The organism is Helicobacter pylori, assembly GCF_003638305.1.
In the GTDB taxonomy this organism is placed as follows: domain Bacteria; phylum Campylobacterota; class Campylobacteria; order Campylobacterales; family Helicobacteraceae; genus Helicobacter; species Helicobacter pylori_DJ.
In genome coordinates, this window is record NZ_MVYP01000001.1 from 1 (window position 1) to 56,749 (window position 56,749).

The following is a 56,749-nucleotide window of genomic DNA, read 5'->3' on the forward strand; positions in this document are numbered from 1 at the left end:
GATCAACACGAATTACTATTCTTTGCTAGGCACTCAACTCCAATACCGCAGACTCTATAGCGTGTATCTCAACTATGTGTTTGCGTATTAAAAGCTTGCGTTAAACCCTTTGTGAAACTCTCTTTTTAAGGGGTTTCTTTTTTTGAACCCTTTTTTTTGGGGGTCAAGCGTAAAAATCCCCCCTATCCCTTTAAGAAAATAAAATAAAAGAAAATGCGTTTTACAACAAAATAAGATCTAAAACAATAAAACAAAACCCCATTTTTTAAAAATGAAATTTTTTAAACAAAAAAAGTATGAAATCCTAATAAGATTTGTTAGATCTTGATAAAGCTTTTTTAAAACCCCAAAAAAATAATACTCACCAATAACAAAAACGCATCTATTGTGATCCTTATGGCATTAAAGCGCAACCAAGTTTTTATTTAAGCAAAAGCTGTTATGCCGTTTTAAGAGCGTGTCATTTCTATGAAAACCGCAATATTTTTCAATTATTCTTGACAAGCGTTAAAAAAAATTGTATCATTATCTTTTTTTGTGAGACCCGTTAGCTCAGCTGGTAGAGCAATTCCCTTTTAAGGAATGGGCCGTTGGTTCAAATCCAACACGGGTCACCATGAGCATCGTGGCTCCTTCATCTAGTGGTTAGGATACCACCCTTTCACGGTGGTTACAGGGGTTCAAATCCCCTAGGAGTCACCACTCTTTTAATACAGATTTAGTTGGATTTTATCTCAATATTGTGGTCGCTTAGCTCAGTTGGTAGAGCGCTACCCTTACAAGGTAGATGTCATAAGTTCGAGTCTTATAGCGACCACCATTTTTGACTTAGCTTCAAGCATGCGTTTTTAGGCTATGGGGTTTTGATAGGGAGCGGTAGTTCAGCTGGTTAGAATATCTGCCTGTCACGCAGGGGGTCGCGGGTTCGAGTCCCGTCCGCTCCGCCACCAAGAACTTTTTAAATCATTTTCTACGCTTTATTTCCAATATAATAGTCAATCGTTAAAAATGACCCTTTCATCTAGTGGCCAAGGATACCACCCTTTCACGGTGGAAACGGAAGTTCAAATCTTTCAAGGGTCGCCACAAAAATTTCAAACTACACCCATAAATTATCTAAAAGCCTGGTTTTACCCACACGAACCGCCACTAAAATGAGCGTGTTAGCTGGCTCTATGGTTTTTAAAGGCTCTAGCTTGTGGTTGCAAAATTCCAAATAATCCACTTCCAAGGTTTCTAAAATTTCAAGCCCTAGTTTTTTCAGTTTTTCGCACGCTTTTTCGCCCTTATCTATGGCCTGCTTGATGTTTTCTAGAGCTTTTGGAATGGCTAGAGCTTGTTTTCTTTCTGTTGCACTCAAATACACATTCCTAGAGCTTAAAGCCAAATGATCGCTATCGCGCGCAATCTCGCATGGCACTATTTCAATGTCTAAAAGCAAATCTTGGACTAAATGCTGGATGATTAAAAGCTGTTGGGCGTCCTTTTTACCAAAATACGCTCTAGTGGGATTGACAAGATGGAACAATTTTAACACGACCTGAACCACCCCATCAAAATGCCCCTTACGCACCGCACCCTCTAAAGAGTGGGATAAAAATGTAGGGGCGTAGAGTTTTAGGCGTTGCTCTGCTTCATAGGGATACATTTCGCCAATTTTAGGCACAAACACCGCATTAACGCCTAATTTTTCACACAAAGCCAAATCCTTTTCTAAAGGGCGCGGGTAAGCGCTAAAATCTTCGTTAGCCCCAAATTGCGTGGGGTTGACAAAAACGCTTACAATCGTGTGGGGATTTTCTTTCAAACTCCTTTCTATCAAGCTTTGATGCCCTTTGTGTAAAGCCCCCATAGTCGGCACAAACCCCACGCTTTCTTTCAAACTTTTACGATACTCTCTTAAAGCGGCAATCGTTTCTAACGCTCGCATTTAACAATCCTTTAAAAGCTCTAAAACCACTTCTCTAGGCTCTTTAGCCTGATAAATGGGGCGGCCCACCACGATAAAATCGCTTAAATTTTGCTTAGCTTCTTTAGCGTTCGCCACTCGTTCTTGATCTTCTTTATCGTTTTTATCCAGCCTTATGCCAGGGGTTAAAGTCAAAAAGTCCTTACCCAAATTCTCTTTAATCGCTAAACTTTCAAACACCGAACACACCACCCCATCAATCCCGCTTCCTTTACCCATAGCGCTCAATTTAATCGCTTGAGTTTTTAAAGGGGCGTTATACACCATCAAAAATTCCTCTTCGCTAAAGCTGGTTAAAGCGCTCACGCCCATGATCAAGGGGCGTTTTTTAAGAGCGTTCAGGCGTTGCATTAAAATGGTTAGCGCGCTTTTAGCGCTGCTCAAATGCACGGTGAGCATATCAATTTCTAATTTCGCGCATTCTAGAGCGGCATTTGCCATAGTATAAGGGATATCATAGAGCTTCAAATCCAAAAAGATCTTAAAATTTTCATCAATCTTTCTGATTTCATCTAAAAAAGTAGCCCCATCTCTTATAAACGATCTAAGCCCCACCTTAGCCCATAAATCTAAGCCCTTCAATTCTTGTAATAAGGAAAGGTTGTCCTCTTTTTTTTCTAAATCCAATGCGACACATAATTGCATGAAAGCCCTTTAAAGTGTAAAATAACGCCATTATAACAAAAAGAAATGCAAGATTTTTAGCTATGATAAGCGTTTTAAAATGAAAACCAAGTTTAAAAAAATGAGATTTAAGGGTTAAAGAGTGAAAGCGTTTTTAGGAGCGTTAGAGTTTCAAGAGAATGAATATGAAGAGCTTAAAGAGCTTTATGAGAGCTTAAAGACTAAGCAAAAGCCCCACACTTTGTTCATTTCTTGCGTGGATTCACGAGTCGTGCCCAATCTGATCACTGGCACCAAACCGGGCGAATTGTATGTGATCCGCAACATGGGCAATGTGATCCCCCCTAAAACAAGCTATAAAGAATCCCTTTCTACCATTGCGAGCATTGAATACGCTATCGTGCATGTAGGGATTCAAAACTTAATCATTTGCGGGCATAGCGATTGTGGGGCTTGCGGGAGCATTCATTTAATCCATGATGAAACCACCAAAGCTAAAACCCCTTACATTGCAGACTGGATACAATTTTTAGAGCCTATTAAAGAAGAATTAAAAGATCACCCGCAATTCAGCAACCATTTCGCCAAGCGTTCATGGCTTACAGAGCGTTTGAATGTGCGCTTGCAACTCAACAACCTCTTAAGCTATGATTTCATTCAAGAAAGAGTGATGGATAACGAATTAAAAATTTTTGGTTGGCACTACATCATAGAAACAGGCAGGATTTATAATTATAATTTTGAAAGCCATTTTTTTGAGCCGATTGAAGAAACCATTAAACAAAGGATAAGTCATGAAAACTTCTAGCACAAAAACCCCTAAACCCGTTTTAATCGCTGGCCCATGCGTCATTGAGAGTTTAGAAAATCTAAGAAGTATCGCTACTAAATTACAACCCCTAGCCAACAACGAGCGATTGGATTTTTATTTTAAAGCGAGTTTTGATAAGGCGAACCGCACGAGTTTAGAAAGTTACAGAGGGCCTGGTTTAGAAAAAGGCTTAGAAATGTTACAAATTATCAAAGAGGAATTTGGCTATAAAATTTTAACCGATGTGCATGAGAGCTATCAAGCAAGCGTGGCAGCCAAAGTAGCGGATATTTTACAAATCCCGGCGTTTTTGTGCCGCCAAACGGATCTGATTGTAGAAGTGAGCCAAACTAACGCTATTGTCAATATCAAAAAAGGGCAATTCATGAACCCAAAAGACATGCAATATTCTGTCTTAAAAGCCCTTAAAACAAGGGATAAAAGCATTCAAAGCCCCACTTATGAAACGGCGTTAAAAAATGGCGTGTGGCTGTGTGAAAGGGGGAGCAGCTTTGGGTATGGGAATTTAGTGGTGGATATGCGCTCTTTAAAAATCATGCGAGAGTTTGCCCCGGTGATTTTTGACGCTACCCATAGCGTGCAAATGCCAGGGGGAGCGAACGGGAAAAGTTCAGGAGACAGCTCTTTTGCCCCTATTTTAGCCAGAGCTGCGGCGGCGGTGGGGATTGATGGGTTATTCGCTGAAACGCATACTGATCCTAAAAACGCCCTAAGCGATGGAGCAAACATGCTAAAACCTGACGAGTTAGAATATTTAGTAACCGACATGTTAAAAATCCAAAATTTATTTTAAAGGAATTTCATGCAAATCATAGAAGGGAAATTGCAATTACAAGGGAATGAAAAAATCGCTATTTTAACCTCGCGCTTCAATCATATCATCACAGACAGATTAAAAGAAGGGGCGATGGATTGCTTTAAAAGGCATGGGGGCGATGAGAAGCTTTTAGATCTCGTGCTAGTGCCTGGGGCTTATGAATTGCCTTTCATTTTAGACAAATTGTTAGAGAGCGGAAAATACGATGGCGTGTGCGTTTTAGGAGCTATTATTAGAGGGGGGACTCCGCATTTTGACTACGTGAGCGCGGAAGCGACTAAGGGCATTGCTAGCGCGATGCTCAAATACAGCATGCCGGTAAGCTTTGGCGTACTGACCACAGACAATATTGAACAAGCGATTGAAAGAGCGGGCAGTAAAGCTGGCAATAAGGGCTTTGAAGCGATGAGCACCCTCATTGAATTGTTGAGCTTGTGCCAAACTCTCAAGGGTTAAAATGGCGACACGAACTCAAGCCAGGGGGGCTGTGGTTGAATTGTTGTATGCGTTTGAGAGCGGTAATGAAGAAATTAAAAAAATCGCTTCCAGCATGCTAGAAGAAAAAAGGATCAAAAACAACCAGTTGGCTTTTGCCTTAAGCCTTTTTAATGGCGTGTTAGAAAGAATCAATGAAATTGACGCCCTCATCGAGCCGCATTTGAAAGACTGGGATTTCAAGCGACTAGGGAGCATGGAAAAGGCGATTTTACGCTTAGGGGCGTATGAAATTGGCTTCACGCCCACACAAAACCCTATCATCATCAATGAATGCATAGAGCTTGGCAAACTCTACGCTGAGCCTAACACCCCTAAATTTTTAAACGCTATCTTGGATTCTTTGAGCAAAAAGCTCGCTCAAAAACCCTTGAATTGAGGGCGTTTTATGCCTAAATTTAAAAAAAGATGCTATAATCACCAATCACTAATCACTTCACTAAAAAAGGGGTTTGGTGGGATTTGAGTGAGCGGTAGAAGTAAAATTAAGGGAGTCGATTGTGATTTATGCATTAGCTGTATTCCTTCCATGGGTTAGCTTTTTTCTTGAGAGATAGGATTTTTTCAACTATATTCAGCTTTATTCTTTGGGTCATTCTTGGTTATAATATTTTTGATATTGTTTATTCAGGAGGTGGGGTTTTCAGTCTTTTAGAGCCATTTCTTTGTGGGTAATATTGACCACTTGGTGTTGTTTGGTCATGCATGAAGATCAGAGACAAAAAGACATGGAACAACTTATTAATAGTATTAAGGCAAATCCCGGTAAATTTTTACACCAAGAAACACAACAAACAAATAAAACCAATAAAGCATGGTATTTGGCTAGTATTTTTCTTATCGGTCTAGTTGCTTTAGCTGTTTTTTACATGATCAAGCAATATAACCCAAGCAATAACCCAAAAAGCGGTGTTGAAAAACTCAAAAATCCTAGCCATAAGAATTACAAAAAAAATGATAACAACCGCTCCAAACCGCTTAACCCCTAATAACCTTAAGTATAAAATGGCAAAAGTAAAGGTTAGAAAAAATGGGGATAAAAATCCCCCCCTTTAGCGTTTAAAAGAATTGATGCTTTAAAGCAATCCATAGGGTTAAGGGCGTTGGGTTTTTGAGCTTAAGCCTTTTTAGAATATTAAGTATAGTTTTAGACAAATGATATTAAAATCAGTAGTCACTTTAGAAAAATAGCGATGGAGCGTGAAAAGTCGTTTGTTTTTAATAGGTGATAAAACAATATAAAGGAATAATATGGCATACAAATATGATAGAGATTTGGAGTTTTTAAAGCAATTGGAATCTAGTGATTTATTGGATTTGTTCGAGGTGCTTGTTTTTGGTAAAGACGGCGAAAAAAGACACAATGAAAAACTCACAAGCTCCATAGAATACAAAAGGCATGGCGATGATTACGCTAAATACGCAGAAAGAATCGCTGAAGAGTTGCAATACTATGGGAGCAATAGTTTTGCGAGCTTCATTAAGGGCGAAGGAGTCTTATATAAAGAGATCCTATGCGATGTGTGCGATAAATTGAAGGTCAATTACAACAAGAAAACTGAAACGACTTTAATTGAACAAAACATGCTTTCTAAAATCTTAGAAAGAAGTTTGGAAGAAATGGATGATGAAGAAGTGAAAGAAATGTGCGATGAATTGTCCATAAAAAACACTGACAATTTGAACAGACAAGCCTTAAGTGCGGCGACTTTAACGCTGTTTAAAATGGGAGGCTTTAAATCTTATCAATTAGCTGTCATTGTTGCGAATGCGGTCGCAAAAACCATTCTAGGGCGTGGTTTGTCGCTTGCGGGCGATCAAGTGCTTACAAGAACTCTGAGCTTTTTAACAGGCCCTGTTGGCTGGATCATTACAGGCGTATGGACAGCGATTGATATTGCAGGGCCGGCTTATAGAGTAACCATACCGGCATGCATTGTGGTTGCCACTTTACGCCTAAAAACACAGCAAGCCAGTGAATATAAGAAGTCGTTGCAAATAGAATCCATTTAAGCTTTTTTTTAGGGAAAAGGGTATAGAATGGAGACCTAGATGCGAAAACGCATCTAGTTTTTATTTTAATTTAAGGGAGACACAATGAGTAACAGTTGCAGTAATCAAAACCACAATCAAAAAGGTGATGCTAAAAACCAAAACAACGAAAGTTGTCAAAAAAATAGCCAAAACCAGGCTAATCAATGCAACGCTAACCACGAGCATAAAAACGATAAAAAGTAAGGGTTAGAGGGTTAAAGGAGGGGGTTTCTTGTGCCAAAAATCAAAGTAGCGTTTCATTAAAAATTAGCCCTATCTAAAGAAAAAATCAATAATCTCCTACTTTCAAATCAGGTTTATCGTATCCAAAATGATAAGCGTATCAAAATATTTTAATTATTATCATCATTCTTTGGTTGTAAAATCCATAAAGCCCATTAGCATTTGTAACGCAATATTCATGCGCAGTTAGCGGGTGTGCTTGAGCCTTTTAGGGCGTTAGACATGATTTTAAAAAATGATGCTGTAATCACTAATCACTAAAAAAGGGGTTTGGTGGGATTTGAACGGTGGTAGGAATAAAACCAAAGGGATTGCATGGCATACAAATAGCGATTTGGAATTTTTAAATCACTTAATCTCTAACGATTTGAAAGATTTGTTTGATGTGCTTGTTTATGATGAAGATGGCGCACTAAGAATGAATGAAGAATTGACAAATTCAACAGAATATAAAAGGTATGGCCATGATTACGCTAAATACCCCACAAGGATTGCTGAAGAATTGCAATGTTATGGGGGCAATACTTTTATTAATTTTTTTAGAGATGAAGGGGTCTTATACAAAGAGGTTTTGTGCGATGCGTGCGATCATTTGGATATTAATTACAATGAAAGATCTGCAACCTCTTTGATTGAGCAAAACATGCTTTCTAAACTTTTGAAAGATAGTTTGGAAAAAATGAGTGGGAGAGAGATTAAAGAACTCTGCGATGAATTGGGCATGCCAAATATTGATAAAATGATTGGTGAAAACAAACAAGTCCTAATCGTATCTGTTTTAACGCTGTTTAAAGCGGGTGGCTCTCATTCTTATGCGTTGGCTATAGCTGTTGCAGATGCAATGGTAAAAAAACTCTAGGGCATGGTTTATCGTCTGTGGTGGGTAAAGTCGCACTTAAAAAAACTCTAGGCATTTTAGCTGGGCCTATTGGTTGGGTCATTACAGGCACGTTAGTGAGCATCAATCTTGCAGGGCCGGCTTATAGGGTAACCGTTCCTGCATGCGTTTTAGTTGCCACTTTACGCAAAAATTAAAAGCATAAGAAGCGAGATTAAAAGCAGAACGAGAAGCGGATAAAACCAATAAAACATGGTGTTTGGCTAAAGCGGTATTGAAAACCTTAAAAATCCTAGCCACAAAGATTAAAGAATGGTAGCAACCGCTCCAGAACACAAAACCACCCCAAGCGCAAAAACAACAAGGGAGCAGAGGTTAAAGAGCGTCAAGGAGAGTAAAATCCCCTTTTAGCGTTTGAGGGAATTGACGGTTTGGAGCATGGCATCAGCGGTTTGAATGCTTTTAGAATTGGCTTCATAGGCCCTTTGAGCGGTGATTAGATCCGTCATTTCTTCTACCAATCTCACGTTACTAAGCTCCAAAAAGCCTTGCCTTAACTTGCCTAAGCCTTGAGAATCCGGGTTACCCACAATCGCATCGCCGCTAGCGTTGGTGATGGAAAACAAATTATCCCCCATAGAATGAAGCCCCGCCGGGTTGACAAAATTAGCCAAAGTGATTTGCCCGATCACATTAGAAGTCGTTTGCAAGCCTTGAGTCACGCTCACCGTGCCATCCACACCGATATTTACTTGTGTGGTGTCTTCAGGCAAAGTGATTTGAGGGATGAGAAGATAGCCCTCGCTTGTTACAAGATTGCCTTGCTCGTCTAGCTTGAAATTCCCGCTTCTTGTGTAAGCGGTAGTGCCATCAGGCAGCTGGACTTGAAAAAAGCCTTTACCCGTAATGGCGACATCTAAATTGTTTTCCGTTTCTTTAGGGCTGCCTTGCGAAAACATTTTGGTAATCGCGCTAGGGCGCACGCCTAAGCCCACTTCCATGCCATCTGGCGATAAAGTCGTGTTGCTTGTGTTAGTGCCGGCGTATTGCATCGCTTGGTAAAACAAATCATTAAAATCCGCACGAGACTTTTTAAACCCAGTGGTATTGACATTGGCGATATTGTTTGAAGTGGTGTCAATATGCGTCTGTTGGGCGAGCATCCCTGAAGTGGCGCTATAGAGAGAGCGGAGCATTTTTTCCCTTTAAACTAAAACTTAAGAACCTAGAATTATAACAAAAATAAGATTAAATTTGACTAAAAACGCTCTTTTAATAAAAAATTTAAACCCATTCAAGCAGAAATCCCAAGTATCTTTAGCGTTTGACATGATACAATCCAAAACATGTGCTCCTTAATAGATGTTTGAAACCATTAGCTACCAACCTAATGGTTTGAATAATAATGCCTATTAAGAAACATGCCATAAATAACATAAAGGAGATAACTATGAAATTATTATTAATTATCATAGTGTTAATGGTGCTCGCAACACCACTGCACTAAATACAGATCCTTAAGAGTTACCAGCTCTTTAAGGATTTTTTAAACCTTTTTGTGATGAAACTATAATGCAATAATCATTAAATTTAACTTAAACAATAGCGGTTTTTTATAAAATTGTAAATTTAATCCGTATTTAATCTAATAATCTGCCCATAATAAAATAATTCTCGTCAAGCGTTTCAAGGCTTTTTGCTTACTCGTTAATTCAGTTTAATGCGTTTTTATTCAATAATCATCTCAAATACAGATAAAAGGTTGATAAATTTTAGAGCGTTTTACCATGCGCTTTCTTTTTGTATCCATTCACTCAAAACTTTTTAACAGCGTTCTTGGCGAAATGTTAGCCTTTTCTAAAGGGACAAAGTGCTTTTTTTGATAAGCCTCTAGGCTTGATCGCCCTATCATGGCGGCATTGTCGCTGCAAAATTCTAAAGGGGCTAAAACAAGCTTGCAATCAAACTCAACGCACAAATTTTCAAACGCCTTTCTTAAAGCCAAATTTTGGCTCGCTCCTCCCACAATGCCAAAAATTTTAGGGCGTTTGATTTTAAAATAGCGTTTGGTTTGCTGGATTAAATGCTCAATAGCCGTGCTTTGAAAATGATAGCTAATCTTTTGTTTTACCTCATCGTTCAAATTATGGGCGTTTTTTTCAACCTCCAAACGCACCGCATTTTTTAAACCTGAAAAACTAAAAGCCAGATTCGGGCTGTTTTTTAAAGGGATAGGGAACATTAAAGGCTCGTTTGGGTGTGCATAATCAAGGGCTAATTTTTCCACTATAGGGCCTCCTGGATAGCCTAAATCAAGCATTTTAGAAACCTTATCAAAACTCTCCCCAAAGCTATCGTCTAAACTCGTGGCAACGATTTTAATATTCTCATAATCTCTAGCCTCTAAAATCAAAGAATGCCCCCCAGAGACTAGCAGCACGCTTAAAGGCATGCGAGTTTGCTTGTCATTGATGAATAGCGAATACACATGCCCTCTCAAATGATCTTCCAAAATCAAGGGCAAATTCAAAGACAAGCTCAAGGCTTTTGCCATCATCAAACCTTCTATTAAAGTAACGCTCAAACCTGGCTGATTAGTGATGGCGATGGCTTTAATTTTGGAAAAATCCTTATTCAAGCTTATTTTAATGCGTTCTAATAAAAGCGGCAAATTCTCAGCATGCAAGCGCGATGCAAGCTCAGGCACAACGCCCCCATAAGAGCTGTGGTGCTTTTCTTGAGAGATTTTAAAATGAGCGATGAGTTTGGCGTCCTCTATTCTTGTAAGGGCTAAAGAGCTGTCATCGCAAGAACTTTCAATGCTTAAAATCATGTCTTTATCTTTGGGCGGTGTTTTTGCTTGAATTATACCTTGTTAGCAACACTCTAAAGCCTTTAAACCAAAACTAAAAAGTGGATTTACAAAAATACCAATGACAAAAATACCAATGACAAAAATACCAATGAATAAAAGCTAGAATTAAACATTGAGCATGAAGAATAAAGAGATGAGATCTAAAATTAAAGCTTTGAATGAAATAAGCCCCCTTTTTAGAAAAAGCCTTTAAGCCAAATATTTAATCGCATTCAAATAGCTTTTGTGGTTCGCTTTGTTTTGATAAGCAATGTCAAACGCCGTGCCGTGGTCAGTGGAGGCGCGTAAAATGGGGGCGTTCAAACTCACATTAATGCTTTCATCAAAATAGAGCGCTTTTAAAGGGGCTAGCCCCACATCATGGCTCATGCTCACATAAAAGGGGGTTATTTTGCGTTTATTGGGGGCAAAAGCGCTATCAGCCGGCAGTGGCCCCAAGAAGCATTCAAAACCCAGTGTTTGGTTGCCCTCTTGAATGGCTTTTAAAATCTTTTCATCTTCTTCCCCAAACAATCCCTCTTCGCCCGCATGGGGGTTAAAGCCACACACTTGAACGATTTGAGCTTGAGTGCTTTTTTGAAACGCTAATAAAAACTTAACTAACGCCTCTACTTGAATGAGCTGAGAAACCGCGCTTAAAGGCACATGGTCGCTAAATAGCCCCACAAAGAGTTTTGAACACCCAAGCATCATGATGATTTGATGATCTTTATAGCGTTGTTTTAAAAAATCGGTATGCCCCACAAAAGGGATTTGAGCTTGTTGCCATGCGAGTTTGTTGATAGGCAAAGTGCAAATGCCATCCACTTCTTTATCATCCGCTAACTCGCAAGCCTTTTTAAAACTCTCAAAACTATACGCCCCACTTTGAGCACTGACTTTTCCTATCGTGCTAGAGTTCAATAAGGGTAAGGGGGCATCAATAGCGAGCGCATTAAGCGTTTTAGTTTCATAAGCGTTATGAAGCAATTGATTGGCCCGCTCTAAAAGTTCGCCATCAATGAGATACAACGGCTCACAAAACGCACTCACTTCCTTATGGCTTTTTAAAATCAATTCTAAGCCTACGCCTTGAATATCCCCACAACTGATCGCAATTTTCTTTTTAGCCATTTTATCGCTTAATAAGTTGCGCCATTTCTAAAATCGCTTTTTCTAATCCCACTAAAACCGCTTTTGAAACCACGCTATGACCGATATTAAGCTCTCTTAAAGAGGGGATTTTTAACAATTCTTTCACATTAGTATAATTCAACCCATGCCCAGCACACACCACAATACCCATAAAAAACGCTTCTTTGCTCATTCTTCTTAATTGCAAAAAGGCGTTGTGCAATTCTTCTTTCAATTCTTTAGGGCTTTTGTCTTTGAGCGCGCTAATGGCATGGATTTGATTGTTAGCGTTAGAATATAAAGCGTTGTGCAAATTCGCATACACCCCAGTGTGGAACTCCACTTGCTTGACTTGATGCTCCTTTGCAAAATGCAGAGCGTCTTTTAAAGGATCAACAAACAAAGACACTTCAATGCCTTTATTGTGATACGCTCTAATCACTTCCCCCAAACCCTTTAATGAGCAATCCAACCCCCCCTCTGTCGTAACCTCATTTCTGTTTTCAGGCACGATCGTAACCTTACTGGGCTTATTTTTCAAAGAGCATAAAAAATCAGTGATTTCAGCATTGATAGAGCATTCAATGTTGATAGGCAAGGGGCTTATTTCAAGCAGTCTCAAAACGTCTTCATTTTGAATGTGCCGTTTGTCTTCTCTTAAATGGATGGTGATTAAATCCACTTTATGGGTGTTTTTAGCGATAAACAGAGCCTCTAAAATCTCAGGCTCATAAGTCTTTCTTATCTCTCTTAAAGTAACAATGTGATCAATATTCAATCCAAAACGCATGACTATCCTTTATTTTATAATAATGATTTTTGGAATTGTAACATAAAAACCACCCCTTATGCCTATAAGATTTTATTATCAAGCTATCTTTTAAAATGCTATAATACCCAAAACAAAATGCCAATTAAATCCAATAAAAAGTGTTGTGGGTGCTATATTTTTTAACCAGTTTATTTATTTGCTCTTTGATTATTTTGTGGTCTAAAAAATCCATGCTCTTTGTGGATAACGCTAATAAAATACAAGGCTTTCATCATGCCAGAACCCCACGAGCCGGGGGGCTTGGGATCTTTCTTTCTTTTGTGTTAGCTTATCTTTTTGAGTCTTTTGAAGCGCCTTTTAAGGGGTTTTTTGTTTTTTTGGGTTTGTTATTGGTGTTTTTAAGCGGTTTTTTAGAAGACATTAACCTTTCATTAAGCCCCAAAATACGCCTTATTTTACAAGCCGTAGGGGTCGTTTGCGTCATCTCATCAACGCCTTTAGTGGTGAGCGATTTTTCGCCCCTTTTTAGCTTGCCTTATTTTATCGCTTTTTTATTCGCTATCTTTATGCTAGTGGGTATCAGTAACGCTATTAATATCATTGATGGGTTTAACGGGCTTGCATCAGGGATTTGCACGATTACGCTTTTAGTCATCCATTATATAGACCCTAGCAGTTTGTCTTGTTTGCTCGCTTACATGGTGCTTGGGTTTATGGTGTTAAATTTCCCTTCAGGAAAGATTTTTTTAGGCGATGGAGGGGCGTATTTTTTGGGCTTGGTGTGCGGGATCTCCCTTTTGCATTTGAGTTTAGAGCAAAAAATCAGCGTGTTTTTTGGGCTCAATTTAATGCTTTATCCGGTCATAGAAGTGCTTTTTAGTATCCTTAGGCGCAAAATAAAACGCCAGAAAGCCACCATGCCGGATAATTTGCATTTGCACACCCTTTTATTTAAATTCTTGCAACAACGCTCTTTCAATTACCCTAACCCTTTATGCGCGTTTATCCTTATTCTGTGCAACCTGCCTTTTATTTTAATCAGCGTCTTATTCCGCTTAAATTCTTACGCGCTCATTATTATTGGCCTAGTCTTTATCGCATGCTATTTAATAGGCTATGCTTATTTGAATAGGCAAGTTTGCGCTTTAGAAAAGCGAGCGTTTCAATGAAAAAGCTCAAAGGTCTTTTTTTGAGCCTGCTCTTATGGGTGTATCCTTTAAGGAGTGAGCCGATCAATGAGGGGGCATACATTTTAGAAGAGATTGGCGATGTCCTTAGGTTTTTGCCTATTTTTGTAGGCACGGTCAGTTTGGCGATGCGCGATTATAGAGGTTTAGGGGAATTAGCGGTCGGCACATTAGTCACTCAAGGGGTGATTTATGGCCTTAAAGGAGCTTTTAGCACCGCCCATAAAGATGGGGCTAGAGTGGGATTTGCTAAACGGCCATGCTGTAATTCTTGGAGAGGCATGCCAAGCGGGCATGCTGGGGGGGTGTTTAGCGCGGCTGGGTTTGTGTATTACCGCTACGGGTGGAAGCCGGCTCTTCCTGTGATCGCTCTTGCAATTCTCACTGACGCTAGCAGAGTGGTGGCAGGACAACACACGATCTTACAAGTTACAATCGGTAGCCTTATCGCATGGGGTTTTGCCTATTTATTCACTTCACGCTACAAACCCAAGCGATGGATGCTCTATCCTGAAATCTCTAGCGACTTTAAAGGCAGTAGCCGCTATGGGGTGAGCTTTTCTTATCAATGGTAAAGGGATAAAATGCTAAAAAAGTTATTGCTCATTTCACTCTTTTTAGGGTTTTTAAGAGCAGAGGGCGAACATTATGAAATCATCGCTGAACTTTCCAAGGCTTTTTTGAAAGCCAAAGACGCTTTTATTGCGATCAATAAAACCTATAAAACCTGTATTGAAACCGGGCATGATCGCACCCAAATACGCCTTCAAAGCGCTTTTTTAGAGAACTTGTCTCAGACAGAACAGCAATTTGATGACTATTTTGAGAAGGATTTTAAAAGCGTAGGAGTTTTAAAAACCTTGCTTAAAGACATCCAATCGTTAGAAAAAGCTTCCAACAAACTCGCATGCGTTACCCCAAAAAACGCTAAAAATTTTGAAATTTTAGAAGGAGCGATAACGCAAATCATAGACTTAGAAAAACAGATGGATAGATTTATCAACAACGCAAAATAAAGCCCATTTTGGCATGATGACTTAATTGAATATTGATTGTAAAAAGCTCTAATTCAGTTTGAATGATAGCCTTTTAAAGCGTTTTAGAGAATTGAGTTTCGCCATGAGCAAAGATTAAAAATCCCCTTTAAAAAAGAGCATTAAAGTTGGCTTTGAATATTCGCATTTAATGAAAACCAAATCCCTAATACTTATGCTTTCTTAGGCGTTTCACCACATAATCCCCCGCGCTTTGAATGATTTGCACTAAAACAATAATCACAACCACCGCGTAAAAAAGCACATCGCCCCTATAGCTTTGATAGCCAATCCTAATGGCTAAATCCCCCAAGCCCCCGGCCCCTAACGCTCCAGCCATAGCCGAATAGCCTATTAAAGAAATTAAGGTGATGGTGATATTATTCACTAAAGAGGGCAAGCTCTCTAAAAGCATCATTTTAATGACTTCCAAATGAGACGCTCCCAAACTTAAAGTGGTTTCAATCTTGCCATGCTCTACTTCCATTAAAGAATTTTCAAAAAGCTTTGCGACAAAAGGAATGGCTGAAATGGCTAGCGGGATAATGCTCGCGCTAGAGCCAATGCTTGTGCCAATCAAAAAGCGCGATAAAGGCAGGAGCAAAATAATGAGAATGATAAAAGGGAAAGAGCGAGTCATGTTGATAGAAGTGTCTAAAATTTTATGCAAAAGGGGTTTGTTTAACAAATGCCCTTTTTTACTCACTAACAATAAAACCCCCAAAGGCAAGCCAAAAACAACCGCCAAAAAGCTCGCCACAAACACCATATAAAGCGTTTCTAGCGTGGCTTGAATGAGCATTTGAGAAATCATTTTAATCCTTTAATTTTTCCACTTGTAAGCCTAAAGCGTTTAAATACTCTAAAGCCCTTTGAGTCTCTGCAACACTGCCTAAAAACCGCACCACTAAATACCCTATATCTTTAGTCGTAAGCTCTTCAATATTTCCTGAAATGATGCTCACATCTATTTTAAAACGCCTGATCAAATTAGAAATGATCGGCTCGTCTAAATGCTCCCCTAAAAACACGATGCGATAAACGTCTTGCGATTTTTGATCCCCATGCTCGTTTTTGATGCCAAGCAATTCTTTAGTAACGGCATGTTTAGGGTTAGCAAAAATTTCTTCTACTGAGCCTCTTTCCACGATCTCGCCGCTGCTGATCACACACATTTGATTGCACAATTCTTTAACCACTTCAATTTCATGCGTGATGAAAACGATACTCAAATCAAGCTTTTTTTGAATGCCGCTTAAAAGCGTTAAAATAGAATGCGTGGTTTTAGAATCCAGCGCGGATGTGGCTTCATCGCAAAGCAATAAATCAGGGCAATTCGCTAAACTCCTAGCGATCGCCACTCGTTGTTTTTGCCCACCGCTTAGCTGTTTAGGATAAAAATGCATTTTATCTTCTAACCCCACTAATTCCAATAATTCATGCACCCTGGATTGGATCTTATTTTTTTCCCATCGGGCGATTTCTAGAGCGAAAGCGACATTTTCAAACACGTTTTTAGCGCTCAATAAATTGAAATGCTGGAAAATCATGCCTATTTTTTGGCGCGCTTTTTGCAATTCTTTAGGCTTTAAGTTTAACAGATTGACCCCATTGACTAAAACTTCGCCAGAACTGGGACGCTCTAAGCAATTGATTAGGCGAATGAGCGTGGATTTCCCCGCCCCTGAATAGCCTATCACGCCCAAAATATCGCCTTTTTTCAATTCCAAATTCACGCCTTTTAGAGCATGGAATCCGTTTTCATAAATCTTTTCAATGTTCTTTAATTCTACTACCATCGTTTTAACTTTATAATTCCGATCACTTGGACATTTGCGCGTTATTTTCCACGCTATTGAGCCATAAAAACACTTGCACCACGCTTTCATACAATTCTTCAGGTATCGCACAGTCTAATTCCACCTTTAAAAGCGAATCCACTAGCATGGGGTTAGAAAAGAGCGCTATATCGTATTCTTTTGCTTTTTGAATGATCCTTTTAGCCACTTCACCCACCCCGCTTGCAATCACTTTTGGGGCATGATCTTGCCCCATGTTATAGGCTAGAGCGGCGGCTTTTATGGTTTTATTCATCTAATACCCTAAAGTCAAAGCGTCGGCCTCATTCCAAGAGAAATTTTTTTCAAACCCCTTTGTTTTTTTCAAAATAGACGCAACGCTGCGGACTAACATGTCCGTTTCAATATTCACGCGCCGTTTGAGTTTATAAGTCTTAAAAAGGGTATTCTCTAAAGTGTAAGGGATAATCGTTAGCCAAAACCCTTTTTCTTCTACCTTGCTTAAAGTCAAACTCACCCCATCAACTGCAATAGAGCCTTGCTCAACGCACAACAAAAGCGTTTCTTTAGAAGCGCTGATGAAAAAATCCACCTGATTAGCGTTGTGAATGATTTTTTCAATGACCCCGATAGCGTCAATATGCCCTTGCACAAAATGCCCGTCTAAACTCGCATCGGCTTTTAAGGCTGGCTCAATATGGACTAAATCCTTGTAATTTTCTAACGCTACGCTGTTTTGGGTTTTTTGGCTCAATTCCACGCTAAAATGCGTTTTTGAACTTTCTATGGCGGTCAAACACGCCCCATTAACCGCAATGCTGTCGCCAAGCTTGGGATTGAGATCGCTCTCTATGCTTAAAATATTGTTGTGGAAACTCTCCACTTTAGCTATTTTATGGATTAACCCACTAAACATAATTGATTGTTGTTCCCCTTATGTTAGAATGTTTGATTATTGTAACATACTAAATAAAACCATAGGATAAAAGCATGTTTATAGACACGCATTGCCATTTGGATCACAAGGATTATGAAAACGATTTAGAAGAAGTGTTAAAAGAAAGCCTAGAAAAAGGCGTTACGCAATGCGTGATTCCGGGCGCGGACATGAAAGATTTGAATAGAGCGGTAGAAATTAGCGAAAAATTTGAAGGCGTGTTTTTTGCCATAGGCGCTCACCCTTATGATGTGGAGAGCTTTGATGAAAGCCTGTTTGAAAAATTTGTCAGTCATCAAAAATGCGTAGCGATAGGCGAATGCGGACTGGATTACTACCGCTTGCCTGAATTGAATGAAAGAGAAAATTATAAAAGCAAGCAAAAAGAAGTTTTCACCAAACAGATTGAATTTTCTATCCAACACAACAAGCCCTTGATTATCCACATCAGAGAGGCGAGTTTTGATAGTTTGAATCTTTTAAAAAGCTATCCTAAAGCTTTTGGGGTGTTGCATTGCTTTAACGCTGATGGCATGCTTTTGGAATTAAGCGATCGTTTTTACTACGGGATAGGAGGGGTTAGCACTTTTAAAAACGCTAAAAGACTGGTAGAGATCCTCCCTAAAATCCCTAAAAACAGGCTTCTTTTAGAAACGGATTCGCCTTATTTGACCCCACACCCTTTTAGAGGCACCAGAAATAGCCCTACTTATATCCCTTTAATCGCTCAAAAAATTGCCGAAATCATCAACATAGAAACTGAAGAGCTCGCTTCTTTAAGCACGCATAACGCTCAAACGCTCTTTAACTTCCCCTAAAATTAGGGCTGTGTTAGAAAGCGTTATTCAAGTTTAGTTATAATCAAAGCTATTTTAAAAGCTGAATAGCTGTAGTTATTAGGATGCGATGTCAAAAAGAATGAAGTGTTTTAGTCAAAAATGGTTGGTTTTTTTTGTTACCCTTTTATTGGCTTCTTTAGGCCATGCAAAAATGGCTTTTGAATCTAATATTGACACCAAAGCGTTAGAGGCTTTTGGGGTCAATGCGAGCTTTTTATCCCAAATGCCAGGCGTTTTAAAAAAAGTGAATAAAGAAGAGGAATGGAAAAAGTTAGTCAAAAGATTTGATGTGAATTACCAATTCATCCCTATCATTAAAAACATGCTCATAGAAGCGAGCGTGCCGCAAGAATTTTTGTTTTTAGCCATGGCAGAGTCTAAATTTTCATCAAGGGCTTATAGCAGGAAAAAAGCGGTAGGGATTTGGCAATTCATGCCAAGCACGGCTAAAGAGTTAGGGCTTAAGGTCAATCATTACATTGATGAAAGAAGAGATCCTATTAAAAGCACTCAAGCGGCGATCGCTTATTTGAAACGGCTCTACAAGCAAACCGGAGAGTGGTATTTGGTCGCTATGGCGTATAATTACGGCTTACGCAAGGTTCAAAACGCTATTAAAGCCGCCGGCACTTCGGACATTAAAATTTTGTTGGATGAAGATAAGAAATACCTCCCTAAAGAAACACGAGAGTATATCCGCTCCATTCTAAGCCTAGCGTTAAAGTTCAACAGCCTAGACAACCTCAAAGATAAAGAATATCTGCTCAATCGTGGGGCGAGGGTGAGTTTAGTGGGCGTCCCGTTTAAAAGACACACTTCTTTAATCCAAGTGGCCAAAAATTTAAACTTGAGTTTAGAGACCTTAAAATCCTACAACCACCAATTCCGCTATAACATTCTGCCCTCTAAAGACCCCACCTACACCATTTATATCCCTTATGAAAAACTCGCCCTTTTCAAACAACGCCAGCTCAAACAAAATAAAAACATTCAAGCCAGTCCTAAAAGCCCTTTCATCACCCATGTGGTCTTGCCTAAAGAAACCTTATCTTCTATCGCTAAACGCTATCAAGTCAGTATTTCCAGTATCCAATTAGCCAATAACCTCAAAGATTCTAATATCTTTATCCACCAGCGCTTAATCATCCCTACCAATAAGAAATTGATCGCTACAAGGGAATTTTAATGGGTTTGGCGTTAAAAAAAGTTTGTTTTTTAGGCGTTATTTTTTTGATTAGCGCTTGTGCGGTTAAAAAAGAGGGAATGAAGAATTTGTCTTATAAGCATGAAAGCTTGCGCGCTTATGAAAACGCTAAAGACTATGACCCGACAACCAAAAAAGCCACCTATAAACGCAATTTTTTTGAACGCCATTTCAAACACCATACCGATTCGCAAGATAGCAATACAAAACAACCCCTAGATAACGGCATGCGCGATTCTAGCGCGATCCAAAGAGCCACCATGCGCCCTTATCAAGTGGGGGGCAAGTGGTATTATCCCACTAAAGTGGATTTAGGCGAAAAATTTGATGGCGTTGCGAGCTGGTATGGCCCTAACTTCCATGCCAAAAAAACCAGTAATGGGGAAATTTATAACATGTATGCCCACACCGCCGCGCACAAGACTTTACCCATGAACACCGTGGTGAAAGTCATCAATGTTGACAATAACTTAAGCACCATTGTGCGCATTAATGATAGAGGACCTTTTGTGAGCGATCGCATCATTGATTTGTCTAATGCGGCCGCTAGGGATATTGACATGGTTCAAAAAGGCACGGCCAGCGTGCGTCTTATTGTTTTGGGTTTTGGTGGGGTTATCTCCACGCAATACGAACAATCCTTTAACGCCAACTCTTCAAAGATCTTGCACAAGGAATTTAAAGTCGGCGAGAGCGAAAAAAGCGTGAGCGGAGGGAAATTTTCTTTGCAAATGGGGGCTTTTAGAAACCAAATAGGCGCTCAAACTTTAGCGGATAAATTGCAAACAGAGAATCCAAATTACAGCGTCAAGGTTGCTTTTAAAGACGATTTGTATAAAGTTTTAGTTCAAGGGTTTCAAAGCGAAGAAGAGGCTAGGGATTTTATGAAAAAATACAACCAGAATGCGGTTTTAACGAGAGAATGATTAAGTTATTGCTTTTAGATGTGGATGGCACGCTCACGGACGGGTCGTTGTATTTTGATGAAAATTTTCACGAAATCAAGGCTTTTAATGTCAAAGACGGGCTTGGCATGACGCTATGGCAAAAATTAGGCAAAAAAATCGCTATCATTACAGGAAGAATTTCAATCATGGTGAAAAAACGCATGGAGAGCTTGGGCGTTCAGTTTGTTTTTATGGGCGTTGAAAATAAAAACGCCGTTATAGAGCGGCTCAAAAAAGACTTGCAATTGAGTGCGCAAGAAATCGCATGCGTGGGCGATGATTATAACGATTTAGGCATGTTTAAGGCATGCACTTTGAGTTTCGCCCCTTTTGATGCGCACCCCTTGCTTAAAAGCAAGGCCTATAAAGTGTTGCAAAATTCAGGGGGCAAGGGGGCCGTTAGGGAAGCGATTGATTATCTTTTAGAATTGGAAGGCTTGCAAGATGAAGCGCTCAAGCTTTACCTCTAATAGCGTTTTAAACTTTTTTGTGGTTTTATCTTTCATCACGATAGGGCTAGTTTTTTTCTTTTTGCGTTCCCAACCCACTAGCGTGGTCTCTAAAGAAAATATCCCTAAAATTGAATTAGAAAACTTTAAAGCGTTTCAAATCAACGATAAAATCCTTGATCTGTCTATAGAGGGCAAAAAAGCTTTACAATACGATGATCACGAGATCTTTTTTGATTCCAAAATCAAGCGCTATGATGAAGACATGATAGAAAGCGTTGAATCCCCTAAAGCCAGGCGGCAGCAGGATTTGTATTTCTTCCCTAATGGGGTTACTTATAAAAGAAGCGATGATTCTAGTTTTTGGAGTGAAACAGGGATTTACAACCATAAGGAGCAAAATTTTAAAGGCAAGGGCCGTTTCATTCTCACTTCAAAGGATAGTAAAGTTGAAGGGCTTGACATTTCTTATTCGCATGCATTAGCCGTTATTGAAGCTCAAAGCATTCAAGCTAATTTGTTTTTAGATGAAATCAAACAAAGCCAGAAAGAAAAGAAAAAATTCCCCACTTTCAAAGGAGGTTTTTAATGCGTTGGTGGTGTTTTTTGGTGTGTTGTTTTGGTATTTTAAGCGTGATGAGCGCTCAAAAAACAGACAATAAAGGTTTGAAAAAAGAAAGAGAGCTTTTAGAGATCACCGGCAACCAATTTGTAGCGAACGACAAAACAAAAACCGCCGTTATTCAAGGCAATGTGCAGATCAAAAAAGGTAAAGACCGGTTGTTTGCGGATAAAGTGAGCGTTTTTTTAAACGATAAACGAAAGCCAGAGCGCTATGAAGCCACAGGGAACACGCATTTTAATATCTTTACAGAGGATAATCGTGAAATCAGCGGGAGCGCTGACAAACTCATTTATAACGCGCTGAATGGGGAATACAAATTGTTGCAAAATGCGGTGGTTAGAGAAGTGGGGAAATCCAATGTCATCACCGGCGATGAAATCATTTTAAACAAAACTAAAGGCTATGCTGATGTGTTGGGGAGCGCGAAGCGGCCCGCTAAATTTGTGTTTGATATGGAAGATATTAATGAAGAAAATCGTAAGGCTAAATTGAAGAAGAAAGGCGCTAAGGAAAAACCATGATTGTCATTAAAGACGCTCATTTTCTCACTTCTTCTAGCCAGCTTTTTCAATGCCCCGCAAGCCTGACTTCTGAGATGGTCATTTTAGGGCGCAGCAATGTAGGTAAAAGCACTTTTATCAATACTCTATTAGGGAAAAATCTCGCTAAAAGCTCAGCGACGCCTGGAAAAACCCGTTTAGCGAATTTTTTTTCCACCACTTGGGAAGATAAAGAAAACGCCTTAATGACAACCTTTAATGCGATTGATTTGCCCGGGTTTGGCTACGCTAAAGTTTCTAAAAGCTTGAAAAAAGAATGGGAGGGGTTTTTATGGGAATTGTTGAGCGTTAGAACTTCAATCAAGCTTTTTATCCACTTGGTGGATGCGCGCCACTTGGATTTAGAAATTGACAAAAACGCTAAAGAAAGCATTCAAGCCCTTTTAAGGCCCGATCAAGCCTACCTTTCTCTTTTTACGAAATTTGACAAGTTGAATAAAAACGAGCAACACCGCCTTTTTTTAAACGCTCCTAAACCTTTTTTAATCAATACCACCCATTTTAACGCTCTTTCTTCAAAATACCCAACCCTTGAAATAGTGCGCCAAACCCTTTTGAAATACTTGCTCACTAACCCCTTATAAGCCACAAAACCATGCTCTCTTTAAAACAAGATTCCTTTTTTTTCTTATGTTTAGGGATTTTTGGTTTTTATTTTTATAGCCTTTTAAGAGACTTAATGCCTTTTTTGCCCCCGATGATTGGGTTTTTATTCTTGTTTTATGCCAAAAAATACGACCATTTTCTACCAAGCCTGAGCGTGTTTGGTTGTTTGTTTTGGTTTGAAAGCATGCATTTAAAGACTTTAGGCGTTTTAGCCTTGCTGTTTTTAATCTACCATCAAATCGTCTATAAAAACTCTTTAAAGCTTTTTAATGACGGCTTTTTATTCAAAACTTTGCATGTTTTTTTGGTTTATTACCTCTATTTGTCGCGCTTTTTTTCGGTGTCTTTGGATTTGAAGACGATCGGTTTTCTCGCTCTTTTTGCGCTCATAGAGAGCGTTTTGTGGGGTTTGTATGAAAAATCTTCGCTATAAGCTTTTACTCTTTGTTTTTATAGGGTTTTGGGGGTTGTTGGTTTTAAATTTATTTATTCTAAGCGTTAAAAATCAAGAATACTATGAAAAACTGGCCGAACGCAACATGACTAAAAAGGAATTTTTAATCCCTACAAGGGGCAATATTACAGACAGAAACCATGAGTTTTTAGCCCTTAATGAATTGGTGTTTGGCGTGTTTTTGCCTAGTGGATTGAAACAAAAAGAGCTTTTAGAAAAAATTGAAATGATCCAAAAGTTTTTCCCTAATTTTTCCAAAGAAACGCTTTTAAACAATTACCAAAAAGAAAATTCGCTTTATAACCACAACCTCATTAAAGTGGTGGGTCTCATTCCTTATGCCACCATGCAACCTCTTTATACCAAACTCATCCAAACTCAAGGCATTTTTGTGCTGCCTTTAGACAAACGCTACTACCCTAATAACGCTTTAGCTTCGCATGTTTTAGGCTATGTGGGGGTGGCAAGCTTGCAAGATCTAAAAGACGATGAAGAGAATCAATACAGCCAGATTGTGGGCAAAACCGGCATTGAAAAAGAATACAACAAGCTCTTACAAGGCAAGGTGGGTTATAAAATCATGCGTGTCAATGCGCTCAATCAGGAATTAGCCACTTTAGAAGTAGTGCCGCCAAGCACCAACAACCACTTGCAATTGAGTTTAGACAAACGCTTGCAAAAAGAAGCGGACAAGCTCTTTGAAAATAAAAGGGGGGCGATTTTAGTGATGAACGCAGAAAATGGGGAATTGCTCGTTGCAGGAAGTTACCCTGAATACAATTTGAACGATTTTGTAGGCGGGATCAGTCAAGACAAATGGCAAAAACTTCAAGATGATATTTATAACCCCTTATTAAATCGCTTCGCTAACGCCTTGTATCCGCCGGGATCTGTGGTTAAAATGGGCGTGGGCTTGAGCTTTTTAGAAAACCTTCATATCACAGAAAACACCACTATCCCCACCCCGCCTTTTATTGAAGTGGGTAAGCGCAAATTCAGGGACTGGAAAAAAACAGGGCATGGCAATTCTAATTTGTATAAAGCCATTAGGGAGTCCGTGGATGTGTATTTTTATAAGTTTGGGCTTGAAATCTCTATAGAAAAACTCTCTAAAACCTTAAGGGAAGTGGGCTTTGGGGAAAAAACGGGCGTTGATTTGCCGAATGAATTTGTGGGGATTGTGCCGGATAATTTGTGGAAACTCAAACGCTTCAATCAAGATTGGCGCGTTGGGGACACGCTCATTACCGCTATTGGGCAAGGCTCTTTTTTAGCCACGCCCTTACAAGTGCTAGCCTACACAGGACTCATTGCGACAGGCAAACTGGCAACGCCTCATTTTGCTATCAATAATAAACAACCGCTCAAAGACCCCCTAAATAGTTTTCAAAAAAAGAAGCTCCAAGCCTTGCGCGTGGGCATGTATGAAGTGTGTAACCATAAAGACGGCACCGCTTATCATTCCACAAGGGGTTCTAAGGTTACTTTAGCGTGTAAAACCGGCACCGCGCAAGTCGTGGAAATCGCTCAAAACATCGTCAATCGCATGAAAGAAAAGGATATGGAATATTTCCATCGATCCCATGCGTGGATTACCGCATTTTTGCCTTATGAAAAACCCAAATACGCTATCACTATTTTAGTAGAACATGGGGAAGGGGGGTCAAAACTAGGGGGCTTGTTAGTGAAAATGAGCAATAAACTCTATGAGCTTGGCTATCTTTAATAAAATTCTAAATCTTTTCAAAAACGCATTACCCTCTAAACGCTAAAAACCAGCCAACCTGTTTCCAAACTTGTTTCACCGCTCTATAACTCACTCAGTCTAATAATTGTTTAAAACTGGTCTTTATTAAAATTTTAGGCATTGGCTGTGCTCCACAGATGAAATTGACAATATGAGACTGATTGAGTTCTGCAAAATGATTGATCATGTTGTGAAACACAACCCTAATGACACTTATGTGAAGAGGTTTCGTTGCATTTATTCGCAAGTGCGATACAACGAATAATCGTTGTTTGCGAATTGAATGAAAAGCGACACCTTGTTTAAAGGTGTCAGTGAAAATATTATCATGTTAGTGCTAGTGTTAATAATTTCACGCCATGAATGATACCCAAAATACCTCATTGAATGCAAGCGTTTCATTCCACTAGTGAAAAATAATGTTAAGTATAATTTAAGTATAGTTCCTAGCGGAACTAAAGCATTCATCCCAAACACTAAAGATATTTGGGATTTCTGCTTGGGTGGTTTAAAGGGATAAGGGGGGGAGGTTATTTTGTACCATTTCCCCCTTTAAGAAATAACGCTTTTAAGAAATTGCCGCTTGATTAGCGCAAGCTCTTTTCGTTTTATTTTAAAAATGCTCTTAGTGTTTTTAATACTCAATAAGAAAAGAACTTTTGATTAGCACCTATAAAGCACCCCATTCATCTTAAAGATGAATTTTATCCAAATGGCTTAAAAAGCCGGGATAATCGCCCCTTTATAGGTATCCAAAATGAATTTCCTAGTCTTTTCACTTTGTAAGGCTTCAATCAGCGCTTTTATGGCTTCATCTTGCGCGTTATCCTCACGAGCGGCTACAAGATTAGCATAAGGCGAGTCCTTGTCTTCTGAAAATAAGGCTCCGGTGAGTTTTGCTTGCAAGGCATAATTCCCTGTTACAATAGCCCCATCCACATCCCCTAAAACTTTAGGCAATAGTGCGGCTTCTAAAGGCTTGATTTTAATGTTGTAAGGATTTTTGACAATATCAAACTCCGTAGCGTATAGATTGCTTGGGTCTTTGAGAGCGATAAGGCCTTGTTTATGGAGTAAAATCAACGCCCTGCCTTGATTGGCCGGATCATTTGGCACGGCAATCACTGAGCCTTTTTTAAGGTTTTTAATGTCTGTGATTTTTTGAGAATAAAATCTTAAAGGCTCCACATGGATATTGGCCAAACCAACAAGGTGCATTTTTCTGTCCAAATTAAATCTGTCCAAATAAGGGCGGTGCTGGAAGTAATTCGCGTCTAAAGAGCCGTCATTGAGCGCCAAATTGGGCAACACATAATCGGTAAAAGACACGATCACTAATTTGATCCCTTTCTCTTTCAAATCGTCCACGACTGATTGCAAGATTTGCGCATGCGGCACAGGGTTAGCGCCCACTTTAAGCTCACGAGTGATTTTGTGGTCTTCTTTTTTTTCTTTGTGGTGTTTGGCGTCCAAAAGGTTAAAAAAACCTAAAACAATAGCGGTTACGCAAATAATACGCTTGAATATGTTCATAAAAAACCCTTTATTAAAAAAAAATTAATTCAAAAACTATAAAAAGATAAAACGATACGAAAAATTTAGAAACTGGCAAAGAATAAAAAGAAAAGGATTCAATCAAGAAAAACGAAGTTTCTCTTGATCAAACAGCGAATTGAACCATTAAAGGTTAATGGAATTTTCTTTAAGATATTCTGCAACGCCTTTATGGGTAGCTTTCATACCTTTATCGCCTTTTCTCCAGCCTGCTGGGCATACTTCACCATGTTCTTCAAAGTGTAAGAGAGCGTCTACCATGCGAAGCATTTCGTCTGCATTCCTACCTAATGGCAAGTCATTGATCACTGCGTGTCTTACTTTCATGTTTTTGTCAATCAAAAAAGCTCCTCTCAAAGCGATCGCTTCTTCAAACAGCACATCATAGTCTCTAGAAATGCTCTTAGTAATATCAGCCACCATGGGGAAAGTTACTTGACCAATACCGCCTTTTTCTACAGGGGTGTTTTTCCATGCAAAATGCACTTGTTCGCTGTCAATAGACACGCCAATCACATTAAAGCCTTTTTCTTGGAAGTCTTTCACTCTTTTGTCAAACGCAATGATTTCTGTAGGGCATACAAAAGTAAAATCTTTTGGCCAAAAGAAAAGAATCGCACCGCTCTTACCTAAATTTTTGGAAAGCTCAAAGTGTTCATCAACCTCGTTATTTCCTAAAACGGCAGGCGCTTTAAAATCGGGGGCAAGTTTTGTAACTAACATATACAACTCCTTAAGTGTTTTAAAATTTTGTTGGATCAAAATTAAACCTAAAATAGATTTAATTTATTATGCTTTCCACTCAACCAGCGGAAACATGGTAGAGTATAATCTTAAAAAGTTAATGAAAAGATATTTCCTTTTAAATTTTAAGATTTTGTGAAAAAAAGTTTCATTTTCACTGCTTGTATTTCCTTAATAGTGTTATAATCGCTTCATAAATCATACGAAAGGAATTGTCATGCTAATCGCTCGCTTTAAAAAAGCTTTAATCTCTTGTTCTTTAGGCGTGCTCATTGTTTCATCGTTATCAGGCGTGGCTAACGCTTCAGTGCAAGAAGTCAAAGTCAAGGATTATTTCGGGGAGCAAACGATAAAGCTTCCTGTTTCTAAAATAATCTACTTGGGTAGCTTTGCAGAAGTGCCTGCCATGTTCAATACTTGGGATAGGGTCGTGGGCATTTCGGATTACGCTTTTAAATCTGATATTGTTAAAGCCACTCTCAAAGATCCTAAACGCATTAAATCCATGAGCAGCGATCATGTGGCGGCGTTGAATGTGGAGCTTTTAAAAAAACTTAGCCCTGATCTTGTGGTAACCTTTGTGGGTAACCCTAAAGCCGTAGAGCATGCGAAAAAATTTGGTATATCATTCCTTTCTTTCCAAGAAAAAACCATTGCAGAAGTCATGGAAGATATTGACGCTCAAGCTAAGGCCTTAGAGGTTGATGCTTCTAAAAAACTGGCTAAAATGCAAGAAACTTTGGATTTTATCAAAGAGCGTTTGAAGGGCGTTAAAAAGAAAAAGGGGGTGGAGCTTTTCCATAAAGCCAATAAGATTAGCGGCCATCAAGCCCTTGATTCAGACATTTTAGAAAAAGGGGGCATAGACAATTTTGGCTTGAAATATGTTAAATTTGGGCGCGCTGATATTAGCGTGGAAAAAATCGTTAAAGAAAACCCTGAGATTATCTTTATTTGGTGGGTAAGCCCACTCACGCCTGAAGACGTGTTGAACAACCCCAAGTTTTCCACTATCAAAGCCATCAAAAACAAGCAAGTTTATAAACTCCCCACGATGGATATAGGTGGGCCTAGAGCCCCACTCATTAGCTTGTATATTGCCTTAAAAGCCCACCCTGAAGCGTTTAAGGGCGTGGATATTAATGCGATAGTCAAAGACTATTATAAGGTGGTTTTTGATTTGAATGATGCAGAAGTTGAACCCTTTTTATGGCACTGATTTTTAAAAAGGGCTGATATTTTTTAGCCCTTAATATATCGCACACTTAAAATAGATCTTGTAATTAAAATTCTTCTCCATATTTTTATCTTATCTTTAACTTTTAAGATTTTATGAAAAATAGTTTCATTTTTACTATTGTTATTTTCTTAATGGTGTTATAATCACTTTATAAATCATACAAAAGTATCGTTATGTTAGTTACTCGCTTTAAAAAAGCTTTCATTTCTTATTCTTTAGGCGCGCTTGTCGCTTCATTATTATTGAATGTGTGCAACGCTTCAGCACAAGAAGTCAAAGTCAAGGATTATTTTGGGGATCAAACGATAAAGCTTCCTGTTTCTAAAATAGCCTATATAGGGAGCTATGTAGAAGTGCCTGCCATGCTTAATGTTTGGGATAGGGTTGTAGGCGTTTCGGATTACGCTTTTAAAGACGACATTGTTAAAGCCACTCTCAAAGGCGAAGATCTTAAACGCGTCAAACACATGAGCACTGATCATACAGCCGCATTGAATGTGGAGCTTTTAAAAAAACTTGGCCCTGATCTTGTGGTAACCTTTGTGGGCAACCCTAAAGCGGTAGAGCATGCGAAAAAATTTGGTATATCATTTCTTTCTTTCCAAGAGACAACGATTGCAGAGACCATGCAGGCCATGCAAGCTCAAGCTGCAGTCTTAGAAATTGACGCTTCTAAAAAATTCGCCAAAATGCAAGAAACTTTGGACTTTATTGCTGAGCGTTTGAAAAATGTCAAAAAGAAAAAGGGGGTGGAACTTTTCCACAAGGCCAATAAGATTAGTGGCCATCAAGCCATTAGCTCAGACATTTTAGAAAAAGGGGGCATAGACAATTTTGGCTTGAAATACGTCAAATTCGGGCGCGCTGATATTAGCGTGGAAAAAATCGTTAAAGAAAACCCTGAGATTATCTTTATTTGGTGGGTAAGCCCACTCACGCCTGAAGACGTGTTGAACAACCCCAAGTTTTCCACTATCAAAGCCATCAAAAACAAGCAAGTTTATAAACTCCCCACGATGGATATAGGTGGGCCTAGAGCCCCACTCATTAGCTTGTATATTGCCTTAAAAGCCCACCCTGAAGCGTTTAAGGGCGTGGATATTAATGCGATGGTGAAAGATTATTATAAGGTGGTTTTTGATTTGAATGATGCAGAAGTTGAACCCTTTTTATGGCACTGATTTTTAAAAAGGGCTGATATTTTTTAGCCTTTCGTGTATCGCGCTAGACTTAGAACAAGCCCTATAGCGATACAATTCGCTAAAAGCGAACTCCCTCCATAGCTCAAAAACGGCACCGCTAGACCTTTAACCGGAAGAATCCCGCCCACCCCAAAGGCGTTGATCACTAAAGAAAAACTGATGAGTAGCACCACGCCCACGCAAAATAGCGAATATTTTGGCTCTTTCAAGCGGTTAGCGATCCTAAAAATCAAAACAATCAAAACAGAAAACAAAATAAAACAAACGCATAGCCCCAAAAACCCCCATTCTTCGGCGATCCCAGCTAAGACCATGTCCGTATGCACTTCGCTCAAAAACCCAAGCTTGATTTGCCCTAGCCCAAGTCCTTGCCCTAATAACCCCCCATTATGCATGGCATTGCCTGCATGAAAGACTTGATAGGATTCGGGCAAGTCGCTTATTCTAAGAGCATTCGCTAATTTATCCGGCAAGAGCGTGAAAAGCGAATTTTGCAAATTAGACCACCATAATTTTAGGCGTAAAATCCTATGTTCGCTTGTAACAATCGCTAAAACGCTAATCGCAAACGCCCCTGAAACAATCAAGCCAAACAAATGCACACTCCCCCCAGAAAAAACCAACAACACCGCTAAAACCGCCCCCAAAAGAACGATCTGCCCCAAATCGTTTTGCAAAACCCCTACCCCAATCGCTAAGGCTACAAACACCACCGAATAAGGCACAAAAGTGATGAGTTCTTCTTTAACATTAGCCTTTTCTTTTGCCACAAAGGTGCGAGACAAACTCCACGCAAGAAAAAAGGTGAAACCAATCTTTAAAAACTCCAAAGGCGCTAGAGAAAAAAACCCCAAACGGATCCAACGCTTCGCCCCCCCAGCACTACTGGAAAGGCTTTCTGGCAAAAAAAACATGCCAATAATGAGTAGTGATGGGACAAAAAGGAGAAAAAACCCCAAACGGCTAAACCACTTGCTAGGATCAACCCTAGACAACCCCCACATGATGACAATCCCTATGATCGCGCTTAAAAGCTGGCGTATGAAAAAATGGAATTCCCCATAATGATACAGCACCACTGTGGTGTAAGTTGAGAGCGAATAGCTCATCAATACCCCCAAAAAAATCAATAGCGAAGTGCAAAAAAACAGGTTTCTGTCTGTAGTCATTAGGATTTCCTTATTTTGGTTTTTGAATAGGCGTTATTTTAAGGTATTTTAGGGGTATTTTACACTATAATGGCTCCGAATTGGCTTATCGCTCCAACTTTAAGCATGCTATGAAATTCATCGCATTCTTTAATGAAAAAGCGAGAAAAAAGCGAGCTGATTTTGGAATGTTTTTTGCATGCTACAAATTTGCAAGGGTTTAAAAAAGGGGTTTTGTATGGATTTTTCTAAAGCGTTTGGATTGGTTTATAAAGCGTTGGATTATAGGGCTTTAAGGCAAGATATGATCGCTTCTAACATCGCTAATGTGGATACCCCTTTTTACAGGCCAAAGGATTTGGATTTTGAAAGCGTTTTAGCAAAGAAAAAAGCAGAAATTTTTGAAAACCAAACCAGTAAAGTTTTGCCTTTAGCCCATACTAACCCCAGGCATTTAGATTTTGAAAATAGCGCTAAAGATGGGGCGAGCCTTTTTTTTAGAGATGGGCATTTGGCTAAAAATGATGGCAACAGCGTGGATTTAGACATAGAAACGAGTGAAATGGGCAAGAACTCTACCATGTATTTAGCCTTGAGTTCGGCCTTAAAAAAGTATCGAGGCGTGATCAATTACGCCATTGATTCCAGTAAGAATTTATAGTTAAGGGAAAGCATGTTTTTATCTTCTTTTGATATTAGCGGTTATGGTTTGTCCGCCCAACGCTTAAGGGCTAATTTGATTTCTTCTAATATCGCCAACGCTAACACCACACGCACGAGCGAAGGAGGCCCTTATAGGAGGCAAGAAGCGGTGTTTAAGGCTTTTGATTTCAATGAGATTTTAAACCACAAAATCACCCAAAACAATCAAATTACCCCCTATGAAGACCCCTTAGATGAAGGCGATGACAACCCCTTAATCCCCATTACAAGCGTGGTGGTGGATAAGATTGTGCGCGATGATAGCGAGCCGTTGATGAAATACGACCCGAGCCACCCTGACGCTAACGCTCAAGGCTATGTGGCTTACCCCAATGTGAATGCGGTGGTTGAAATGGCGGATTTAGTGGAAGCGACTAGAGCTTATCAGGCCAATGTTGCAGCCTTTCAAAGCGCTAAAAACATGGCGCAAAATGCGATTGGCATGTTACAAACATGAACGATTTTCAACAATTTGTGGTAGTATAAGAAAATTTAGGTAGTATTAGCCAAAGATCAGTAGAATACAGAAATGAATAAAATATTTAATAGAGTTAAATTTTTAAAAAAGAGCTTAAGGAGGTTCTATGCAAGCCATACACAATGATAAAAGCTTATTGAGTCCTTTCTCTGAGCTTAACACGGACAACAGGACTAAAAGAGAAGAATCAGGCAGCACCTTTAAAGAACAAAAAGGTGGGGAGTTTTCCAAACTCTTAAAACAATCTATCAATGAGCTTAACAACACTCAAGAGCAGTCTGATAAAGCCTTAGCGGATATGGCGACAGGGCAAATCAAGGATTTACACCAAGCGGCTATCGCCATAGGGAAGGCCGAAACGAGCATGAAACTCATGCTTGAAGTGCGCAACAAAGCGATCAGCGCTTATAAAGAGCTTTTAAGAACGCAGATCTAGTCTCTTAAGTGGCTTCTCTTTAAATGATCGCTTGGTCCTTTTTAAAGAGAGGGTTTGTTGTTGCTACACCCCATTTTAACAGATTTTACCATCAAAAATTCATGCTCTCATGCGTTGTGAAAATCCAACGCTACGCCATTTTCAAGTAAGCGTTCATGGATAATAAAAATATTGATCCCAACTTCAACCCAGAGCAATTTTTAGAAACCCAAAAATACAAGGGCATGGTTACGGCACTAATCTTTTTATTGCTTTTTTTTATTTTTTTAATGGTGGCTTTTAAAAAAGCTTTTTTTTCCCAAGCCAACATGCCCACTCTAGTGATGAGCAAACAAGACACTGCGACTAGGGGGACTATCTATAGTCAAGACAACTACAGCCTGGCCGCTTCGCAAACCCTTTTCAAACTGGGCTTTGATACAAGGTTTTTAAACCCGGATAAAGAAGATTTTTTCATTGATTTCCTTTCTATTTATAGCAATATCCCTAAAAAGTCCTTAAAAGACGCCATCAATACGAAAGGCTATATTATTCTAGCCTATGATCTCACGCCCAATATGGCTGCTAATATTAGAGACTTGAATAAGAAATTTTTAGCCTTTGGGGTTTTCCAAAATTTCAAAGACGCGCACGATAAAGTGTGGCAAAAGCAAGGGCTAAACATTGAAGTGAGCGGCGTTTCTAGGCATTACCCTTATCAAAATAGCCTAGAGCCAATCATTGGCTATGTGCAAAAACAAGAAGAAGACAAACTCACTTTAACTACCGGCAAAAAAGGCGTTGAAAAATCTCAAGATCACTTGCTTAAAGCCCAACAAAATGGCATAAGAACAGGCAAAAGAGACGTGAGTTTTAATTTCATTCAAAACCACTCTTATACAGAGGTTGAAAGGCTTGATGGCTATGAGGTGTATTTGAGCGTTCCTTTAAAACTCCAAAGAGAAATTGAAACCCTATTGGATAAAACCAAAGACAAACTCAAGGCTAAAGAAATCCTAGTGGGTATCATTAACCCTAAAAGCGGGGAAATTTTATCGCTAGCTTCAAGCAAGCGCTTCAATCCTAACGCCATTAAAACCAGCGATTATGAAAGCTTGAATTTGAGCGTTGCTGAAAAGGTTTTTGAGCCAGGTAGCACGATTAAACCCATTGTTTATTCCCTGCTGTTAGACAAGAATTTAATCAACCCCAAAGAGCGCATTGATTTAAACCATGGCTATTACCAATTAGGAAAATACACCATTAAAGACGACTTTATCCCCAGTAAAAAAGCCGTTGTGGAAGACATTTTGATCCAATCTAGCAATGTGGGCATGATAAAAATCAGTAAAAACCTCAATCCAGAGGATTTCTATAACGGGCTTTTAGGCTATGGATTTTCTCAAAAAACCGGCATTGACTTATCATTAGAGGCCACAGGAAAGATCCCTCCTTTGTCCGCTTTCAAGCGTGAAGTGTTAAAGGGGAGCGTCTCTTATGGCTATGGGTTGAACGCGACTTTTTTGCAGCTTTTAAGGGCTTATGCGGTGTTTTCTAATGAAGGCAAATTGACTACCCCTTATTTAGTGCAACGAGAAACCGCCCCTAATGGCGATATTTACATCCCTAGCCCCAAAACCACTTTTCAAGTCATTAGCCCCAAAAGCGCTAGGAAAATGAAAGAAACCTTAATCAAAGTGGTGCGTTACGGCACAGGCAAAAACGCTCAATTTGAAGGGCTATACATAGGGGGCAAAACAGGCACGGCTAGGGTTGCTAAAAACGGGAGTTATAGCGCGGAATCCTACAACAGCTCTTTTTTTGGGTTCGCTGAAGATGAAAGGCAGGTTTTTACTATCGGCGTGGTTATCTTAGGCTTGCATGGCAAGGAAGAATATTACGCTAGCAAGATTGCAGCCCCCATTTTTAAAGAAATCACCGAAATTTTAGTGCGTTACAATTATCTATCGCCCTCTATTGCGATTCAAAATGCGTTGGAGAAAAACCGCTTTAAAATAAAATAAAAGGCTCTTTTCAACCCAAACCCCAAAAAGGAGTCTTAAGTTGCCGGCTCTGTGGCATTAAGGCCAAATTTAGAGGACAGATTAGAAAAATCTGTTTGAGTTAGATTGATCCCAATTAAATAAAATGAGACTTGCATGATCTCTAGAAAGACAATCAAAACTAACTCTTTTATTTTTTAATTCTCCGCTCTTACACTCTACAACATAGAGATTTTTACCATCGCTAAAAGCCATGTCAAGCTCAGCATAAATAGGATACTCATCTCCTTTCTTTTTTGGGCGTTTAGATAGTTTTTGATTTTAAACTATCTAAAAATTTTTTAACTTCTTTAGCAATCGCACTTGATAAAGCAACAGGTACAGCATTGCCCACTTGTTCGCAACGCTTGGTGTGTGAGCCAAAAAATTTGTAAGAAATAGGAAAGCCGGTAATGGTTGCTGCTTCTCTAATAGTGATACTTCTATGCTCTGTTGGGTGCAAGGGGAAATTACTATGCCCTGGCACTAAAGTAGGAGATAAGGCGTCCATTTTTAAACGCATGGTATTGCCCCTAGAATAGAATTTAGAGATCTGTAAATGCTTAGGCAAACTCTCAATGCATTCTTGGATATTTTTGCCTTCTTGTATGTATTTAAAGCGCTCAATGGTTTTAGGGTTGTGTTGCATGGATAAATTGTCTGTATCGTCTAAATTGGAATAATCAATCAAATTAAAAGCGTCTCTAATCAAAAAAGGTTTTTTAAAGCTTGTGGGTAAATCTTTAAAGTCTAGCTTAGTATTGATTTCATCGCTTAAATGGGTGGGTTTTGGGAATGTAAAATTAAAGGGTAAATCGTTTCTAATAGCTACTATAATCAACCTTTCTCTTTTAGTCGCGCTCCCATACCATGCGCTATTTAAGACTTTAAATTCTACACGATAGCCTAATTCTTCATAAATGTTTAAAATGTCATCTATAACGCCATGCATTAAGTCATTGAGTTTCTTTTGCAAGTTTTGTTTCTTTTGGCGTAAGTTTAAGCCATAATGTTCAAATTCCTTAGTGATGGAATTCTTTTTTCTTAACTCTGCTTTTTTGCCCTTATAGTTTTCTAACTCTTGGTATAAAATATCCACTTCTTGTAAAATTTTAGGGTCTGAATTTTGCGGCAAAATCTTAGCGTTTAGCATGCCTTTTACATTTTCTATAATGCTGATTTTTGGTCTTAGGGTTTTGACTATATCCAAATAGTAGCGGTAAAAATAATTGCGTTTATCATTAGGCGAACGCTCCCCAGCTAAGGAAAAACTTTTGCACACAATACCAGCAAAAATAACATCAACCTCTTGTTTTATCTGCGTTTGCAATTTTTTAGGGTCAATTTCTGTAATGCTTGTTTGATCTATGATGGCATCTTTTAATTCTTTATTGTTGTGGAGTAAAGTTTTTAGGGCGTCTTTGTCTATATCATTAACATAGAGCGTTTTAAAACCTTGTTGGATAAAACCTAAATGCGAACCACCAGCCCCCACAAAAAATTCACAAACATTATATGCCATTTAAAATTTCCTTATATCTTTCTTTATATTTATTGTATAGTGAGTATTTTTCAATATGTTTAATAAAATTTTCTTTATTGCTAGTAAAAGGGTTAAAGATCAATTGCCTTTGCACTAATCTTTTAGTAAAACTAAAAAAAGCAAAATCATCTTTTGCAATATTAAGCCATGATGAAATATATCTTGAATTTGACTCAGTCAAAAACAAGACTTCATGGTTGTTAAAATTCATCTTAATGCGTTCTGCAATTTCATTATTTTTTAAATTAAGCGTATAGTTTTCTACAAGTTTAAAAATTTCAATATAGTAAGGCTTGATATAACTTTCAAAAATCATCACAAGAAATTCGCTATAACTCATATTCACAAAGTCTAAACCTGTGCTTGTAGGATAATTTTTGCTATCAATGAAACCTAGTGTGGATAGCGTGATAAAAACATTGCACCAATTACCATTATTAAGAGAATTGGTCTTTTTTAAAATAGTTTCTTCTATATTTTTACGATGCGCTAATTTATTTTTAAATTTAAAAATAGCTAAAACTTGGAGTAAAAAATACACTTCAAAAAATCTAATATCACGCACATAATAAGGCGAAATTACTTTAAAATCTCTATGTTTTGTCTCCCTTAATTTTTCTAATTCGTTATCATTGATGTGCCTAACGGCTAAATTATGCGAATTGATTTCTAAGATTTTCTTGCTTTTAGGGTATTTGAAAAGCCCTACATTAAAATCGTTGTTTTTTAACACGCTTTCAGGAAAAATCAACACGCTATTAAAATTGTGGCAAAATCCATAATTTTTAAGGCTTAGATGATTTTCAAAAAAATATTCGTATTGAAAAATTTGACCGATACCACGCACATACTCGCTCACCCCAATAGCCCCGCCCTTACACTCTATAATAGCTCTAACTTTATTTTTTTCAAAAAGCGTGAAGTCTGCTGTAATGCCATTGATATAAGTGTCCTCTCTTAACAGCTTAAAATCTTTATAATCCATTTCTAAAATAGAGCAAATATCTTTTTGAATGTTGCTGTTACTAGCGATTAAGTCTTGGAAGTCTTTTTCTAGTCTGTAAGGCATATTAGTTTATTGATTGTTAAAGTTATGAGAGTTTTTTAAGTGCAAAACGCACTTAAAATCTCACTTCATTTGCAAAGCCACTTCTTCAGCGAAATTCTCTGCCTTTTTCTCAATGCCTTCGCCCAATTCAAAACGCGCATACTCAGTGATTTTTAAATCATCATTCCATTCTTTGGAACAATCAGCGATGACTTGAGCGATAGTTTTTTTATCGTCCATGACATAGAATTGCCCTAAAAGGGTCAAGCGTTGATCAATAAGGGTGTTATCGGCGATGAATCTTTCCATTTTTCCAAGAACGATTTTATCCCAGATTTTTTCAGGCTTGCCCTGCTCTTTTAATTCGTTTTCAAAAGCCTTTTTTTGATGGGCTAAAACTTCATCGCTCAATTCAATGCGGCTCCCAAAAGTGGGGATGTTTTTTAAAGGTTTGCCCAAGCGTTTAGCCTCTTCATTGTCTTTTTCAATTTCAGCGATCAAGGCTAAGGTTTCTTTTCTGACAAAATCAAGGCTAAAGTCTTTGCAATCTAGCACTTGAGGCTTCATCGCTGCGGCATGCATAGCGATGTTTCGGGCCAGTTCAACCACTTTTGGAGCGTTTTTCTCATTATCGTATTTTATACCGATTAACACGCCCACTCTAGCGTTAGAATGCACATAGCCATTGACAATATGAGAGCTAGGGGCTTTTAAATGAGCGATTTTTCTCACTAAAATGTTTTCACCAATCACAGCGATTTGAGAGTGCAAATACTCTTCAAAAGGCTTGTTGTCTAACGGACTTTTAAGCAGCTCTTCTGGGGTATGGAGATTATGGGCTTTGATCGTTTCTAAAGTTTTTTTAACCAATTCCTTAAAGCCCTCATTTTTAGCCACAAAATCCGTTTCGCTATTGATTTCTACCATCATTGCGCTTTTAAAATCAGGTGCGACTTCTAAAGCGACTACGCCCTCAGTAGCGATCCTATCGGCTTTTTTAGCGGCTTTACTCAAGCCTTTTTCGCGCAAGAAATCAATGGCCTTTTGCAAATCCCCAGCCACTTCTACAAGGGCTTTTTTGCAATCCATCATGCCCGCATCGGTTAAGTCCCTTAATTTTTTGACTAATTGAGCGCTAATTTCTGACATTATTCGGCTCCTTGAGTGATTTCTTTTTGGATTTCAGCGAGCATTTCTTCTTTTTCTTCATTGCTCACGAACTCTATCTCTTCGCTATTTTCATCCGCATGGACGATTTCTTCTTGCATGAGTTCTCGCCCCTCTAAAATCGCTTCGCTCATTTCTTTACAAAATAGCCTGATAGAGCGGATCGCATCGTCATTTCCAGGAATGGGGTAATCCACTAAATCAGGGTCGCAGTTGGTGTCTAAGGGGGCCACGATAGGGATATGGAGTTTCCTTGCTTCAGCGACAGCGATTTTTTCTTTAGCCACATCAATCACAAAAATCATATCAGGGATTTTTTTCATGTGGCGCACCCCGCCAAGATACTTATCCAGTTTTTCTTTTTTCCTTAAAATCATGAGCTTTTCTTTTTTAGTCAATAGATCAATTTGACCGCTATTTTCCATTTCTTCAATGATTTCTAATTTTCTCACCGATTTTCTAATGGTGCTAAAATTAGTCAGCATGCCACCAAGCCAGCGGTAATTGACATAAGGGACTTGAATGCTTTCAGCAAATTCTTTCAAAGTCTCATTGGCTTGTTTTTTAGTGCCTACAAACATGATGCTCTTGCCTTGAGCGCTCGCATCGCGCACGATATTATAAGTGTATCTAAAATAGCGCAAGGTTTTTTGCAAATCAATAATATGGATATTTTTCCTAACGCCAAAAATGAATTTTTTGGTTTTAGGGTTCCAACGCCTTGTTTGGTGTCCAAAATGCACACCGCATTCTAATAAATCTTTCATGGTTACCATGAGAATTCTCCTTAAAGTTATTTTGGTTCTCTTCCTCCATGCTCATTTGATTCTTAAATTCTTAAGAACACCTAAATACAAGGATTAGCATGTGTGAATTTGACGCTGTCTTTGCCTTGTTCCTATTAAAATGATAGAAAAACGACAAAACCCTATGATTATAGCAAAAGATTAAGGTTTTTTAGCTTAAGTAAAAAAGGCTTTTAGGTTATAATAAAGACAAAATTAGAATTTTAGGATAGATCTCAATGGATACAAAAAGACAATGCATGGCTTTAAAGGCTTCAGCAGGGAGTGGGAAGACTTTCGCTTTGAGCGTGCGGTTTTTAGCCCTATTGTTTAAGGGGGCTAATCCTAGCGAGATTTTAACGCTCACTTTCACTAAAAAAGCCACCGCCGAAATGAAAGAGCGCATTTTAGACTATTTAAAAATTTTGCAACAAGAAAACCTTGAAAATGAAAAAGAAAAATCCCAAAATATCCTGAAAGAATTAGAAGAAAAATACCATTTAGACCCTGATTTAGTGCAAAATAGCGCTCAAAAAATCTACCAACGCTTTTTAAACGCCGAAATCAGAATCAGCACCATTGATGCGTTTTTTCAAAGCATTTTAAGGAAATTTTGTTGGTTTGTGGGGTTGAGTGCGAATTTTGAAGTCAATGAAGACACCAAAGCGCACCAACGACAGCTTAATGAGGGTTTTTTGAGCGCTTTGAATAACGAACAGCTTGAGGAATTGAGTGCTTTTATCGTCCAATGCTTAAGTTATGATAATTACACGAGCGATTCTATTTTAGAGCGGTTGCGTTTTTTAAAAAACAAGCTCTATTTATTTGATCCTAATAAAAAAGAGCCTGCATTTGATGAAGAGGGTTTTTTAGAAAAACTAAGGAGCTTAAACAACCAAATTCAAAGCATAGAAACAGCGTCAGATAGGGCTAAAGAAGCCATTAAATGCGATAGTTTTAGGGGATTTTTAAACAGCTCTTTAACCTGGCTTAAAAAAAAGAGCGAATACCTCTATTTTAAAAAACTCAAAAATGAAATCCCCACTTTAGAGAGCGAATGCGAAGAGATTGAAAACGATTTAAAACGCTATTATGAAGCCAAAGAAACCGCAATATTTAAAAAATTCCCTAAATTCATCCAGCTTTATGATAACGCCACTTCTAAAATCCAAGCCCTAGATTTTGATGCGATTAAAGATAAGGTCCATGTCTTATTGAATGGTTATGAAGAGATGCCGGCAGAGTTTTTTTATTTCAGGTTGGACAGCAAGATCGCGCACATTTTGATTGATGAATTTCAAGACACGAGCTTGAACGATTATAAGATTTTAGCCCCTTTTATTGATGAGATTAAAGCCGGGATAGGGCAAGCTAAATGGCACAGGAGCGTGTTTTTTGTGGGCGATGTCAAGCAGAGCATTTATGCCTTTAGGGGGAGTTTTAGCTCCTTGTTTGAAAGCGTTTCTAAGGATTTTTACCACGATAATTTACAATTCAACCACCGCAGTGCGCCTTTAATCATTAATTATGTGAACACCATTTTTAAAAAAGCTTATCAAAATTCCCCCACCGCTTATTTGGAGCAAAAATACCCTAAAACTTCTCAAAATAAACATGTTACAGAGGGCTATGTTAAAGTCTCTTTAGTGGCTGATGATAGAGAGTTGCTATTAGATCAGGTCTTACAAGAAGCTCAAAACCTTTTAGAACATCGTATTGATCCTAAAGACATTACCATTTTATGCGCCACTAATGACGACGCTTTAGAAATCAAAAATTATTTGCAAGAGTATTTGAGCGCAATTTGCCCAAGCACGGAATCTAGCGCGAGATTGTCTCAATTTGTAGAATCTAAAATCATTAAGAACGCTTTAGAATACGCTTTAGCGGAAGAACCTTACAAGCTCTTTTATAAGCACAGCGTTTTAAAACTCGCTGGATACTTGCATGATGATGTGATCGCTTTGCCTGGTTTTAACCCTAAAAAAGAGAGTGTGGCAAGCTTTGTGTGGAAGGTGATGGAATTGTTTGAGCTTTATGGAGAGTGTGCACAAAGCTGTTTGGAGTTGGCCATTGGGTGCGAAGACGCCGATGGATTTTTAGAAAAATTAGAGGCTAAATCGATCGCTTCTTTCAATCCAAAAGGCGCTCAGATCATGACCATCCATAAATCTAAAGGCATGCAATTCCCTTATGTGATCGTGTGCGAACGCTTGGGCAAGCCTAATTCAAGCCACGCCAATCAACTCCTTGAAGAATATGACGGCACAGAACTTACGCGCCTTTATTACAGAATGAAAAATCGTGAGGTGGTGGATAAAGATTACGCTAGGGCTTTAGATAAAGAAGAAGCGGCCAAAGATCATGAAGAAATTAATGTGTATTATGTCGCATTCACTAGGGCTGAGTTAGGGCTGATTGTCGTGGCCAAAGACAAAGATCAAAAAAAAGACAAAAAAGAAAGCAAAAACAAAACAATGCACGAACAATTGGATCTTGTGCCTTTAGAAGAGGGAGAAATTATGCCGGTTATTTCTCCTCAAAAGGAGCCTTTAATTACAAGCACTCTCATCAAGCCCCATGCCTATGGCGAGCAAGTCCAAGAGATAGAAGAAGAGCCAGATAGCGATTATGAAAAGAATAACGACCAGGAAGCGATCAATTTTGGTATCGCCTTGCACAAGGGGTTAGAATACCAATACGCTTACAACATTCCTAAAAAAAGCGTTTTAGAATATTTAAACTACCATCATGGTTTTTATGGTTTGGATCACCAAGCGTTAGAAGAAAGTTTAGAGCTTTTTGAAAACGATGCAGAGATACAAGCTCTTTTTAAAAATCATGCCTTAAGGGGTGAAGCGGCTTTTTTATTCCAAGGGGTTGTGTCTAGAATTGATGTTTTATTGTGGGATAAGGGGCAAAATTTGTATGTTTTAGATTATAAAAGCTCTCAAAATTACCAGCAAAGCCATAAAGCGCAAGTGTCTCATTACGCTGAGTTTTTGAAAACTCAAGCCCCCCATTTTAAGATACAAACGGGCATCATTTACGCTCATAAAAGACTGCTTGAAAAATTATGGGTTTGAAATTAAAAATTTTAAGGTTGTCTATGAATCTCAAAAAAACAGAAAACGCGCTCAGTTTGACGCTTAAGAACTTTATTAAAAGCGAGTCTTTTGGAGGGATTTTCCTCTTTTTGAACGCTGTTTTAGCGATGGTGGTGGCTAATTCGTTTTTAAAAGAAAGTTATTTTGCGCTATGGCACACCCCTTTTGGGTTCCAAATAGGGGATTTTTTTATCGGCTTTAGTTTGCACAACTGGATTGATGATGTTTTAATGGCGTTATTCTTTTTAATGATAGGATTAGAGATCAAGCGAGAATTGTTGTTTGGGGAATTATCCAGTTTCAAAAAAGCTTCTTTCCCTGTGATCGCAGCCATAGGGGGCATGATAGCTCCAGGATTGATTTATTTTTTTCTTAACGCTAGCACGCCCTCTCAGCATGGTTTTGGGATCCCTATGGCGACGGATATTGCGTTCGCTTTAGGCGTGATCATGCTTTTAGGCAAGAGGGTGCCAACCGCTTTAAAGGTTTTTTTAATCACTCTAGCGGTGGCTGATGACTTGGGGGCTATTGTAGTGATCGTGCTCTTTTATACCACGAATTTAAAATTCGCATGGCTTTTAGGGGCTTTAGGGGTGGTTCTGATTTTAGCGGTATTGAACCGCTTGAATGTCCGCTCGCTTGTCCCTTACTTGCTTTTAGGGGTGTTGCTTTGGTTTTGCGTGCATCAAAGCGGTATCCATGCGACAATCGCTGCAGTGGTTCTAGCTTTTATGATACCGGTAAAAATCCCTAAAGATTCTAAAAATGTAGAGCTTTTGGAATTAGGCAAACGATACGCAGAGACGAGTTCAGGAGCGCTTTTGACCAAAGAGCAGCAAGAAATCTTGCATTCTATTGAAGAAAAAGCGAGCGCTTTACAAAGCCCCTTAGAAAGATTGGAGCATTTTTTAGCCCCCATCAGCGGGTATTTCATCATGCCCTTATTTGCGTTTGCAAACGCTGGGGTGAGCGTTGATTCTAGCATCAATTTAGAAGTGGATAAGGTGCTTTTAGGGGTTATTTTAGGGCTTTGTTTGGGCAAGCCTCTAGGGATTTTCTTAATCACTTTTATAAGCGAAAAGCTCAAAATCACCGCGCGCCCTAAAGGCATCAGCTGGTGGCATATTTTAGGGGCTGGGCTTTTAGCAGGGATTGGCTTTACCATGTCTATGTTTATTTCTAATCTGGCTTTCACGAGCGAACATAAAGACGCTATGGAAGTGGCAAAGATTGCGATTTTACTCGGATCTTTGATTTCTGGGATCATAGGGGCTTTGTATTTATTCGCACTAGATAAAAAAGCGGCTTTAAAGAAATAGCTAAAAATGCTATAATTTGAGATTAAAACATCTTTTAAGGAAATTAAATGGGACAAATTAGAGACATTCTAACAACGCTTTTACCCTTTGTGGTGTTGTTTCTTATTTTTTATTTTTTGATTGTTCGCCCGCAACGCCAGCAACAAAAAAAGCACAAAGAAATGATAGAGGGCTTGACTAAGGGCGATAAAATCGTTACTCAAGGAGGGTTCATCGTTGAGGTGCTTAAAGCGGAAGCGAATTTTTTTAGCGTGAAGCTCAATGATGACACCACCGCTAAACTTTCTAAAAACTATGTAGCGTTCAAATTAGACGAATTGGATCAATTTGGTTTGGCAGAGCCTATAGTCATTCAGCAAGGCAGAGAAGAAATTTCGGCAAGATTATCCGGTGCTAAGACTTTGAAACAACGCCAAATAACAACTGAATGAAACTTTTTAACCCTCGTTTAATCGTTTTTATCTTCGCGCTTCTTTTAGGGGTGGGGTTTTCTGTGCCTTCTTTATTGGAAACTAAAGGCCCTAAAATCACTTTAGGTTTGGATTTAAGGGGGGGGTTAAACATGCTTTTAGGGGTGCAAACCGATGAAGCTTTAAAAAACAAGTATTTAAGCCTAGCGTCCGCTTTAGAATACAACGCTAAAAAGCAAAATATCTTGCTTAAAGACATTAAATCCAATTTAGAGGGGATCAGTTTTGAGCTTTTAGATGAAGATGAAGCGAAAAAATTAGACGCGCTTTTATTGGAATTGCAAGGCCATAGCCAGTTTGAAATCAAAAAAGAAGCGGAGTTTTATAGCGTGAAGCTCACCCCTTTAGAGCAAGAAGAATTGCGTAAAAACACGATTTTGCAAGTGATAGGGATCATTCGTAACCGCTTGGATCAATTTGGTTTGGCAGAGCCTGTAGTCATTCAGCAAGGTAAAGAAGAAATTTCGGTGCAATTGCCCGGCATTAAGACTTTAGAAGAAGAACGGCGCGCTAAGGACTTGATTTCAAAATCCGCTCATTTACAAATGATGGCAGTGGATGAAGAGCACAATAAAGATGCGATGACAATGACGGATTTAGAGGCTCAAAAATTAGGCAGTGTGTTGTTGTCTGATGTGGAAATGGGGGGTAAAATCTTGCTCAAAGCGATCCCTATTTTAGATGGCGAAATGCTTACAGATGCGAAAGTGGTGTATGATCAAAACAACCAGCCGGTGGTGAGCTTCACGCTAGATGCACAAGGGGCTAAGATTTTTGGGGATTTCTCAGGCGCGAATGTGGGTAAACGCATGGCGATCGTTTTGGACAATAAGGTTTATTCAGCCCCAGTGATTAGGGAGCGTATTGGCGGAGGGAGCGGGCAGATTAGCGGGAATTTTAGCGTGGCTCAAGCGAGCGATTTAGCGATCGCTTTAAGGAGTGGGGCGATGAGCGCACCCATTCAGGTTTTAGAAAAAAGGATTATAGGCCCGAGCTTAGGGAAAGACAGCGTTAAAACTTCCATTATCGCTCTGATTGGGGGCTTTATTTTGGTTATGGGCTTTATGGCGCTTTATTACTCTATGGCGGGGGTGATCGCTTGTTTGGCGTTAGTGGTCAATCTTTTTTTGATTGTGGCGGTCATGGCGATTTTTGGAGCGACGCTGACTTTACCGGGAATGGCGGGGATTGTTTTAACCGTGGGGATTGCCGTGGATGCTAATATCATTATCAATGAGCGCATTAGAGAAGTGTTAAGAGAAGGAGAGAGTGTTGTTAAGGCGATCCATTTAGGCTATATCAATGCGAGTAGAGCGATTTTTGATTCCAATATCACTTCCTTGATCGCTTCGGTATTGCTATACGCTTATGGCACAGGAGCGATTAAAGGCTTTGCTCTCACCACAGGCATTGGGATTTTAGCCTCTATTATCACCGCCATTGTAGGCACGCAAGGGATTTATCAAGCCCTTTTGCCCAAATTAGCCCAAACAAAAAGCCTTTATTTTTGGTTTGGCGTGAAAAATAAAAGAGCTTAGGAGGTTTTATGGAATTATTCAAACAAACTAGAATCTTAAGCTTCATGCGTTATTCCAATTATGGGGTGGTTGTTTCAGCGATCTTAGTGCTTCTAGCGTTAGGGATTTTGTTTTTCAAAGGGTTTTCTTTAGGGATTGATTTTGCGGGGGGGAGTTTGGTGCAGGTGCGTTACACTCAAAACGCCCCCATTAAAGAAGTGCGCGATCTGTTTGAAAAAGAAGCTCGCTTTAAAGGCGTGCAAGTGAGCGAATTTGGCTCTAAAGAAGAGATTTTAATCAAATTCCCTTTTGTAGAAACGGCCGAAAATGAAGACTTGAACGCTATCGTGGCTAACATTCTAAAACCCAGCGGCGATTTTGAAATCCGTAAATTTGACACCGTGGGTCCTAGAGTGGGGAGCGAATTGAAAGAAAAGGGCATTTTGTCGCTGATTTTAGCCTTAATGGCGATCATGGTTTATGTGAGTTTCCGCTATGAATGGCGTTTTGCTTTAGCGAGCGTTATTGCGCTTGTGCATGATGTGATTTTAGTGGCAAGCTCAGTGATTGTTTTTAAGATTGATATGAATTTGGAAGTGATTGCGGCCTTGCTCACACTGATTGGGTATTCTATTAATGATACGATCATTATTTTTGATCGGATCAGAGAAGAGATGCTCTCTCAAAAAACCAAAAACGCCACTCAAGCCATTGATGAAGCTATTTCTAGCACGCTCACGCGCACGCTTCTAACTTCTTTAACCGTGTTTTTTGTGGTGTTGATTTTGTGCGTGTTTGGGAGTAAGATCATCATTGGTTTTTCATTGCCCATGCTAATAGGCACGATTGTAGGGACTTATAGCTCTATTTTCATCGCCCCTAAAGTAGCGTTATTGTTAGGTTTTGATATGGGTAAATATTATGAGAATGAGGCTAGAAAAATCAAAAAAGCTCAAGAGAAAGAAAAAATGCGCCGTTTGTATGAGGGCGGTCAAGTTTAAGGAGTTTCTATGGATTGGGGTCGGGTCGTTCATGTGCTGTTCAGCCTTATTTCTTTAACCACCATTGCAGGGTTTTTGTATGAGCCTAATACGGTGGTGTTGTTTGTAGCGTTAGCTTTAAACCTTATTTCTGTTACGCTCAAAATTGGGGTGATCAAGCGTTTCGCTTCAGAGCTGTTGGCCAGCTCTTTAGCTACCGTGTTGCACCTCATACCGGCGTTTGTGTTTTTACAGATTTTAAATAATTTGGTTACCGCTTACATGCTCATGATCGGGGCGTTGATTAGCAACGCTTTCAGCCTCATCTTTTTGTTGATTGAAAGCGTTGTAACGAGCGAAACAGATTAAGGGGTAGTGATGGATTTTATCAATATAGAAAAAAAATGGCAAGAATTTTGGTGGAAAAATAAGAGTTTTGAGCCTAAAGACGATTTTAACCTCCCTAAAAAATACATTCTAAGCATGCTGCCTTATCCTAGTGGGGAAATCCACATGGGGCATGTGCGCAACTACACCATTGGCGATGCTCTGGCGCGCTATTATCGTTTGCACCATTACAATGTGTTACACCCTATGGGGTTTGATTCTTTTGGGATGCCTGCAGAAAATGCCGCCATTAAGCATGGTATCCACCCTAAAACCTGGACTTATGAAAACATTGAAGCCATGCAAAAAGAGTTTGAAGCTTTAGGGTTTTCTTTTTCTAAAAACAGGGAATTCGCCACTTCAGATCCGGATTACACGAAATTTGAGCAGCAATTTTTCATTGATTTGTGGGAAAAAGGGCTGATCTATCGCAAGAAAGCCATGCTCAATTGGTGCCCTAACGACAAAACCGTTTTAGCTAATGAGCAAGTCATTGATGGGAGGTGTTGGCGTTGCGACACAGAAGTCATTCAAAAAGAACTCTATCAATATTATTTGAAGATCACAAACTACGCTGAAGAATTGTTAAAAGACTTAGAAACTTTAGAAAATCATTGGCCTTCTCAAGTCCTAACCATGCAAAAAAATTGGATAGGGAAATCTAGCGGGTTGCAGTTTGGTTTTAAAATCGCTGATGAGTGCTTGAAAGCTTGCAACGGCATTCAAGAAATTGAAGTTTTTACCACAAGAGCGGATACTATTTATGGTGTAACTTACATCGCCATCGCCCCAGAACACCCTTTAGTAGAGCATGCCATTAAGCGAGTGAGCCAAGAAGATTCAAAGATGATTAAAGCGATTTTAAATACGACTCAAAGAGAAAGAGCCTTAGAGAAAAAAGGAGTATTTTTAGACATTTATGCTATCCACCCTTTAACGAAGCAAAAAATCCCTGTTTGGGTGGCTAATTTCGCTCTAGCTAATTATGGTTCTGGGGCGTTAATGGGCGTGCCAGCCTGCGATGAAAGGGATTTTGAATTCGCCAATCTTTATCATATTCCTATTAAAGTGATCACTCAAAGCCCTCAAAGTTTGCCCCACACCAAAGAAGAGGTTTTAAAAAATAGCGGGGAGTGGAGCGATCTTTCTAGCTCAGTGGCCAGAGAAAAAATCATCGCTTATTTTGAAAAAGAAAATCTCGGTAAAAGGGTGATCAACTACCGCTTGCAAGATTGGGGGGTGAGCCGTCAAAGGTATTGGGGAGCGCCCATTCCTATGATTCATTGCAAACATTGCGGGATTGTGCCTGAAACCCAACTGCCAGTAACTTTACCTGAAGACATTGTGATTGACGGGGAGGGCAATCCGTTAGAAAAGCATGCGAGTTGGAAATTCGCCCAATGCCCTAAATGCCACAAAGACGCTTTAAGAGAAACAGACACCATGGACACTTTCATCCAATCCAGCTGGTATTTCTTGCGTTATACCACGCCCAAAGATAAGCGTGAAAATCAAGCGTTTGATCAAAATTACTTGAAGTATTTCATGCCGGTGGACACTTATATTGGCGGCATTGAACATGCGATTTTGCACTTGTTATACGCGCGCTTTTTCACTAAGGCTTTAAGGGATTTGGGCTATCTTAATTTAAATGAGCCTTTCAAACAGCTTATCACCCAAGGCATGGTTTTAAAAGATGGTGCTAAAATGAGCAAATCTAAAGGCAATGTCGTTAGCCCTAAAGAGATACTTAAAAAATACGGGGCTGATGCCGCAAGGCTCTTTATCCTTTTTGCTGCCCCACCGGCTAAAGAATTGGAATGGAATGACAGCGCTTTAGAAGGGGCGCACCGGTTTATCAAGCGCTTATACGATAAAGCGAACGCCATTACCCCTACTACTTCTAAGCCTGAATTTAAAGGAGTGAGCCTGAATGAAGCGCAGAAACTAGCTCGTAAAAAAGTCTATGAAGCGTTAAAAAAATCGCATGAAATTTTCAATAAGGCTGAAAGCGCTTACGCGTTTAACACTTTGATCGCAAGCTGCATGGAGGCTTTAAACGCTTTGAACGCGCAAAGTAATGAGCGAATTTTATGCGAGGGTTATTTTGTGTTGTTGCAAATATTAGAGCCTATTATCCCGCACACCGCATGGGAATTGAGCGAGAGGCTTTTTAAAAGAGAGAATTTTAAGCCTATAGCGATCGATGAAGACGCTTTGATAGAAGACTTTATGACTTTAGGGCTTACCATTAATGGCAAAAGGCGCGCGGAATTGAGAGTCAATATTAACGCCAGCAAAGAAGAAATCATTGTTTTGGCTAAAAAAGAATTAGAGAAATATTTAGAAAAGGCGAGCGTTAAAAAAGAAATTTATGTGCCTAATAAGCTTGTTAATTTTGTTATCGCATGAGGGCTTTACTTTTTTTTATTTTATTGCTTTGGTTCAAGGGCTGTGGGTATAAGCCCATCGCCGCTTACGCTCAAAACGCGCTTGGCGATAGCATGTATGTAAAACTCATTGTGAATTTGCCTAACCCTGAAAACTCCGTAGAGTTTAAGGACTTGATGAATCGTTTAGTCGTGCAACGCTTCCAAAGCCGCTTAGCGAGTGAAAAGGATGCGGATTCCATTATTATTATAGAAATCACGAATGTAACCGATACGAGTATCACGCAAAATAAAGAAGGCTTTACGACTTTCTATCGCGCAACCGTGTCTGTGAATTACACCTATGATAATAAAAGAGGCACACAAAAGACTTTCCAAAATAGCGGGTATTATAATTACGCCGTGAATTTGCAAGATCCCCTTAACACCTACCAGAACCGTTATTACGCTATCAATCAGGCTGTGGAACAAACTTTGACTAAATTTGTGGCTCAAATCGCTTATGAGGGGAAATTCAATAATGAAAAATAGCCCTAGATTGAGTGCATTTTTAGAAACAAAGCCCAAGGAATACCATAAATTTGATCCTAGCCGTTTCATTCAAATTTATAAAGATTTTAAAAACGCTTTTTTTGAGATTCAAGCCAAAGTCATTCATGTGGTAGGGACTAATGGCAAGGGCAGCACAGGGCGGTTTTTAACCCTTTTATTAGCCGATCAAAATTTTAAGGTATTGCATTTCACCTCCCCTCATGTTTTTGAATTCAGGGAGCGCTTTTTTGTGAATGGCTCTGTTGTTGAAGAAAGCGTTTTAGAAAACGCCCACCAGCAATTGCAATCACACGCTTTCAGCAACGCTTGCTCGTATTTTGAATACGCTACCTTACTAGCTGTCATGCTCGCTAAAGATTGCGATTATTTGGTTTTAGAAGCAGGGCTTGGGGGGGAGTTTGACAGCACGAACGCTTTAGAAAAAACCCTAAGCGTTTTCACTCCCATTGATTACGATCATAAGGAATTTTTAGGGGATAGTCTAGAAAGCATTGCGACCACTAAATTAAAAGCGATGGGCTCTCTTAGTATCATCGCTCCCCAACAAGAATTGGTTTTAAATATCGCTCAAAAAATCGCCAAAGACAAACACGCACAATTGATTGTGGTTCAAAATGAAATTTCAAAAGGAGTCAAGGATTATATTGAACGCTACCATTTAGCCCATTTTTTAGCGATGAATTTAGAAGTGGCCCTAAAAGCGTTTGAAACGCTATTGCCATGCAATAAACAAGAAGTTTTAAAAAACCTAAAGCCCCTAAATTTAATCGGCCGTTGCGAGCTTTTAAGCCCTAATATCTTAATAGATGTGGGGCATAACCCCCATAGCGCTAAAGCCTTAAAAGAAGAAATCAAGCGCGTTTTTAATACTCCAATCATTTTGATTTATAACTGCTATCAAGATAAAGACGCTTTTTTGGTGCTAGAAATTTTAAAGCCTGTCATTAAAAAGGTTTTGATTTTAGAATTGCATAATGAAAGAATTATCAAGTTAGAAACGCTTAAAGGGATTTTAGAAACTTTAGGGTTAGAACACGCTTTGTTTGAAGATGTGGAAGAAAATGAAAATTATTTGGTGTATGGCTCATTTTTGGTAGCCAACGCTTTTTATAAACGCTATCAAAAGAAGAGGGATTGATGCCACAAAACCAGCTTGTGATCACCATCATTGATGAATCAGGCTCTAAACAGCTCAAATTTTCTAAAAATTTAAAACGCAACCTCATCATTTCTGTTATCATTCTTTTATTGATCGTGGGGCTTGGCGTAGGGTTTTTAAAATTTTTAATCGCTAAAATGGATACGATGACAAGCGAGAGGAATGCGGTTTTAAGGGATTTTAGGGATTTGTATCAAAGAAATTACGCCCTAGCAAAAGAAATTAAAAACAAGCGAGAAGAGCTTTTTATTGTGGGGCAAAAGATTCGCGGGTTGGAATCCTTGATTGAAATCAAAAGAGGGGCTAATGGGGGCGTGCATCTTTATGATGAAGTGGATTTAGAAAATTTGAATTTGGCTCAAAAACATTTAGCGCTCATGCTCATTCCTAATGGCATGCCCCTAAAAACTTATAGCGCGATCAAAACCACCAAAGAAAGGAACCACCCCATTAAAAAAATTAAGGGCGTTGAATCCGGGATTGATTTTATCGCGCCATTGAACACGCCTGTGTATGCGAGCGCTGATGGGATTGTGGATTTTGTGAAGACTAATTCTAATGTGGGGTATGGGAACTTGGTGCGCATTGAACATGCGTTTGGTTTTAGCTCCATTTACACGCACTTAGATCATGTCAATGTGCAGCCCAAAAGCTTCATCCAAAAAGGGCAGTTGATTGGCTATAGCGGGAAGAGCGGTAATAGCGGCGGCGAAAAATTGCATTATGAAGTGCGCTTTTTGGGTAAAATTTTAGACGCAGAAAAATTCCTGGCATGGGATTTGGATCATTTTCAAAGCGCTTTAGAAGAAAATAAATTTATTGAATGGAAGAATCTGTTTTGGGTTTTAGAAGACATCGTCCAGCTCCAAGAGCATGTGGATAAAGACACCTTAAAAGGTCAGTAGGGGTTTTTGGTGTTTTTAGACAGGCGTTTGATTGTGATGGTTACGGACTCTAAAGGGAGCCGTTATATTAATGTTCATATCTTATTCCGCCAAATCAGTTTGTATGCGCTGTTGAGCGTTGTGGGATCTTTATTGTTTTTAGGCGTTTCGTTACTGGTTTTAAATAAAGAAATTAAAAACATTGAAAAACAGCATGCTTTAATCACTAAAGAATTTGAGAAAAAAAAAGAGACTAATGAAAAGCTTTCTTTGCAAATGGATGAATTTTTAGACGATTTGCAGCTTTCAGGGGAGCGCATCAACGATTTAGAAGAAGTGGTGGGAGTGAATAGGCCTGAAGAAAAAGAAGAGGGTAATTTTTCTAGCCGCTTGGATGTGGCTGGGATTACCGGGCTTCAAAAAAGCTTTATCATGCGCCTTATCCCTAATGACTACCCGCTAGAATCCTATCGGCGCGTTTCAGCCGCCTTTAATAAAAGAATCCACCCTATTTTGCATGTGTTGCACAACCATACCGGGCTTGACTTGAGCACCGCTATTAACACGCCTGTGTATGCGAGTGCGAGCGGGGTAGTGGGGTTAGCGAGCAAAGGGTGGAATGGGGGGTATGGGAATTTGATTAAGGTTTTCCACCCTTTTGGTTTTAAAACCTACTACGCCCATTTGAATAAAATCGTCGTGAAAACGGGCGAATTTGTCAAAAAAGGGCAGTTGATTGGGTATAGTGGTAATACAGGAATGAGTACAGGACCGCATTTGCATTATGAAGTGCGGTTTTTAAATCAGCCCATAAACCCCATGAGTTTCACCAAATGGAACATGAAAAATTTTGAAGAAGTTTTCAATAAAGAAAGGAGCATCAGATGGCAATCTTTGATAACAATAATAAATCGGCTAATGCAAAAACAGGACCAGCGACTATCATCGCTCAAGGCACCAAAATAAAGGGGGAGCTTCATCTGGATTACCATTTGCATGTAGATGGCGAATTAGAAGGGGTGGTGCATTCTAAAAGCACGGTGGTGATCGGGCAAACCGGCTCGGTAGTGGGTGAGATTTTTGCTAATAAATTAGTGGTCAATGGCAAGTTCACTGGCACGGTGGAAGCGGAAGTGGTAGAAATCATGCCTTTAGGGCGCCTTGATGGTAAGATCTCTAGCCAAGAGCTTGTGGTGGAAAGGAAGGGGATTTTGATTGGGGAAACTCGCCCTAAGAATATTCAAGGGGGGGCGTTGTTGATCAATGAGCAAGAAAAGAAAATTGAAAATAAATAGGGAATGATCCAATCTAGCCTTTATAGGGCCTTAAACAAAGGCTTTGATTATCAAATACTCGCTTGTAAGGATTTTAAAGAATCCAGGCTCGCTAAAGAAGTCATAAACTATTTTAAGCCAAATGTCAAAGCCGTTCTTTTCCCAGAGTTTAGGGCTAAAAAAAACGACGATTTGCGTTCGTTTTTTGAAGAATTTTTACAGCTTTTAGGGGGTTTGAGGGAGTTTTATCAGGCTTAGAAAACAAGCAAGAAACTATCATCATTGCCCCTATTAGCGCTTTATTACACCCTTTACCTAAAAAAGAACTTTTAGAGAGCTTTAAAATCACGCTTTTAGAAAAATATAACCTTAAGGATTTGAAAGACAAGCTCTTTTATTATGGCTATGAAATTTTAGACTTAGTGGAAGTGGAAGGCGAAGCGAGCTTTAGGGGGGATATTGTGGATATTTATGCGCCCAATTCTAAAGCGTATCGCTTGAGTTTTTTTGACACGGAGTGTGAGAGCATTAAGGAATTGGATCCCACCACTCAAATGAGCCTTAAAGAAGATTTGTTAGAAATTGAAATCCCCCCCACGCTTTTTAGTTTGGACGAACCATCTTATAAGGATCTAAAAACAAAAGTGGAACAAAGCCCCTTAAATAGCTTTTCTAAAGATTTGACCAGTTTTGGTTTGTGGTTTTTAGGAGAAAAAGCAAACGATTTGTTGCATGCCTATAAAAGCGTTATAAGCCCTAAAGCTTTAGAAGAAATTCAAGAATTAGCGAGCTTAAACGAATTGGATTGTGAGCGTTTCAAATTTTTAAAGGTTTTAGAAAACGCGCAAGGCTATGAAGATTTAGAAATCCATGTGCATGCCCTAGAAGGCTTTATCGCTTTGCATTCAAATCATAAAATCACGCTCCTAGCCCCTAATAAAACGATTTTAGATAATGCGATAAGCGCGATTGAAAAAAGCAGCATGGAATGCGTCATTGCCCCCTTTGTGTTAAACTTTAAAACCCCTGATAGGATTTTTATCTCGCTCAATTCCTTTGAAAGGAAGAAAAAACGCCAAAAATCCAAGCTCGCTTTGAATGAATTGAATGCGGGCGAATGGGTGGTGCATGATGATTATGGGGTGGGCGTGTTTTCTCAATTAGTCCAGCACAGCGTTTTAGGGAGCAAGAGGGATTTTTTAGAAATCGCTTATTTGGGCGAAGACAAACTGCTGTTACCGGCAGAAAACTTGCATCTCATCGCTCGCTATGTGGCGCAAAGCGATAGCGTGCCAGCTAAAGACCGGCTAGGGAAAGGGAGCTTTCTTAAATTAAAAGCTAAAGTCAGGACTAAGCTTTTAGAGATTGCTAGCAAGATCATTGAATTAGCGGCTGAACGCAATTTGATCTTGGGTAAAAAGATGGACACGCATTTAGCGGAGTTGGAAGTCTTTAAATCGCATGCGGGGTTTGAATACACCAGCGATCAAGAAAAGGCTATCGCTGAAATTTCAAAGGATTTAAGCTCTAAGAGGGTGATGGACAGATTATTGAGTGGGGATGTGGGTTTTGGGAAAACAGAAGTGGCGATGCATGCGATTTTTTGCGCGTTTTTGAACGGCTTTCAAAGCGCTTTAGTCGTGCCTACTACTTTATTAGCGCACCAGCATTTTGAGACTTTAAGGGCGCGTTTTGAAAATTTTGGCGTTAAAGTGGCTCGTTTGGATCGGTATGCGAGCGAAAAAAACAAGCTTTTAAAGGCGGTGGAATTAGGGTTGGTTGATGTTCTTGTAGGCACGCATGCGATTTTAAGCGCGAAATTTAAAAACTTGGGCTTAGTGGTGGTGGATGAAGAGCATAAATTTGGCGTGAAACAAAAAGAAGCTTTAAAAGAATTGAGCAAAAGCGTGCATTTTTTAAGCATGTCCGCCACGCCTATCCCGCGCACTTTAAACATGGTGCTCTCTCAAATTAAAGGCATTAGCTCTTTAAAAACCCCACCCACAGACAGAAAGCCCAACCGCACTTTTTTGAAAGAAAAGAATGACGAACTCTTAAAAGAGATTATTTATAGGGAATTACGCCGTAACGGGCAAATTTTTTACATCCATAACCACATCGCTAGCATTTCAAAAGTCAAAACCAAGCTAGAAGGTTTAATCCCTAAACTCAAAATCGCTATTTTGCATTCCCAAATTAACGCTTATGAGAGCGAAGAAATCATGCTAGAGTTTGCTAAGGGGAACTATCAGGTTTTATTATGCACTTCTATTGTGGAATCAGGGATTCATTTGCCTAACGCTAACACGATTATTATAGATAATGCGCAAAATTTTGGGCTGGCTGATTTGCATCAATTAAGAGGGCGTGTGGGGAGAGGCAAAAAAGAAGGCTTTTGTTATTTCCTTATAGAAGATCAAAAAAGTTTGAATGAACAGGCTCTAAAACGCTTGCTCGCTTTAGAAAAAAATTCGTATTTAGGCAGTGGGGAGAGTATCGCTTATCATGATTTAGAAATCAGGGGGGGCGGGAATTTGCTCGGGCAAGATCAGAGCGGGCATATTAAAAATATCGGTTATGCACTCTATACGCGCATGCTTGAAGACGCGATTTATGAATTGAGTGGGGGGAAGAAAAGGCTTGAAAAAAGCGTAGAAATCCAACTTGGCGTGAGCGCTTTTTTAAACCCTGAACTCATTGCAAGCGATAGTTTGAGATTGGATTTGTATCGCCGTTTGAGTTTGTGTGAAAATGTAGATGAGGTGGGGCAAATCCATGAAGAAATAGAAGACAGGTTTGGCAAAATAGACGATTTGAGCGCTCAATTTTTGCAAATCATTACGCTTAAAATTCTAGCCAACCAGCTTGGCATCATCAAACTTTCTAATTTCAATCAAAACATCACCCTTACTTATAACGATGAACATAAAGAAAGCTTAAAAGCCCCAAGCAAAGACGATAACGATATTTTAGAAACCCTTTTGAAACATTTGCGCGCTCAAATTTCTTTAAAACGGCGTTAAAAGCGTTTGATTTTAGCCTCAATTTTGTTATTTTAAAAAAATTATTAAGAGAGTTTGTTGTAAAATAGGGATTTGCTATGCCTTTAGTCGTTAAAAGGTAATTATCATTAAGGAGTTTTTAATCATGGCAGATATTCAAAGGCGTGATTTTTTAGGAATGAGCCTTGCTAGCGTTACAGCTATAGGGGCGATAGCGAGTCTGGTAGCGATGAAAAAGACTTGGGATCCGCTTCCAAGCGTTGTTTCAGCCGGTTTTACAACCATAGATGTGGCGAACATGCAAGAAGGGCAGTTTTCCACGGTGGAATGGCGTGGGAAACCGGTCTATATCCTCAAGCGTTCTAAAAAAGAGGGCTTTAATGAAAAGCGCGATTTTAAAATTGGCGAGAGCGTTTTTACCACAGCCATTCAAATTTGCACGCATTTAGGGTGTATCCCCACTTATCAAGATGAAGAAAAAGGCTTTTTATGCCCATGCCATGGGGGTCGTTTCACTTCTGATGGCGTGAATATTGCCGGCACCCCCCCTCCACGCCCTTTTGATATCCCGCCTTTTAAAATTGAAGGCACTAAAATCACTTTTGGTGAAGCCGGGGCTGAATACAAGAAAATGATGGCT

Annotated in this window: 56 protein-coding genes, 5 tRNA genes and 4 pseudogenes (1 of these 65 cut by a window edge); 48 read left to right on the plus strand and 17 right to left on the minus strand. The window is 39.3% G+C overall.

What is annotated here, in order from left to right:
* From EAL04_RS08270 to EAL04_RS00030, 6 genes are all read left to right on the plus strand, one after another.
* The coding region (locus EAL04_RS08270) for an outer membrane beta-barrel protein (RefSeq protein WP_033705251.1) at positions 1-91 on the plus strand (91 nt) is incomplete at its 5' end.
* Between the two features lie 450 nt (positions 92-541).
* Positions 542-617, plus strand: a tRNA-Lys gene (locus EAL04_RS00010).
* A gap of 10 nt (positions 618-627) precedes the next feature.
* Positions 628-702 (plus strand) — tRNA-Glu (locus EAL04_RS00015).
* 42 nt (positions 703-744) lie between these two features.
* Positions 745-820, plus strand: a tRNA-Val gene (locus EAL04_RS00020).
* A 50-nt stretch (positions 821-870) separates the two neighbouring features.
* Positions 871-947, plus strand: a tRNA-Asp gene (locus tag EAL04_RS00025).
* A 63-nt stretch (positions 948-1,010) separates the two neighbouring features.
* Positions 1,011-1,086: transfer RNA gene (locus EAL04_RS00030), tRNA-Glu, on the plus strand.
* Between the two features lie 13 nt (positions 1,087-1,099).
* Here the strand turns inward: EAL04_RS00030 and panC are convergent.
* Both panC and pyrF read right to left on the minus strand, forming a co-directional pair.
* A complete protein-coding gene (gene panC, locus EAL04_RS00035) occupies positions 1,100-1,930 on the minus strand; it encodes a pantoate--beta-alanine ligase (RefSeq protein WP_120972388.1) in 831 nt (276 codons plus the stop codon).
* The gene (gene pyrF, locus EAL04_RS00040) at positions 1,931-2,614 is read right to left on the minus strand and encodes an orotidine-5'-phosphate decarboxylase (protein ID WP_120972390.1); all 684 of its coding nucleotides are present in this window, start codon (positions 2,612-2,614) and stop codon (positions 1,931-1,933) included.
* Positions 2,615-2,735: 121 nt separating this feature from the next.
* Between pyrF and EAL04_RS00045 the strand changes: the two genes are divergently transcribed.
* The 8 genes and pseudogenes from EAL04_RS00045 (at position 2,736) to EAL04_RS00075 (ending at position 8,171) form a co-directional block, all read left to right on the plus strand.
* Entirely contained in the window at positions 2,736-3,401 is a 666-nt protein-coding gene (locus tag EAL04_RS00045) for a carbonic anhydrase (protein WP_120972392.1), read from the plus strand.
* Entirely contained in the window at positions 3,388-4,218 is an 831-nt protein-coding gene (gene kdsA, locus EAL04_RS00050; protein ID WP_120972394.1) for a 3-deoxy-8-phosphooctulonate synthase, read from the plus strand. The genes EAL04_RS00045 and kdsA overlap by 14 nt, the downstream gene beginning before the upstream one ends.
* A 9-nt stretch (positions 4,219-4,227) precedes the next feature.
* On the plus strand, positions 4,228-4,698 hold the full coding sequence (gene ribH / locus EAL04_RS00055) for a 6,7-dimethyl-8-ribityllumazine synthase (RefSeq protein ID WP_120972396.1): 471 nt from the start codon (positions 4,228-4,230) through the stop codon (positions 4,696-4,698).
* Between the two features lies 1 nt (position 4,699).
* A complete protein-coding gene (gene nusB, locus EAL04_RS00060) occupies positions 4,700-5,116 on the plus strand; it encodes a transcription antitermination factor NusB (protein ID WP_120972399.1) in 417 nt (138 codons plus the stop codon).
* A 322-nt stretch (positions 5,117-5,438) separates the two neighbouring features.
* Positions 5,439-5,726: a flagellar biosynthesis protein FlgG gene (locus EAL04_RS00065; RefSeq protein WP_162982434.1), complete on the plus strand. Its 288-nt coding sequence runs from the start codon at positions 5,439-5,441 to the stop codon at positions 5,724-5,726.
* A 262-nt stretch (positions 5,727-5,988) separates the two neighbouring features.
* Positions 5,989-6,750: a YaaW family protein gene (locus EAL04_RS00070; RefSeq protein ID WP_120972401.1), complete on the plus strand. Its 762-nt coding sequence runs from the start codon at positions 5,989-5,991 to the stop codon at positions 6,748-6,750.
* Between the two features lie 84 nt (positions 6,751-6,834).
* A complete protein-coding gene (locus EAL04_RS07870) occupies positions 6,835-6,975 on the plus strand; it encodes a hypothetical protein (RefSeq protein ID WP_000071328.1) in 141 nt (46 codons plus the stop codon).
* 373 nt (positions 6,976-7,348) lie between these two features.
* Positions 7,349-8,171, plus strand: a pseudogene (locus EAL04_RS00075) (YaaW family protein).
* A gap of 88 nt (positions 8,172-8,259) precedes the next feature.
* Here EAL04_RS00075 and flgG read toward each other — a convergent pair.
* The 4 genes from flgG to pdxJ all read right to left on the minus strand — a co-directional run bounded on the left by flgG (position 8,260) and on the right by pdxJ (position 12,630).
* Positions 8,260-9,048 carry a flagellar basal-body rod protein FlgG gene (flgG, locus tag EAL04_RS00085; protein ID WP_000946437.1) on the minus strand — a complete coding sequence of 263 codons (789 nt, stop codon included), beginning with the start codon at positions 9,046-9,048 and terminating at the stop codon, positions 8,260-8,262.
* Positions 9,049-9,662: 614 nt separating this feature from the next.
* Positions 9,663-10,685, minus strand: coding sequence for a tRNA (adenosine(37)-N6)-threonylcarbamoyltransferase complex transferase subunit TsaD (tsaD, locus tag EAL04_RS00090; RefSeq protein ID WP_120972405.1), 1,023 nt, complete (start codon positions 10,683-10,685; stop codon positions 9,663-9,665).
* Positions 10,686-10,916: 231 nt separating this feature from the next.
* Positions 10,917-11,840, minus strand: coding sequence for a 4-hydroxythreonine-4-phosphate dehydrogenase (gene pdxA / locus EAL04_RS00095; protein WP_120972408.1), 924 nt, complete (start codon positions 11,838-11,840; stop codon positions 10,917-10,919).
* Between the two features lies 1 nt (position 11,841).
* Positions 11,842-12,630 (minus strand): pyridoxine 5'-phosphate synthase, encoded by a 789-nt coding sequence (gene pdxJ, locus EAL04_RS00100; RefSeq protein WP_120972410.1) that lies wholly within the window; start codon positions 12,628-12,630, stop codon positions 11,842-11,844.
* Between the two features lie 140 nt (positions 12,631-12,770).
* Here pdxJ and wecA point away from each other — a divergent pair, with 140 nt between their 5' ends.
* From wecA to EAL04_RS00120, 3 genes are read left to right on the plus strand one after another with little or no spacing between them, the layout of a single operon-like run.
* Positions 12,771-13,781 carry an undecaprenylphosphate N-acetylglucosaminyl transferase WecA gene (gene wecA, locus EAL04_RS00110; RefSeq protein ID WP_120972412.1) on the plus strand — a complete coding sequence of 337 codons (1,011 nt, stop codon included), beginning with the start codon at positions 12,771-12,773 and terminating at the stop codon, positions 13,779-13,781.
* Positions 13,778-14,374 carry a lipid A 4'-phosphatase gene (gene lpxF, locus EAL04_RS00115; RefSeq protein ID WP_000734133.1) on the plus strand — a complete coding sequence of 199 codons (597 nt, stop codon included), beginning with the start codon at positions 13,778-13,780 and terminating at the stop codon, positions 14,372-14,374. Before wecA ends, lpxF begins: the two co-directional genes overlap by 4 nt.
* A 9-nt stretch (positions 14,375-14,383) precedes the next feature.
* Positions 14,384-14,815 (plus strand): hypothetical protein, encoded by a 432-nt coding sequence (locus EAL04_RS00120; protein WP_120972414.1) that lies wholly within the window; start codon positions 14,384-14,386, stop codon positions 14,813-14,815.
* 184 nt (positions 14,816-14,999) lie between these two features.
* Here the strand turns inward: EAL04_RS00120 and metI are convergent, their stop codons facing one another.
* The 4 genes from metI to ribE are packed head-to-tail and all read right to left on the minus strand — an operon-like array spanning position 15,000 to position 17,548.
* A complete protein-coding gene (gene metI / locus EAL04_RS00125) occupies positions 15,000-15,647 on the minus strand; it encodes a methionine ABC transporter permease (protein WP_000625450.1) in 648 nt (215 codons plus the stop codon).
* Between the two features lies 1 nt (position 15,648).
* Positions 15,649-16,632, minus strand: a complete 984-nt coding sequence (locus EAL04_RS00130) for a methionine ABC transporter ATP-binding protein (protein WP_000259804.1) — start codon at positions 16,630-16,632, stop codon at positions 15,649-15,651.
* Positions 16,633-16,654: 22 nt separating this feature from the next.
* Positions 16,655-16,927, minus strand: a complete 273-nt coding sequence (locus EAL04_RS00135; RefSeq protein WP_001044047.1) for a FlhB-like flagellar biosynthesis protein — start codon at positions 16,925-16,927, stop codon at positions 16,655-16,657.
* Positions 16,928-17,548: a riboflavin synthase gene (ribE, locus tag EAL04_RS00140; protein WP_120972416.1), complete on the minus strand. Its 621-nt coding sequence runs from the start codon at positions 17,546-17,548 to the stop codon at positions 16,928-16,930.
* A gap of 74 nt (positions 17,549-17,622) precedes the next feature.
* Here ribE and EAL04_RS00145 point away from each other — a divergent pair, with 74 nt between their 5' ends.
* The 10 genes and pseudogenes from EAL04_RS00145 to EAL04_RS07965 all read left to right on the plus strand — a co-directional run.
* On the plus strand, positions 17,623-18,387 hold the full coding sequence (locus EAL04_RS00145) for a TatD family hydrolase (RefSeq protein WP_120972419.1): 765 nt from the start codon (positions 17,623-17,625) through the stop codon (positions 18,385-18,387).
* An 88-nt stretch (positions 18,388-18,475) separates the two neighbouring features.
* Positions 18,476-19,594, plus strand: coding sequence for a lytic transglycosylase domain-containing protein (locus EAL04_RS00150; protein WP_120972421.1), 1,119 nt, complete (start codon positions 18,476-18,478; stop codon positions 19,592-19,594).
* Positions 19,594-20,538, plus strand: coding sequence for a septal ring lytic transglycosylase RlpA family protein (locus tag EAL04_RS00155; protein WP_120972423.1), 945 nt, complete (start codon positions 19,594-19,596; stop codon positions 20,536-20,538). Before EAL04_RS00150 ends, EAL04_RS00155 begins: the two co-directional genes overlap by 1 nt.
* Complete coding sequence (locus EAL04_RS00160) at positions 20,535-21,029, plus strand: KdsC family phosphatase (RefSeq protein ID WP_120972425.1); 495 nt, start codon at positions 20,535-20,537, stop codon at positions 21,027-21,029. The genes EAL04_RS00155 and EAL04_RS00160 overlap by 4 nt, the downstream gene beginning before the upstream one ends.
* Positions 21,004-21,597 carry a hypothetical protein gene (locus tag EAL04_RS00165; RefSeq protein ID WP_120972427.1) on the plus strand — a complete coding sequence of 198 codons (594 nt, stop codon included), beginning with the start codon at positions 21,004-21,006 and terminating at the stop codon, positions 21,595-21,597. The genes EAL04_RS00160 and EAL04_RS00165 overlap by 26 nt, the downstream gene beginning before the upstream one ends.
* Complete coding sequence (lptA, locus tag EAL04_RS00170; RefSeq protein ID WP_001267789.1) at positions 21,597-22,154, plus strand: lipopolysaccharide transport periplasmic protein LptA; 558 nt, start codon at positions 21,597-21,599, stop codon at positions 22,152-22,154. The genes EAL04_RS00165 and lptA overlap by 1 nt, the downstream gene beginning before the upstream one ends.
* Complete coding sequence (gene yihA / locus EAL04_RS00175) at positions 22,151-22,777, plus strand: ribosome biogenesis GTP-binding protein YihA/YsxC (RefSeq protein WP_120972429.1); 627 nt, start codon at positions 22,151-22,153, stop codon at positions 22,775-22,777. The genes lptA and yihA overlap by 4 nt, the downstream gene beginning before the upstream one ends.
* Positions 22,778-22,788: 11 nt before the next feature.
* Positions 22,789-23,232, plus strand: a complete 444-nt coding sequence (locus tag EAL04_RS00180; RefSeq protein WP_120972431.1) for a hypothetical protein — start codon at positions 22,789-22,791, stop codon at positions 23,230-23,232.
* Entirely contained in the window at positions 23,213-24,979 is a 1,767-nt protein-coding gene (gene mrdA / locus EAL04_RS00185; RefSeq protein WP_120972433.1) for a penicillin-binding protein 2, read from the plus strand. Before EAL04_RS00180 ends, mrdA begins: the two co-directional genes overlap by 20 nt.
* Before the next feature lie 211 nt (positions 24,980-25,190).
* A pseudogene (locus EAL04_RS07965) lies at positions 25,191-25,265 on the plus strand (sodium:calcium antiporter); the annotation flags it as partial.
* Between the two features lie 452 nt (positions 25,266-25,717).
* Here the strand turns inward: EAL04_RS07965 and EAL04_RS00195 are convergent.
* Positions 25,718-26,533, minus strand: a complete 816-nt coding sequence (locus tag EAL04_RS00195) for a MetQ/NlpA family ABC transporter substrate-binding protein (protein WP_001020048.1) — start codon at positions 26,531-26,533, stop codon at positions 25,718-25,720.
* Positions 26,534-26,680: 147 nt separating this feature from the next.
* Positions 26,681-27,277 (minus strand): peroxiredoxin, encoded by a 597-nt coding sequence (locus EAL04_RS00200; RefSeq protein ID WP_000961662.1) that lies wholly within the window; start codon positions 27,275-27,277, stop codon positions 26,681-26,683.
* A 238-nt stretch (positions 27,278-27,515) separates the two neighbouring features.
* Between EAL04_RS00200 and EAL04_RS00205 the strand changes: the two genes are divergently transcribed.
* Positions 27,516-28,517 (plus strand): ABC transporter substrate-binding protein, encoded by a 1,002-nt coding sequence (locus tag EAL04_RS00205; RefSeq protein ID WP_120972435.1) that lies wholly within the window; start codon positions 27,516-27,518, stop codon positions 28,515-28,517.
* 194 nt (positions 28,518-28,711) lie between these two features.
* Positions 28,712-29,719 carry an ABC transporter substrate-binding protein gene (locus EAL04_RS00210; protein WP_120972437.1) on the plus strand — a complete coding sequence of 336 codons (1,008 nt, stop codon included), beginning with the start codon at positions 28,712-28,714 and terminating at the stop codon, positions 29,717-29,719.
* 23 nt (positions 29,720-29,742) lie between these two features.
* Here EAL04_RS00210 and EAL04_RS00215 read toward each other — a convergent pair whose 3' ends face one another.
* Positions 29,743-30,909 (minus strand): FtsW/RodA/SpoVE family cell cycle protein, encoded by a 1,167-nt coding sequence (locus EAL04_RS00215; protein WP_120972439.1) that lies wholly within the window; start codon positions 30,907-30,909, stop codon positions 29,743-29,745.
* A 110-nt stretch (positions 30,910-31,019) separates the two neighbouring features.
* Here EAL04_RS00215 and flgB point away from each other — a divergent pair.
* The 5 genes and pseudogenes from flgB to EAL04_RS00240 all read left to right on the plus strand — a co-directional run bounded on the left by flgB (position 31,020) and on the right by EAL04_RS00240 (position 34,507).
* Positions 31,020-31,549, plus strand: a pseudogene (gene flgB / locus EAL04_RS00220) (flagellar basal body rod protein FlgB).
* A gap of 12 nt (positions 31,550-31,561) precedes the next feature.
* The gene (flgC, locus tag EAL04_RS00225) at positions 31,562-32,047 is read left to right on the plus strand and encodes a flagellar basal body rod protein FlgC (RefSeq protein WP_120972441.1); all 486 of its coding nucleotides are present in this window, start codon (positions 31,562-31,564) and stop codon (positions 32,045-32,047) included.
* Positions 32,048-32,174: 127 nt separating this feature from the next.
* Positions 32,175-32,504: a flagellar hook-basal body complex protein FliE gene (fliE, locus tag EAL04_RS00230; RefSeq protein WP_001147918.1), complete on the plus strand. Its 330-nt coding sequence runs from the start codon at positions 32,175-32,177 to the stop codon at positions 32,502-32,504.
* Positions 32,505-32,527: 23 nt separating this feature from the next.
* The gene (locus EAL04_RS00235) at positions 32,528-32,653 is read left to right on the plus strand and encodes a hypothetical protein (RefSeq protein ID WP_001901144.1); all 126 of its coding nucleotides are present in this window, start codon (positions 32,528-32,530) and stop codon (positions 32,651-32,653) included.
* 6 nt (positions 32,654-32,659) lie between these two features.
* The gene (locus EAL04_RS00240) at positions 32,660-34,507 is read left to right on the plus strand and encodes a peptidoglycan D,D-transpeptidase FtsI family protein (RefSeq protein ID WP_120972443.1); all 1,848 of its coding nucleotides are present in this window, start codon (positions 32,660-32,662) and stop codon (positions 34,505-34,507) included.
* A gap of 283 nt (positions 34,508-34,790) precedes the next feature.
* On the opposite strand, the gene EAL04_RS00250 is transcribed toward EAL04_RS00240, so the two are convergent.
* From EAL04_RS00250 to rpsB, 4 genes are read right to left on the minus strand one after another with little or no spacing between them, the layout of a single operon-like run.
* On the minus strand, positions 34,791-36,047 hold the full coding sequence (locus tag EAL04_RS00250) for a DNA cytosine methyltransferase (RefSeq protein ID WP_120972445.1): 1,257 nt from the start codon (positions 36,045-36,047) through the stop codon (positions 34,791-34,793).
* Positions 36,037-37,137, minus strand: coding sequence for a DUF5343 domain-containing protein (locus EAL04_RS00255; protein ID WP_120972447.1), 1,101 nt, complete (start codon positions 37,135-37,137; stop codon positions 36,037-36,039). Before EAL04_RS00255 ends, EAL04_RS00250 begins: the two co-directional genes overlap by 11 nt.
* 60 nt (positions 37,138-37,197) lie before the next feature.
* The gene (gene tsf / locus EAL04_RS00260; protein WP_120972449.1) at positions 37,198-38,265 is read right to left on the minus strand and encodes a translation elongation factor Ts; all 1,068 of its coding nucleotides are present in this window, start codon (positions 38,263-38,265) and stop codon (positions 37,198-37,200) included.
* The gene (gene rpsB, locus EAL04_RS00265) at positions 38,265-39,059 is read right to left on the minus strand and encodes a 30S ribosomal protein S2 (RefSeq protein WP_000258276.1); all 795 of its coding nucleotides are present in this window, start codon (positions 39,057-39,059) and stop codon (positions 38,265-38,267) included. The genes tsf and rpsB overlap by 1 nt, the downstream gene beginning before the upstream one ends.
* A 248-nt stretch (positions 39,060-39,307) precedes the next feature.
* Here rpsB and EAL04_RS00270 point away from each other — a divergent pair, with 248 nt between their 5' ends.
* The 14 genes and pseudogenes from EAL04_RS00270 to petA all read left to right on the plus strand — a co-directional run.
* Positions 39,308-42,154: a RecB-like helicase gene (locus tag EAL04_RS00270; RefSeq protein ID WP_120972451.1), complete on the plus strand. Its 2,847-nt coding sequence runs from the start codon at positions 39,308-39,310 to the stop codon at positions 42,152-42,154.
* Positions 42,155-42,177: 23 nt separating this feature from the next.
* Positions 42,178-43,494: a sodium/proton antiporter NhaA gene (gene nhaA, locus EAL04_RS00275; RefSeq protein WP_120972453.1), complete on the plus strand. Its 1,317-nt coding sequence runs from the start codon at positions 42,178-42,180 to the stop codon at positions 43,492-43,494.
* 47 nt (positions 43,495-43,541) lie between these two features.
* Positions 43,542-43,925, plus strand: a complete 384-nt coding sequence (yajC, locus tag EAL04_RS00280) for a preprotein translocase subunit YajC (RefSeq protein ID WP_120840801.1) — start codon at positions 43,542-43,544, stop codon at positions 43,923-43,925.
* Entirely contained in the window at positions 43,922-45,502 is a 1,581-nt protein-coding gene (gene secD / locus EAL04_RS00285; RefSeq protein ID WP_120972455.1) for a protein translocase subunit SecD, read from the plus strand. The genes yajC and secD overlap by 4 nt, the downstream gene beginning before the upstream one ends.
* An 8-nt stretch (positions 45,503-45,510) precedes the next feature.
* Positions 45,511-46,482, plus strand: a complete 972-nt coding sequence (secF, locus tag EAL04_RS00290; RefSeq protein ID WP_120972457.1) for a protein translocase subunit SecF — start codon at positions 45,511-45,513, stop codon at positions 46,480-46,482.
* A gap of 9 nt (positions 46,483-46,491) precedes the next feature.
* Positions 46,492-46,830 (plus strand): DUF6394 family protein, encoded by a 339-nt coding sequence (locus EAL04_RS00295; RefSeq protein ID WP_000383778.1) that lies wholly within the window; start codon positions 46,492-46,494, stop codon positions 46,828-46,830.
* Positions 46,831-46,839: 9 nt separating this feature from the next.
* Positions 46,840-49,260 carry a leucine--tRNA ligase gene (gene leuS, locus EAL04_RS00300; RefSeq protein WP_120972459.1) on the plus strand — a complete coding sequence of 807 codons (2,421 nt, stop codon included), beginning with the start codon at positions 46,840-46,842 and terminating at the stop codon, positions 49,258-49,260.
* Entirely contained in the window at positions 49,257-49,769 is a 513-nt protein-coding gene (lptE, locus tag EAL04_RS00305) for an LPS assembly lipoprotein LptE (RefSeq protein ID WP_120972461.1), read from the plus strand. The genes leuS and lptE overlap by 4 nt, the downstream gene beginning before the upstream one ends.
* Entirely contained in the window at positions 49,759-50,928 is a 1,170-nt protein-coding gene (locus EAL04_RS00310) for a bifunctional folylpolyglutamate synthase/dihydrofolate synthase (protein ID WP_120972463.1), read from the plus strand. Before lptE ends, EAL04_RS00310 begins: the two co-directional genes overlap by 11 nt.
* Positions 50,928-51,854, plus strand: a complete 927-nt coding sequence (gene csd2 / locus EAL04_RS00315) for a M23B family cell shape-determining DD-metalloendopeptidase Csd2 (protein WP_120972465.1) — start codon at positions 50,928-50,930, stop codon at positions 51,852-51,854. The genes EAL04_RS00310 and csd2 overlap by 1 nt, the downstream gene beginning before the upstream one ends.
* Before the next feature lie 9 nt (positions 51,855-51,863).
* Complete coding sequence (gene csd1, locus EAL04_RS00320; protein WP_120972467.1) at positions 51,864-52,799, plus strand: peptidoglycan DD-metalloendopeptidase Csd1; 936 nt, start codon at positions 51,864-51,866, stop codon at positions 52,797-52,799.
* Positions 52,800-52,813: 14 nt separating this feature from the next.
* Positions 52,814-53,128, plus strand: coding sequence for a bactofilin family protein (locus EAL04_RS00325; protein ID WP_000384498.1), 315 nt, complete (start codon positions 52,814-52,816; stop codon positions 53,126-53,128).
* 3 nt (positions 53,129-53,131) lie between these two features.
* Positions 53,132-56,130 (plus strand): annotated as a pseudogene (mfd, locus tag EAL04_RS00330) (transcription-repair coupling factor).
* Positions 56,131-56,254: 124 nt separating this feature from the next.
* Positions 56,255-56,749 carry the 5' portion of a ubiquinol-cytochrome c reductase iron-sulfur subunit gene (gene petA, locus EAL04_RS00335; RefSeq protein WP_000763640.1) on the plus strand. The gene runs 9 nt beyond the window's last position, so only the first 495 of its 504 coding nucleotides appear in the window; the start codon lies at positions 56,255-56,257; the stop codon falls past the right edge of the window.

What these genes read in the sequence shown, in the direction of transcription:
- EAL04_RS00065 (WP_162982434.1), top strand. Translation starts at nt 5,439, where the DNA reads ATGCATGAAGATCAGAGACAAAAAGACATGGAACAACTTATTAATAGT.
- EAL04_RS00160 (WP_120972425.1), top strand. Translation starts at nt 20,535, where the DNA reads ATGATTAAGTTATTGCTTTTAGATGTGGATGGCACGCTCACGGACGGG.
- nhaA (WP_120972453.1), top strand. Translation starts at nt 42,178, where the DNA reads ATGAATCTCAAAAAAACAGAAAACGCGCTCAGTTTGACGCTTAAGAAC.
- lptE (WP_120972461.1), top strand. Translation starts at nt 49,257, where the DNA reads ATGAGGGCTTTACTTTTTTTTATTTTATTGCTTTGGTTCAAGGGCTGT.
- EAL04_RS00155 (WP_120972423.1), top strand. Translation starts at nt 19,594, where the DNA reads ATGGGTTTGGCGTTAAAAAAAGTTTGTTTTTTAGGCGTTATTTTTTTG.
- EAL04_RS00200 (WP_000961662.1), bottom strand. Translation starts at nt 27,277, where the DNA reads ATGTTAGTTACAAAACTTGCCCCCGATTTTAAAGCGCCTGCCGTTTTA.
- pdxJ (WP_120972410.1), bottom strand. Translation starts at nt 12,630, where the DNA reads ATGCGTTTTGGATTGAATATTGATCACATTGTTACTTTAAGAGAGATA.
- flgG (WP_000946437.1), bottom strand. Translation starts at nt 9,048, where the DNA reads ATGCTCCGCTCTCTCTATAGCGCCACTTCAGGGATGCTCGCCCAACAG.
- EAL04_RS00130 (WP_000259804.1), bottom strand. Translation starts at nt 16,632, where the DNA reads ATGGTAGTAGAATTAAAGAACATTGAAAAGATTTATGAAAACGGATTC.
- EAL04_RS00150 (WP_120972421.1), top strand. Translation starts at nt 18,476, where the DNA reads ATGTCAAAAAGAATGAAGTGTTTTAGTCAAAAATGGTTGGTTTTTTTT.
- mrdA (WP_120972433.1), top strand. Translation starts at nt 23,213, where the DNA reads ATGAAAAATCTTCGCTATAAGCTTTTACTCTTTGTTTTTATAGGGTTT.
- EAL04_RS00135 (WP_001044047.1), bottom strand. Translation starts at nt 16,927, where the DNA reads ATGAATAAAACCATAAAAGCCGCCGCTCTAGCCTATAACATGGGGCAA.
- nusB (WP_120972399.1), top strand. Translation starts at nt 4,700, where the DNA reads ATGGCGACACGAACTCAAGCCAGGGGGGCTGTGGTTGAATTGTTGTAT.
- EAL04_RS00270 (WP_120972451.1), top strand. Translation starts at nt 39,308, where the DNA reads ATGGATACAAAAAGACAATGCATGGCTTTAAAGGCTTCAGCAGGGAGT.
- panC (WP_120972388.1), bottom strand. Translation starts at nt 1,930, where the DNA reads ATGCGAGCGTTAGAAACGATTGCCGCTTTAAGAGAGTATCGTAAAAGT.
- EAL04_RS00215 (WP_120972439.1), bottom strand. Translation starts at nt 30,909, where the DNA reads ATGACTACAGACAGAAACCTGTTTTTTTGCACTTCGCTATTGATTTTT.
- ribE (WP_120972416.1), bottom strand. Translation starts at nt 17,548, where the DNA reads ATGTTTAGTGGGTTAATCCATAAAATAGCTAAAGTGGAGAGTTTCCAC.
- EAL04_RS00195 (WP_001020048.1), bottom strand. Translation starts at nt 26,533, where the DNA reads ATGAACATATTCAAGCGTATTATTTGCGTAACCGCTATTGTTTTAGGT.
- rpsB (WP_000258276.1), bottom strand. Translation starts at nt 39,059, where the DNA reads ATGGTAACCATGAAAGATTTATTAGAATGCGGTGTGCATTTTGGACAC.
- EAL04_RS00205 (WP_120972435.1), top strand. Translation starts at nt 27,516, where the DNA reads ATGCTAATCGCTCGCTTTAAAAAAGCTTTAATCTCTTGTTCTTTAGGC.
- EAL04_RS00210 (WP_120972437.1), top strand. Translation starts at nt 28,712, where the DNA reads ATGTTAGTTACTCGCTTTAAAAAAGCTTTCATTTCTTATTCTTTAGGC.
- secD (WP_120972455.1), top strand. Translation starts at nt 43,922, where the DNA reads ATGAAACTTTTTAACCCTCGTTTAATCGTTTTTATCTTCGCGCTTCTT.
- fliE (WP_001147918.1), top strand. Translation starts at nt 32,175, where the DNA reads ATGCAAGCCATACACAATGATAAAAGCTTATTGAGTCCTTTCTCTGAG.
- kdsA (WP_120972394.1), top strand. Translation starts at nt 3,388, where the DNA reads ATGAAAACTTCTAGCACAAAAACCCCTAAACCCGTTTTAATCGCTGGC.
- csd2 (WP_120972465.1), top strand. Translation starts at nt 50,928, where the DNA reads ATGCCACAAAACCAGCTTGTGATCACCATCATTGATGAATCAGGCTCT.
- tsaD (WP_120972405.1), bottom strand. Translation starts at nt 10,685, where the DNA reads ATGATTTTAAGCATTGAAAGTTCTTGCGATGACAGCTCTTTAGCCCTT.
- EAL04_RS00295 (WP_000383778.1), top strand. Translation starts at nt 46,492, where the DNA reads ATGGATTGGGGTCGGGTCGTTCATGTGCTGTTCAGCCTTATTTCTTTA.
- tsf (WP_120972449.1), bottom strand. Translation starts at nt 38,265, where the DNA reads ATGTCAGAAATTAGCGCTCAATTAGTCAAAAAATTAAGGGACTTAACC.
- lpxF (WP_000734133.1), top strand. Translation starts at nt 13,778, where the DNA reads ATGAAAAAGCTCAAAGGTCTTTTTTTGAGCCTGCTCTTATGGGTGTAT.
- pyrF (WP_120972390.1), bottom strand. Translation starts at nt 2,614, where the DNA reads ATGCAATTATGTGTCGCATTGGATTTAGAAAAAAAAGAGGACAACCTT.
- EAL04_RS00235 (WP_001901144.1), top strand. Translation starts at nt 32,528, where the DNA reads ATGATCGCTTGGTCCTTTTTAAAGAGAGGGTTTGTTGTTGCTACACCC.
- secF (WP_120972457.1), top strand. Translation starts at nt 45,511, where the DNA reads ATGGAATTATTCAAACAAACTAGAATCTTAAGCTTCATGCGTTATTCC.
- yihA (WP_120972429.1), top strand. Translation starts at nt 22,151, where the DNA reads ATGATTGTCATTAAAGACGCTCATTTTCTCACTTCTTCTAGCCAGCTT.
- EAL04_RS00240 (WP_120972443.1), top strand. Translation starts at nt 32,660, where the DNA reads ATGGATAATAAAAATATTGATCCCAACTTCAACCCAGAGCAATTTTTA.
- leuS (WP_120972459.1), top strand. Translation starts at nt 46,840, where the DNA reads ATGGATTTTATCAATATAGAAAAAAAATGGCAAGAATTTTGGTGGAAA.
- EAL04_RS00120 (WP_120972414.1), top strand. Translation starts at nt 14,384, where the DNA reads ATGCTAAAAAAGTTATTGCTCATTTCACTCTTTTTAGGGTTTTTAAGA.
- ribH (WP_120972396.1), top strand. Translation starts at nt 4,228, where the DNA reads ATGCAAATCATAGAAGGGAAATTGCAATTACAAGGGAATGAAAAAATC.
- flgC (WP_120972441.1), top strand. Translation starts at nt 31,562, where the DNA reads ATGTTTTTATCTTCTTTTGATATTAGCGGTTATGGTTTGTCCGCCCAA.
- pdxA (WP_120972408.1), bottom strand. Translation starts at nt 11,840, where the DNA reads ATGGCTAAAAAGAAAATTGCGATCAGTTGTGGGGATATTCAAGGCGTA.
- EAL04_RS00145 (WP_120972419.1), top strand. Translation starts at nt 17,623, where the DNA reads ATGTTTATAGACACGCATTGCCATTTGGATCACAAGGATTATGAAAAC.
- EAL04_RS00250 (WP_120972445.1), bottom strand. Translation starts at nt 36,047, where the DNA reads ATGGCATATAATGTTTGTGAATTTTTTGTGGGGGCTGGTGGTTCGCAT.
- EAL04_RS00255 (WP_120972447.1), bottom strand. Translation starts at nt 37,137, where the DNA reads ATGCCTTACAGACTAGAAAAAGACTTCCAAGACTTAATCGCTAGTAAC.
- EAL04_RS07870 (WP_000071328.1), top strand. Translation starts at nt 6,835, where the DNA reads ATGAGTAACAGTTGCAGTAATCAAAACCACAATCAAAAAGGTGATGCT.
- EAL04_RS00070 (WP_120972401.1), top strand. Translation starts at nt 5,989, where the DNA reads ATGGCATACAAATATGATAGAGATTTGGAGTTTTTAAAGCAATTGGAA.
- EAL04_RS00180 (WP_120972431.1), top strand. Translation starts at nt 22,789, where the DNA reads ATGCTCTCTTTAAAACAAGATTCCTTTTTTTTCTTATGTTTAGGGATT.
- metI (WP_000625450.1), bottom strand. Translation starts at nt 15,647, where the DNA reads ATGATTTCTCAAATGCTCATTCAAGCCACGCTAGAAACGCTTTATATG.
- yajC (WP_120840801.1), top strand. Translation starts at nt 43,542, where the DNA reads ATGGGACAAATTAGAGACATTCTAACAACGCTTTTACCCTTTGTGGTG.
- lptA (WP_001267789.1), top strand. Translation starts at nt 21,597, where the DNA reads ATGCGTTGGTGGTGTTTTTTGGTGTGTTGTTTTGGTATTTTAAGCGTG.
- EAL04_RS00165 (WP_120972427.1), top strand. Translation starts at nt 21,004, where the DNA reads ATGAAGCGCTCAAGCTTTACCTCTAATAGCGTTTTAAACTTTTTTGTG.
- EAL04_RS00310 (WP_120972463.1), top strand. Translation starts at nt 49,759, where the DNA reads ATGAAAAATAGCCCTAGATTGAGTGCATTTTTAGAAACAAAGCCCAAG.